The 48,229-nt window shown below is 31.7% G+C and carries 45 protein-coding genes and 1 riboswitch; of the genes, 38 read left to right on the plus strand and 7 right to left on the minus strand.

The window, feature by feature from the left end; all coding sequences use genetic code 11:
• Nucleotides 1-147: 147 nt before the first annotated feature.
• Both BUB36_RS11115 and BUB36_RS11120 read right to left on the minus strand, forming a co-directional pair.
• Nucleotides 148-324: a uracil-DNA glycosylase gene (locus tag BUB36_RS11115; RefSeq protein WP_073149983.1), complete on the minus strand. Its 177-nt coding sequence runs from the start codon at nucleotides 322-324 to the stop codon at nucleotides 148-150.
• Nucleotides 325-334: 10 nt separating this feature from the next.
• Nucleotides 335-1,153 carry a metallophosphoesterase gene (locus BUB36_RS11120; protein ID WP_073149986.1) on the minus strand — a complete coding sequence of 273 codons (819 nt, stop codon included), beginning with the start codon at nucleotides 1,151-1,153 and terminating at the stop codon, nucleotides 335-337.
• Between the two features lie 235 nt (nucleotides 1,154-1,388).
• On the opposite strand from BUB36_RS11120, the gene BUB36_RS11125 reads away from it, so the two are divergent.
• The 14 genes from BUB36_RS11125 (at nucleotide 1,389) to yihA (ending at nucleotide 18,859) form a co-directional block, all read left to right on the plus strand.
• Nucleotides 1,389-2,237, plus strand: coding sequence for a patatin-like phospholipase family protein (locus tag BUB36_RS11125; protein ID WP_073149989.1), 849 nt, complete (start codon nucleotides 1,389-1,391; stop codon nucleotides 2,235-2,237).
• Nucleotides 2,238-2,658: 421 nt separating this feature from the next.
• Nucleotides 2,659-5,289 carry a sigma 54-interacting transcriptional regulator gene (locus tag BUB36_RS11130; RefSeq protein WP_278247830.1) on the plus strand — a complete coding sequence of 877 codons (2,631 nt, stop codon included), beginning with the start codon at nucleotides 2,659-2,661 and terminating at the stop codon, nucleotides 5,287-5,289.
• A gap of 357 nt (nucleotides 5,290-5,646) precedes the next feature.
• Entirely contained in the window at nucleotides 5,647-6,003 is a 357-nt protein-coding gene (locus BUB36_RS11135) for a (2Fe-2S) ferredoxin domain-containing protein (RefSeq protein ID WP_073149994.1), read from the plus strand.
• Between the two features lie 17 nt (nucleotides 6,004-6,020).
• The gene (locus BUB36_RS11140; RefSeq protein ID WP_165613075.1) at nucleotides 6,021-6,494 is read left to right on the plus strand and encodes an NADH-quinone oxidoreductase subunit NuoE family protein; all 474 of its coding nucleotides are present in this window, start codon (nucleotides 6,021-6,023) and stop codon (nucleotides 6,492-6,494) included.
• Nucleotides 6,495-7,787 carry a complex I 51 kDa subunit family protein gene (locus tag BUB36_RS11145; protein WP_073149996.1) on the plus strand — a complete coding sequence of 431 codons (1,293 nt, stop codon included), beginning with the start codon at nucleotides 6,495-6,497 and terminating at the stop codon, nucleotides 7,785-7,787.
• On the plus strand, nucleotides 7,784-9,505 hold the full coding sequence (locus BUB36_RS11150; protein WP_073149999.1) for an NADH-dependent [FeFe] hydrogenase, group A6: 1,722 nt from the start codon (nucleotides 7,784-7,786) through the stop codon (nucleotides 9,503-9,505). The genes BUB36_RS11145 and BUB36_RS11150 overlap by 4 nt, the downstream gene beginning before the upstream one ends.
• A 275-nt stretch (nucleotides 9,506-9,780) precedes the next feature.
• The gene (locus tag BUB36_RS11155; protein ID WP_084111975.1) at nucleotides 9,781-10,338 is read left to right on the plus strand and encodes an HD domain-containing protein; all 558 of its coding nucleotides are present in this window, start codon (nucleotides 9,781-9,783) and stop codon (nucleotides 10,336-10,338) included.
• 178 nt (nucleotides 10,339-10,516) lie between these two features.
• Complete coding sequence (locus BUB36_RS11160) at nucleotides 10,517-11,386, plus strand: radical SAM protein (protein WP_073150002.1); 870 nt, start codon at nucleotides 10,517-10,519, stop codon at nucleotides 11,384-11,386.
• A 38-nt stretch (nucleotides 11,387-11,424) separates the two neighbouring features.
• Nucleotides 11,425-12,054 (plus strand): regulatory protein RecX, encoded by a 630-nt coding sequence (locus BUB36_RS11165; protein ID WP_165613076.1) that lies wholly within the window; start codon nucleotides 11,425-11,427, stop codon nucleotides 12,052-12,054.
• Between the two features lie 374 nt (nucleotides 12,055-12,428).
• Nucleotides 12,429-13,715 (plus strand): trigger factor, encoded by a 1,287-nt coding sequence (gene tig / locus BUB36_RS11170; protein WP_073150008.1) that lies wholly within the window; start codon nucleotides 12,429-12,431, stop codon nucleotides 13,713-13,715.
• A gap of 23 nt (nucleotides 13,716-13,738) precedes the next feature.
• Nucleotides 13,739-14,323, plus strand: a complete 585-nt coding sequence (gene clpP / locus BUB36_RS11175) for an ATP-dependent Clp endopeptidase proteolytic subunit ClpP (protein ID WP_073150011.1) — start codon at nucleotides 13,739-13,741, stop codon at nucleotides 14,321-14,323.
• 18 nt (nucleotides 14,324-14,341) lie between these two features.
• Entirely contained in the window at nucleotides 14,342-15,622 is a 1,281-nt protein-coding gene (clpX, locus tag BUB36_RS11180) for an ATP-dependent Clp protease ATP-binding subunit ClpX (RefSeq protein ID WP_073150014.1), read from the plus strand.
• Nucleotides 15,623-15,903: 281 nt separating this feature from the next.
• Nucleotides 15,904-18,243, plus strand: coding sequence for an endopeptidase La (gene lon / locus BUB36_RS11185; RefSeq protein WP_073150017.1), 2,340 nt, complete (start codon nucleotides 15,904-15,906; stop codon nucleotides 18,241-18,243).
• Complete coding sequence (gene yihA, locus BUB36_RS11190; RefSeq protein WP_073150020.1) at nucleotides 18,233-18,859, plus strand: ribosome biogenesis GTP-binding protein YihA/YsxC; 627 nt, start codon at nucleotides 18,233-18,235, stop codon at nucleotides 18,857-18,859. The genes lon and yihA overlap by 11 nt, the downstream gene beginning before the upstream one ends.
• On the opposite strand, the gene BUB36_RS11195 is transcribed toward yihA, so the two are convergent.
• Both BUB36_RS11195 and rd read right to left on the minus strand, forming a co-directional pair.
• On the minus strand, nucleotides 18,856-19,755 hold the full coding sequence (locus BUB36_RS11195) for a DMT family transporter (RefSeq protein ID WP_073150022.1): 900 nt from the start codon (nucleotides 19,753-19,755) through the stop codon (nucleotides 18,856-18,858). The genes yihA and BUB36_RS11195 overlap by 4 nt on opposite strands.
• A gap of 140 nt (nucleotides 19,756-19,895) precedes the next feature.
• Nucleotides 19,896-20,057 (minus strand): rubredoxin, encoded by a 162-nt coding sequence (rd, locus tag BUB36_RS11200; RefSeq protein WP_073150025.1) that lies wholly within the window; start codon nucleotides 20,055-20,057, stop codon nucleotides 19,896-19,898.
• Nucleotides 20,058-20,329: 272 nt separating this feature from the next.
• Between rd and BUB36_RS11205 the strand changes: the two genes are divergently transcribed.
• The 11 genes from BUB36_RS11205 (at nucleotide 20,330) to BUB36_RS11255 (ending at nucleotide 32,280) form a co-directional block, all read left to right on the plus strand.
• Complete coding sequence (locus BUB36_RS11205; RefSeq protein ID WP_242655784.1) at nucleotides 20,330-21,145, plus strand: M15 family metallopeptidase; 816 nt, start codon at nucleotides 20,330-20,332, stop codon at nucleotides 21,143-21,145.
• A 13-nt stretch (nucleotides 21,146-21,158) separates the two neighbouring features.
• Complete coding sequence (locus BUB36_RS11210; protein ID WP_073150028.1) at nucleotides 21,159-21,491, plus strand: DUF3870 domain-containing protein; 333 nt, start codon at nucleotides 21,159-21,161, stop codon at nucleotides 21,489-21,491.
• 427 nt (nucleotides 21,492-21,918) lie between these two features.
• Nucleotides 21,919-23,019, plus strand: coding sequence for a dipeptide epimerase (locus BUB36_RS11215; protein ID WP_073150031.1), 1,101 nt, complete (start codon nucleotides 21,919-21,921; stop codon nucleotides 23,017-23,019).
• A 252-nt stretch (nucleotides 23,020-23,271) separates the two neighbouring features.
• Nucleotides 23,272-24,951 carry an ABC transporter substrate-binding protein gene (locus BUB36_RS11220; RefSeq protein ID WP_073150034.1) on the plus strand — a complete coding sequence of 560 codons (1,680 nt, stop codon included), beginning with the start codon at nucleotides 23,272-23,274 and terminating at the stop codon, nucleotides 24,949-24,951.
• A 230-nt stretch (nucleotides 24,952-25,181) separates the two neighbouring features.
• On the plus strand, nucleotides 25,182-26,108 hold the full coding sequence (locus BUB36_RS11225) for an ABC transporter permease (RefSeq protein ID WP_073150037.1): 927 nt from the start codon (nucleotides 25,182-25,184) through the stop codon (nucleotides 26,106-26,108).
• 18 nt (nucleotides 26,109-26,126) lie between these two features.
• Entirely contained in the window at nucleotides 26,127-27,032 is a 906-nt protein-coding gene (locus BUB36_RS11230) for an ABC transporter permease (protein WP_106406503.1), read from the plus strand.
• A 21-nt stretch (nucleotides 27,033-27,053) separates the two neighbouring features.
• Nucleotides 27,054-28,058 carry an ABC transporter ATP-binding protein gene (locus tag BUB36_RS11235; RefSeq protein WP_073150039.1) on the plus strand — a complete coding sequence of 335 codons (1,005 nt, stop codon included), beginning with the start codon at nucleotides 27,054-27,056 and terminating at the stop codon, nucleotides 28,056-28,058.
• Nucleotides 28,055-29,029, plus strand: a complete 975-nt coding sequence (locus tag BUB36_RS11240; RefSeq protein WP_073150042.1) for an ABC transporter ATP-binding protein — start codon at nucleotides 28,055-28,057, stop codon at nucleotides 29,027-29,029. Before BUB36_RS11235 ends, BUB36_RS11240 begins: the two co-directional genes overlap by 4 nt.
• Nucleotides 29,030-29,080: 51 nt before the next feature.
• The gene (locus tag BUB36_RS11245; RefSeq protein WP_073150045.1) at nucleotides 29,081-30,139 is read left to right on the plus strand and encodes a C39 family peptidase; all 1,059 of its coding nucleotides are present in this window, start codon (nucleotides 29,081-29,083) and stop codon (nucleotides 30,137-30,139) included.
• 30 nt (nucleotides 30,140-30,169) lie between these two features.
• Nucleotides 30,170-31,102, plus strand: coding sequence for a S66 peptidase family protein (locus BUB36_RS11250; protein WP_073150048.1), 933 nt, complete (start codon nucleotides 30,170-30,172; stop codon nucleotides 31,100-31,102).
• The gene (locus BUB36_RS11255) at nucleotides 31,102-32,280 is read left to right on the plus strand and encodes a M20 metallopeptidase family protein (RefSeq protein WP_073150051.1); all 1,179 of its coding nucleotides are present in this window, start codon (nucleotides 31,102-31,104) and stop codon (nucleotides 32,278-32,280) included. Before BUB36_RS11250 ends, BUB36_RS11255 begins: the two co-directional genes overlap by 1 nt.
• Before the next feature lie 196 nt (nucleotides 32,281-32,476).
• Here the strand turns inward: BUB36_RS11255 and BUB36_RS11260 are convergent, their stop codons facing one another.
• Nucleotides 32,477-33,709, minus strand: a complete 1,233-nt coding sequence (locus tag BUB36_RS11260; RefSeq protein ID WP_084111977.1) for an LL-diaminopimelate aminotransferase — start codon at nucleotides 33,707-33,709, stop codon at nucleotides 32,477-32,479.
• 329 nt (nucleotides 33,710-34,038) lie between these two features.
• On the opposite strand from BUB36_RS11260, the gene BUB36_RS11265 reads away from it, so the two are divergent.
• From BUB36_RS11265 to BUB36_RS11320, 13 genes are all read left to right on the plus strand, one after another.
• Nucleotides 34,039-34,569: a chromate transporter gene (locus BUB36_RS11265; protein ID WP_073150057.1), complete on the plus strand. Its 531-nt coding sequence runs from the start codon at nucleotides 34,039-34,041 to the stop codon at nucleotides 34,567-34,569.
• A gap of 6 nt (nucleotides 34,570-34,575) precedes the next feature.
• Entirely contained in the window at nucleotides 34,576-35,097 is a 522-nt protein-coding gene (locus BUB36_RS11270) for a chromate transporter (RefSeq protein WP_073150059.1), read from the plus strand.
• Nucleotides 35,098-35,295: 198 nt separating this feature from the next.
• Nucleotides 35,296-36,015 (plus strand): class I SAM-dependent methyltransferase, encoded by a 720-nt coding sequence (locus BUB36_RS11275; RefSeq protein ID WP_073150062.1) that lies wholly within the window; start codon nucleotides 35,296-35,298, stop codon nucleotides 36,013-36,015.
• 143 nt (nucleotides 36,016-36,158) lie between these two features.
• The gene (locus BUB36_RS11280; RefSeq protein WP_073150065.1) at nucleotides 36,159-36,998 is read left to right on the plus strand and encodes a caspase family protein; all 840 of its coding nucleotides are present in this window, start codon (nucleotides 36,159-36,161) and stop codon (nucleotides 36,996-36,998) included.
• 301 nt (nucleotides 36,999-37,299) lie between these two features.
• Nucleotides 37,300-37,941: a hypothetical protein gene (locus BUB36_RS11285; protein ID WP_073150068.1), complete on the plus strand. Its 642-nt coding sequence runs from the start codon at nucleotides 37,300-37,302 to the stop codon at nucleotides 37,939-37,941.
• Nucleotides 37,942-37,985: 44 nt separating this feature from the next.
• Entirely contained in the window at nucleotides 37,986-38,150 is a 165-nt protein-coding gene (locus BUB36_RS19715; RefSeq protein ID WP_165613077.1) for a hypothetical protein, read from the plus strand.
• Between the two features lie 18 nt (nucleotides 38,151-38,168).
• Entirely contained in the window at nucleotides 38,169-39,053 is an 885-nt protein-coding gene (locus tag BUB36_RS11290; RefSeq protein WP_084111979.1) for an SPL family radical SAM protein, read from the plus strand.
• A 133-nt stretch (nucleotides 39,054-39,186) separates the two neighbouring features.
• Nucleotides 39,187-39,855 (plus strand): DUF421 domain-containing protein, encoded by a 669-nt coding sequence (locus BUB36_RS11295; protein WP_207550803.1) that lies wholly within the window; start codon nucleotides 39,187-39,189, stop codon nucleotides 39,853-39,855.
• 132 nt (nucleotides 39,856-39,987) lie between these two features.
• Nucleotides 39,988-40,107: riboswitch (molybdenum cofactor riboswitch) on the plus strand.
• A gap of 129 nt (nucleotides 40,108-40,236) precedes the next feature.
• Nucleotides 40,237-41,868, plus strand: coding sequence for an L-glutamate gamma-semialdehyde dehydrogenase (gene pruA / locus BUB36_RS11300; protein WP_073150074.1), 1,632 nt, complete (start codon nucleotides 40,237-40,239; stop codon nucleotides 41,866-41,868).
• Nucleotides 41,869-42,206: 338 nt separating this feature from the next.
• On the plus strand, nucleotides 42,207-42,839 hold the full coding sequence (locus BUB36_RS11305) for a TetR/AcrR family transcriptional regulator (protein ID WP_073150077.1): 633 nt from the start codon (nucleotides 42,207-42,209) through the stop codon (nucleotides 42,837-42,839).
• Nucleotide 42,840: 1 nt separating this feature from the next.
• Nucleotides 42,841-43,551, plus strand: a complete 711-nt coding sequence (locus BUB36_RS11310) for an ABC transporter ATP-binding protein (RefSeq protein ID WP_073150080.1) — start codon at nucleotides 42,841-42,843, stop codon at nucleotides 43,549-43,551.
• Nucleotides 43,551-45,902, plus strand: a complete 2,352-nt coding sequence (locus tag BUB36_RS11315) for an ABC transporter permease (RefSeq protein WP_073150083.1) — start codon at nucleotides 43,551-43,553, stop codon at nucleotides 45,900-45,902. Before BUB36_RS11310 ends, BUB36_RS11315 begins: the two co-directional genes overlap by 1 nt.
• 13 nt (nucleotides 45,903-45,915) lie before the next feature.
• Nucleotides 45,916-47,160, plus strand: a complete 1,245-nt coding sequence (locus BUB36_RS11320; RefSeq protein ID WP_073150085.1) for an efflux RND transporter periplasmic adaptor subunit — start codon at nucleotides 45,916-45,918, stop codon at nucleotides 47,158-47,160.
• Between the two features lie 315 nt (nucleotides 47,161-47,475).
• Here the strand turns inward: BUB36_RS11320 and BUB36_RS11325 are convergent, their stop codons facing one another.
• Together BUB36_RS11325 and BUB36_RS11330 are read right to left on the minus strand one after the other, a co-directional pair.
• Nucleotides 47,476-47,829, minus strand: a complete 354-nt coding sequence (locus BUB36_RS11325; RefSeq protein ID WP_073150088.1) for a hypothetical protein — start codon at nucleotides 47,827-47,829, stop codon at nucleotides 47,476-47,478.
• 36 nt (nucleotides 47,830-47,865) lie between these two features.
• A partial coding sequence (locus BUB36_RS11330) for a CAP domain-containing protein (RefSeq protein WP_073150093.1) occupies nucleotides 47,866-48,229 on the minus strand: 364 nt, incomplete at its 5' end.

Raw genomic sequence — 48,229 nt, forward strand, 5'->3', positions numbered from 1 at the left:
ATCTATTTCTTTGATAGAATATTTCTTATGAAGCTCCAGCATATGTTTTCCTCCTATCTTAATTTCTTAGTAGTTATTAATGATAGGTTAACATAATTTGCTGGGGTTTTTCTATTTGTAAATTTTAACTAGTACAACGAGTTAAAGTTATTTATTTTTTTCTGCAAAAGCTCTACATTTTCTACCAGAGCTTCTAAAGACAGCCATTGAAGGCATAAGTCTAGTTTTAAAGCCAAAATATTTACAACCTCTTGGATTATTTTTATCCCAAGTAATATAAAAATAATTACATTTAAAACAATCTATTCTTTTCTCTTTATACATATTACATCTCCTATTCTCCTGTTAGGGTAATAAAGCTGATTTGACTTTTATTTAGAAATCTTATGGGTAATCTACTGGTGCCTAATCCACTGTTAATATATAATAATATATCATTTTTAATTTTAAAAAGACCTTTATCATATCTTGGGAATAAGCCCTGACCAGGTGCAATAATACCCCCTATAAATGGAATTCGTATCTGGCCACCATGGGTATGACCGCATAATACTAGATCACATAGTAAATCCAATGATTTAAATATAATATTTGGAGCATGGGAAAGTAGCAAAGTAAAATTATTCTTATCAATGTTACTGAAGGCTTTTTCAATATCTTCATGGTTTGTATAAGGATCATCAATGCCACAGATATTTACAGAGAAATTATCATATTTATAAATCTCGTTAGAATTGTTTATAATTTTTATTTCTTTGCTTTTTAGTCCATATATAAATTCTTCGATTTTTTTATTTCTCCATTCATGATTACCAGAAACATAATAGATGTCTTTATTAATTTTCATCAAATCCTCTAATAAACTATAAACATTTCGAAAGTTAGTAGTCTTGGCATCAATAATGTCACCAGTAAGAGCAATAATATCAGGTCTTAGATTTTCAATCTTTTTTAATAGAGCAATATTATTATTTGAAAACTTTTTGTTGTGTAGGTCTGAAATATGAACTATTTTTATTTTTTTATTTTTAGGAATTTTTTTAGTATTTATAGTTATGCTTTCTACTTTTATTGTGTTTACCTCAAGGTGAATTCTGATAAACAATAAAATAAATAGAATTAAAAATATAATAAAAGTCTTTCTAAAATCCATTACTTTACCCCCATTAACATGTATAACTAATACTTAAATCTAATTTGTTAAACTAGTTAATTAAATTTTTTATCTTCCTAAATATTATCCTATTTTTCAATTAGTTACAACAAAATCGAGGTATATAAATATGAAAAAACTGCTATCCATTATTTAACATATGGTTGAGAGGAATATAACAATGAAATATGAGAAAAAATTTATAATGAATACATTAAAAACTTAGGGTGATATCATGAAGGATGTAGGACTGGTATTGCAAGGTGGAGGTATGAGAGGAGTTTATACTTCTGGCGTTTTAGATTTTTTTATGGATAAAGAATTATATTTTTCATATATTATTGCTGTATCTGCTGGAGCATGCAATGCTATAGCGTATATTTTAAAGCAAAGAGGATTTGGCAAGAGAATTTATATAGATTATATAAAAAAGAATAAGTATATAAGCTATAAAAATCTATTAACAAAGGGTAGCATTTTAGATATGGATTTTATATTCCACACTATACCAAATACTTTAGAACCCTTTGATTTTGAAAAAATTAAAAATTCCAATAAAAAATTTGTTATTACCGCTACCGATTGCAGCAATGGGCAACCTGTATATATAGATGTAGATAATTGTGATGATGTCATAACAGCTATTAAGGCTTCAAGCAGTATACCATTTTTAACAAAAACAGTAGAATTTGAGGAAAAAAATTTATTAGATGGTGCAATATCTGATCCAATACCTATAAAAAAGGCAATGGAAGATGGAAATCATAAGAGTATAATAGTTTTAACCAATGAGAATGGACATAAACAGAAACCATTTAAAATGAAAGGGTTGGCAAGAAAAATATATCCAGACTATAATGACTTAGTAAAGTCTATTTCTAATTGCCACAGAGTATACCATAAAACTATAGATTATATAAATGAACTGGAGGCTAAAAAAAAGGTTTTTATAATAAGACCAAGTAAGTATTTAAAGCTAAAAACCTTTGATAAAAATACTAAAAAAATTGAATCCCTCTATAAACTAGGCTATATGGATGCAGAAAATAAATATAATGAATTGATAGAATGGCTTAAGGTATAGGATAATAATATGTCATACTTGTAAAAGTATGGCATATTATTTTTATATATAGATTTCCCATAGTAAAACTTAATTTATACATATCAAAATATCCAGAGTTTTTAAGGATTTTTGATGTGTATAAATTAACTGTTTTACTGGAATATCTATAGATTTCCCATAGTAAAACTTAATTTATACATATCAAAATATCCAGAGTTTTTAAGGATTTTTGATGTGCATAAATTAACTGTTTTACTGGAATATCTATATGAATGGGTTGTAGATTTATTACTTAAGCCAAAAGGAAATATTAAAAACCCCTCAATACAAACAAGCATAAGGGGATAAGAGTTATAAAAATCTATAACTCAACCAACTCAAAATACCTCACCAGATGTATTTATTCTATGTAAAGGGGTGGTAGGTTATTCAAGACATTATTAGTGTAACAGAAAACAAATGTAAGCAATGTTATTCTTGTGTTAGGAATTGTCCTGTGAATGCTGTGCAGATTAAGAACGGACAAGCTAAAATACTTCATTCTAGATGCATAACCTGTGGTAAATGTGTAAAGAGCTGCCCACAAAATGCTAAGGTAGTGATAGACAATAAATCTAAAGCATTAAAAATTTTGGAGGAAAATGAAAAAATTATTGCTTGCTTAGCTCCTTCTTTTATAAGTAGTTTTTATCCTTATTCCTATAAAAAAGTTGTTGGGGCCCTTAAAAAATTAGGTTTTACTGAAGTTTGGGAGGTTGCAGTAGGAGCTGAGGTCTTATCAAAGCAATTAGATAATTTTCTTAATAAAAATCCAAATAAAACATATTTAAGCACAGCATGTCCATCCTTTGTAGCCATGATTGAAAAGCATTATCCAGAGCTTATAACACATTTACTACCCTTTGATTCCCCAATGATTGCTACAGGGAAAATTATACGAAAGAGTATTAAAGATAAGGGATTAAAGGTGATTTTTATTGGACCATGTATAGCTAAAAAAGCTGAAGCTATGGAAGCACAATTTAGCGGAATAATTGATTGTGTATTGACCTTTGATGAATTAAAGGACCTCTTTATAGATAATAACATACAAGTAAACAATTCGTTAGAAGAAGAATTTGATAATCCTAAATGTTCTAAAGGAAGATTATTTCCAATTGATGGAGGTATGATGTATAATTTAGAAATTGTAAAGAGGTTAAAGAGAAATGAATTTATATCTATATCAAGCCATAAGGATTGCATGGATTTAATAAATGTTATTTCTAAGAATAAAATATCAGCTAGACTCGTTGATGCTTTAATGTGTAAAGGGTGTATAGAAGGTCCTAAGATTAACAATAATTCAAATTATTATGAGAAAACCAAGGATGTATATGAATTTTATGAAAGTAGTTGTAATGATAAAGTAGAATTTAATATTGATGTAGATTTATTGAGGGAATTTAAGAATAAAAGGAATATACTTCCTTTTCCTTCAGAAGAAGAGATCAAAAGAATTCTAGAAAAGACTAATAAAGTATCTAAAGAGGATGAGCTGAATTGTGGTGCATGTGGATATAGTACATGTAGAGATAAGGCTATAGCTGTATGTCAAGGAATAGCAGAATTAGATATGTGTCTTCCATACTTATTATCAAAAAAGACAAAATTATTTGAAGAATTATCCGACAATTATAGAGAAATAAAAAGACTAAAGGATGAGCTTGAAACAATAATTGAATCCTCTTATGATGGTATTGTGGTGACAGATGGATTAGGAAAGGTATTAAAGGTTAATAAGGCATGGATTAGAATGGTCGGTTATGAAAAAATGGGAAATGATGAATTAGTACTTGGTATGGAAGAAAAAGGAGTTATCTTTCCTTCTGCCACTATGTTAGCCCTAAAGGAAAAAAGAAGGGTATCCTTCATTCAAAATTCAGCAAAGGGAAAAAAATTTTTAGCAACTGGTACTCCTATATTTGATGATAATGAAAATATAAGTAGAGTAGTTACAAATATAAGAGACATAGATGAACTCAATAAGCTACGAAAACAAATTGAAGAAACTATAAAACTAGAAAAATATTATTCAAAAGATAAAAGAATGGATAAATTGGATTTTAATAGTGAAAATATAGTTGCAAATAGTATAGAATTTGGCAAGATTCTTCAAATAGCAAGCAATGTTGCAGGTGTAGATTCAACAGTTCTTATTTTAGGGGAATCTGGTGTTGGAAAAGAGGTAGTAGCAAATTTTATTCATAAGCTAAGCAAAAGAAAAGATAAATCCTTTATAAAAATTAATTGTGGAGCTATACCTGAAAACCTTATAGAATCAGAGCTTTTTGGATATGAAACAGGAGCATTTACGGGTGCAAACAGAAAGGGGAAACATGGCTTAATTGAACTTGCACATGAAGGGACACTTTTTTTAGATGAAATAGGGGACCTTCCCCTTAATCTTCAAGTTAAGCTATTAAGAGTAATTCAAGAAAAGAAACTCATTAGACTAGGTGGAGTGATAGAGATAGATGTCAATGTTAGAATAATCGCTGCAACAAATAGAGATTTGAAGAAAATGGTTGATGAAAATAGGTTTAGAGCTGATTTATATTACAGGCTAAATGTAGTTCCTTTGGAAATACCACCTCTTAGGAAAAGAAAGTCAGATATTTTGCCTTTAAGCTATCACTTTATCAATATATTTAATAAGAAATATGGATGTAATAAGGATATTACATCTTCGGTAGAAAAAATATTATTAAATTATAGCTGGCCAGGAAATATAAGAGAATTAGAAAATATTATGGAGAGACTCATTGTAACTACTAAGGATGATTTAATAGATGAAAAAGATCTGCCAATTTTCCTGTTGGAGGAAGAGAATTCCTGTGAGAAGGTTAAACTTGAAGGCATATTGCCATTAAAGGAAGCCACTGAAATCTTAGAGAGAAAATTAATTAAAAGGGCATATAAGAAATATGGTACAACCTATGAAATGGCTGAGGCACTAGGAGTAAATCAATCAACAGTTGTAAGGAAAATACAAAAATATCTTAAAAGTAATGCGCTAAAGCATAATTAAATGCAGAGGCGCATTAAAAAAGCGTCCAAGGGCGCTTTTTTAGTTTGAAGTTATAAGTTGTACGTTCCAAGATTGGGGCCCAGCGTGTATAGCACACTTTTTTTATTGTATAGGATTCAAATTTTTTTTACAGAAAATTGCATGTCTGAATTCAAGTAAAATTAAGATACAGAGAGCAAATTCAAAATATTATTACTAAAATTTTAGAAGCATGAATTAAGATTTTTTAGACCTAAAAGAATGACTTTAAAACTTGCAACTTGGAACATGCAACTCAAAAAAGTACAAGCTGTTTGCAAAATTTGGCATAAAATATGCAACATATAAAAGTAACTAATAAAAAGGGGGGAAGGATATATGAGTTATAAGGAAATATATGATTCGCTGAGAAAAAAGGCAGAGGAAGCTATTGATAATAAAAGGAATGGAAAGATAAGGGTGGTACTAAATTATTCTATGTGTAGCGTCAGTGTAGGTGCAAATGAAGTACTAAAGGCACTACAAGAGGTTGTAGCAGAAGGACAATTTGATGATGTCATAATTGAGACTACTGGGTGTGCAGGACTTTGTTCAAAGGAACCAATCCTAGATGTATATATGCCCGATGGAGAAAGATACACCTATGAATTCGTTACACCTAAAAAAGCTAGAGCTATAGTTGTATCACATACCATGTATGATGAGCACATAGATAAATGGCTGCTAAAAATGTAAAGGAGGGGGAGGTGGCTATGAATATGGATAAAAGAATTATAAAAATAATAGAAAAAATAGGTAAAACCTCAGATAAACTCATAGAAATACTCCTTGAAGTACAAAAGCAATCAGATGAAAATTATATAACCGAAAAAGAACTAAAGATAATTTCAAAGGAGCTAAGAATACCATTAAGTAAGGTTTACGGAGTAGCTTCATTTTATTCAATGCTGTCCACCAAAAAAAGAGGAAAATATGTTGTTCAAATCTGTAACAGTGCACCTTGCTACGTAAAAAATTCAAAGGAGGTAGCCAAGTTCTTTGAAGCTGCCCTTGGAATAAAAATGGGTGAAATAACAGAGGATGGATTGTTTTCATTGGAGTTCACCAGCTGTATTGGAGCATGTGATTTAGCACCAGCAGTTAAAATAAATGAAGAAATTTATGGCAATCTTGACAGAGATAAGATTTATAAAATTATAGATTCCTTGAGAAAGGAGGAAAAATAGATGGTAAGCTTTGTATCAAGTTTATGTGGGAAGATTAGTCCTCTTTCCTTAAAGGAATATAAAGATAATGGTGGATTTGATGGGCTTCAAAAGGCTATTTTTCATATGAAGCCCCATGAGGTTGTAAAGGTTATAGAAGACTCAAATCTTAAGGGAAGAGGTGGAGCAGCCTTCCCAACAGGATTAAAATGGAAATTTATTTCAATGGAAAACAGTGATGAAAAATATATTATATGTAACGCCGATGAAGGAGAGCCTGGAACATTTAAAGATAAGATATTATTAGATGGCTGCCCCCTTCAAATTATAGAAGGAATGATTATTGCTGCTTATGCAACTAAGGCAAATAAGGGATATATATATATAAGAGGGGAATATCCTAAAACAAGAGAAATTCTTCTAAAGGCTGTTGAAATTTTAAGAGATGAAGGATATCTAGGAGATAATATATTGGGACAGGAATTCAGTTTTGATATTGATATAAGATCTGGAGCAGGCGCATATGTGTGTGGAGAGGAAACAGCATTGATTGAATCTATTGAAGGAAATCCAGGAAGATCAAGATTTAAGCCTCCTTATCCACCAAGTGAGGGATTATGGAGAAAACCTACCTTAGTCAATAATGTAGAAACCCTTGCAAATGTACCTCTTATATTGAGCTTTGGAGCCGATGAATTTAAAAAATATGGAACTGAAGGAAGCAGAGGTACAAAATTAATATCTGTATCGGGGAATGTTGTTAATAGGGGTGTATTTGAAATCGAGCTTGGTACCACTCTTAAGGAAATAATATATGATATTTGTGGGGGGACACTAAAGGATAAAAAATTAAAATTTATTCAGCTTGGAGGATCTTCAGGAGCTTGTATACCACAAAGTCTTTTAGATATTAGGCTTGATTTTGATGAGTTAAGGAAATATAGCATAGGCTTAGGTTCAGGAGCTATACTTGTGGTTGATGAGTCAACATGTATTATAGATTTTATAAAAAATACAATGGAATTTTTTAAGCATGAATCCTGCGGAAAATGTACTCCATGTAGAGAAGGGAATAGGCATATAATTAAAATATTAGATAGAATTCAAGGAGGAGAAGGAAGCGAAAGAGATATAGAGCTTTTAAAAAATATATCTCTATTAATGAAGGAAGCATCTCTTTGTGGTTTAGGTCAGGCTGCACCAACGGCTATCTTTACAACCCTTAAGTATTTTGGTGATGAATATAAGGAGCATTTAAAGGGGTATTGTAGATGTGGGATATGTGATATGAAGGGAAGGGAGGAATGTAAATGAAAAAAATAAATGTTAATATAAATGGAATTGATGTAGTTGTACCAGAGGGTACGACAATACTTAATGCTGCTAAGAAAGTTCACATAGATATTCCTACCCTATGCTATCATCCAGATCAAAAAATAAAGGGGAGCTGTAGAGTGTGTATAGTTGAAGTTGAGGGACAAAGCACTTTCTCAGCGGCCTGCTGTACACCAGTAAGGAATGGTATGAGAATAAAGACAAATACGAAAAAAGTTAGAGAGGCTAGAAAAACTATACTTGAGCTTATACTTGCTGACCATAATTGTGATTGTTTGACTTGTATAAGGAATGGAAATTGTGAGCTTCAGATTTTGTGTGAGGAACATAATATTGATACAATTTCCTTTGACAAGGTCGTAAAGTTGCTGCCAATAAATGATAAAAATCCAGCTATAGTAAGGGATGAAAGCAAATGTATTAAATGCGGTAGATGTGTAGAGGTATGTAATGAAGTTCAGGGAATAGGAGCTATATATAATATAAATAGAAGCTGTGAAATGAAGATTGGAACAGCATATGACAAAGAGCTTAAGAATGTAAAATGTACTTATTGCGGGCAATGTATAAATGTCTGTCCAGTAGGTGCAATATATGAAAAAAGTAATATTGATGAGGTGTGGCAAGCCCTTGAGGACGATAACAAGCATGTAGTAGTTCAAATGGCACCAGCCGTAAGGGTATCCTTGGGAGAAAAATTTGGGATGCAGCCAGGAAGTATAGTTACAGGAAAGATAGTTAGCTTTTTAAGAAAGATTGGTTTTGATAAAGTTTTTGATACTAATTTCACAGCAGATTTAACTATTATAGAAGAGGGTAATGAGCTATTACATAGGATAAATAATAATGGCAAGCTTCCTATGATTACATCCTGCAGTCCTGGCTGGATAAGATTTATAGAATATTTTTATCCAGAGCTTTTAGATCATCTTTCAACCTGTAAGTCACCTCAGCAGATGTTCGGGGCTTTAGCTAAAACCTATTATGCAGAAAAATTTAATATTAATCCAGAAAATATAGTAGTAGTATCAATCATGCCCTGCACAGCAAAGAAGGCAGAAGCCCTTAGAGAAGAGATGAGTGACAGTGGATATCAGGATATAGATGTAGTTTTGACAACTAGAGAATTAGCTAGACTTATTAAACAATCAAGGATTAGAATAGAAGAATTGAAAGAAGAAGATTTTGATTCTCCATTCGGCATAACTACAGGTGCTGCTGCTATATTTGGAGCTACAGGTGGAGTAATGGAGGCTGCCCTTAGAACGGTTTATGAGGAAGTTACTGGAGAAGAGCTTAAAAATATTGATTTTAAAAATCTAAGGGGGATTAATGGCTTTAAGGAAGGTACTGTAAAGGTTGGAGAAATAGATGTAAAGGTGGCAGTAGTTAATGGACTTAAGAATGCTCGAATGATTTTAGAAATGATAAAACAAGGTAAAGCAGACTATCACTTTATAGAAGTTATGTGCTGTCCAGGCGGTTGTATAGGAGGTGGTGGACAGCCAAGGGGAACTAATGATATTAAGAAAAAAAGGATTGAGGCTATATACAAGGTAGATATACAATCAGCTATCAGAAAATCCCATGACAATCCTGTAATTAAAACCCTGTATAAAGAATTCTTAACAAAGCCATTAGGATATAAATCCCACAAGCTGCTTCATACTCATTACAAGGATAGAAGTGATATATGATAAATATATTGAATAGATTCACTTGAGGTAAAGGTGGATTTATTCTAGGTCATTATTAAAAAAATATGACCGAAGCTAAGGAGGTGTTTTACCTTCTTAGTTTTATGTCTTTTTAAGACCCCAAAAAATATTCAGGAAAACGTTAATCATAGTCATATACCTTTGTTAATATACTTGTTTTTTTCTCAAAAATATAATATTGTATGATGAAAGAGAATATGATAAGTTTAAGCTAAAATAAAAGAGATATAGGCTGTTAGGAGGTGAAGTGTTTAATGAAGGAATTTAACTATCTAATAAACAAAGCTATAGAAGTGGCTGCAAAGGCCCATGAGAATCATTATAGAAAAGTAACGGATATTCCATATATAGTGCATCCTTTTGAAGTAGCCCTTGTGCTGCAGGAAAACGGAGCTAGCGAGGAAGTAATTGCAGCTGGAATACTGCACGATACCTTAGAAGATACTGAATTAACTAAAAAAGATATTAGAGAGATATTTGGAGATAAAATACTTCAACTGGTTTTAGGAGCTTCAGAGGAGCTTGAGGATAGAGAAAATACTCCTTGGAATGATAGAAAGCTCCACACAATAGAGTATTTAAAAAAGGCTTCAATAGATGTAAAGATGATTGCTTGTGCAGATAAACTGAGTAATATAAGGAGTATGATCAAAGGATATAGAGATATGGTAGATAAACTTTGGGATAGATTTAATGCCCCTTATGAAAAACAGAAATGGTACTATTATAGTTTAATAGATAGCTTAAAGGACTTGGAGGAATTTAAAATGTATAAACAGTTTAAAGAAGCGGTAGATTATTTATTCCAGTAATTTTGCAAAATATCTTTGTTTTTAGTATCTTTATATAGATATTCCAGTAAAACAATTAATTTATACACATCAAAAAATCCTTAAAAGCTCTGGATATTTTGATGTGTATAAATTAAGTTTTACTATTGGAAATTTATATAATAGACTAAAATTTTTACTAATGTTAGGAGAGATAATCGTGAGATATGAAGGTGCTGTATATAGACCACCAAGTGAAGCCTATAGTCTTATAGTACAGATAACCATAGGTTGTTCCCATAACAAATGTACTTTTTGTAGTATGTACAAGGATAAAGAGTTTAGAAAAAGAAAGACCCAGGAGATAATAGAAGATTTAAAAAATGCAAGAAAAGAGTATAGGAAAGTTAGAAGAATCTTTTTAGCTGATGGAAATGCTTTGGCTTTAAAAACAGAATATTTAAAGGAAATATTGCTATGTATAAAGGAATTGTTTCCAGAGTGTGAAAGAATAGGCATATATTCTGCACCAAAGGATATCCTGAGAAAGTCTTTAGAAGAGCTTAAAGAGTTACATAGTCTGGGTTTAGGCATTGCTTATCTTGGAGTTGAGTCAGGCAGCGATGAGATATTGAAGAAGATCAAAAAAGGAGTAACATCTCAAGAGATGATAGAAGCAGGGAAAAAAATATTAGCTTCTGGTATCAAATTATCTGTAACACTTATATCTGGATTAGGTGGGAAGGAGAAATGGGAAGAACATGCCATAGAATCCGCTAAAGTAATAAATAAAATAAAACCTCATTATCTAGGACTTCTTACGCTTTTACTTAGACTAGGAACAGAAATGTATGATGAAGTTAAGAAAGGTAAACTAGAGCTACTTAATCCAAAGGAAGTATTAAAAGAAACTAAGAAGTTAATAAGTAATTTAAATCTTACAAATTGTTTATTTAGAAGCAATCATGCGTCAAACTATGTATCATTATCAGGAACTTTATCTGTTGACAGGGATAAACTATTAAAGGAAATAGATGGTGGATTGAATGAGGAATATGATTTTAGGGATGAGCGTTTCAGGAGTTTATAAAGAATTAGGTACAGGTGTTAGAAAGAGAGGAAACTGTGTTGTTAAAAAAAGAGTTTGAAATTACTAAGTTAGAAACTCAAAAAAGAAATAATAACAGGATATCCGTATATATAAATAATAAATATGCCTTTGGTGTCCATAAAGATATAATATATAAATTAAATTTAGAAAAGGGAAAGCTTGTAGACCAAAATTTTATTGAAAAGATAATAAAGACAGAGGAACAGAAAAAAGCAAAGGATTATGCCATTAAAATATTATCCTATAGACCCAGAAGCCAAAAAGAAATAAAGGATAAGCTGGAACAAAAAGGATATGAAAATCAAGTGGTTAATAGAACTTTAGCATGGTTAAGAGAATATAAGCTTATAGATGATAAGGAGTTCGCAAAAGAATATATTAAATCTAAAGGGGAGAAGTATGGAGGAAGCAGAATAAAGATAGAGCTTATAAGAAAGGGAGTAGAAGAAGAAATAATAGATAGTGTTTTAAATGATAAATTAAATGATGAAAAGGAATATGAAATAGCCCTTGAACAAGCAAAGAAAAAAATGAAAGCCTATAAAGGAGATGAAAGAGAAGCTGTTTATAGAAAATTGGGATATTATCTTCAAAGAAGAGGATTTTCCTATGATATAATATCAAAAATACTAAGAGAGCTTCTTTAAGCAATTTATAAAAACGTGCTAAATTAAGACTTTTAAGAAATAAAGTAAAAAAAGTATTTACAATAAACTTTATAGTGATATAATATCTATGATGATGTTATAGGCACTTTAGACCAATGGAAAATCCATTGGTCTTTTAAGTAAATAAGTATGATATAATAAATTTTTGAAATTTTAGCAAATAGCCTAAAAACATTGATTGTTAAGATTTATATAAGGGTTATTTATTGAAAATTACAAAAGAAATATTATACTATTATAATATTATAAATAAAATGTTTTATGGTATAATGAAGTAGTTATGATAGTTTAAACTTAACGATTTTAGTTAATAATGGAAATATTAAAACACAATAGAGGAGGAAAAAATACTAATGGATTCAACAATAGTAAAAAAAGAAGGTAACAAGGTTACCTTACAAATTACTGTAAGGGCAGAAGATTTTAAAAAAGCTGTTCAGAAATCATATCTAAAAAACAGAAAGAAATTCAATATCCCTGGATTTAGAAAAGGCAAAGCACCAAGAAAAATAATTGAAATGCAATATGGAGAAGGAGTTTTCTATGAAGATGCTATAAATATAGTACTTCCAGAAAAATATGACAAAGCAGTAGAGAAGCATAATTTAGAGCCTGTTGATAGACCGGATATAGATATTGATAAAATTGAAAAAGATAAAGATTTAGTTTTTACAGCTACTGTAACTGTAAAGCCAGAGGTAAGCTTGGGTGATTATAAAGGTATAGAAGTAGAAAAAATTGAGTACAATGTAACTGATGAGGATGTAAATGAAGAAATAGAGAAAATGAGAGATATGAACTCAAGATTAATTAGTATTGAAGATAGACCTGTGCAGAAAGATGATACTGTTATAATCGATTACAAAGGGTTTGTTGGAGATCAACAATTTGAAGGTGGAACTGCTGAAAATCAAACATTAGTTATCGGGTCAAATACATTTATTCCTGGATTTGAAGACCAGTTAATTAATGCAAACGTTGGAGATGAAGTAGAAGTTAATGTTACTTTCCCAGAAGAATATCATGCAGAAAATTTAGCAGGTAAAGATGCAGTTTTTTATGTTAAGATAAAAGAAATTAAGTTTAAAGAATTACCTGAGTTAGATGATGAATTCGCTAAGGATGTAAGTGAATTTGATACATTAGAAGAATTAAAAAATGATAAAAGAAAGCAAATGGAAGAAATATCTAAAAACAGAGCAGAAAAAGAATTAAGGGAAAAGGTATTAGATAAAGTAGTTGAAAATGCTGAGGTCGATATTCCAGAAGCTATGGTTGATACAGAAATAGACAATATGCTTAGGGATTTTGATTTTCAATTAAGATACCAAGGGTTGGATTTACAAAAATATCTAGAATTTACTAAAGGTAATATAGAAGATTTAAGAAAACAAATGAAGGATGATGCATACAATAGAGTAAAAACTTCTTTAACTTTAGAAGCTATTGGAAAAGCAGAAGATATTGAGGTAACTGATGAAGATTTAGAAAAGGAGTTTGAAAAAATGGCAGAAAGCCATAAGACAACTGTAGAAAAGTTAAAAGAATCTTTTAAACAAGATAACTTTGGGTATATTAAGAATACAATTAAAGTTAGAAAAACTATTGACTTCTTAGTTAAAAATGCTAAAATTGCCTAATAAAGGATAAGGAGTGATTTTATATGGCTTTAGTACCTGTGGTTGTTGAGCAAACTAATCGTGGGGAAAGATCCTACGACATATATTCAAGGCTGCTTAAAGATAGGATAATATTTTTAGGGGAAGAAGTAAATGATCACACTGCGAGCTTGGTTATAGCTCAGTTAATGTTTTTAGAGGCTGAGGATCCAGACAAGGATATTCATCTTTACATAAATAGTCCAGGTGGTTCTATTACTGCTGGAATGGCTATTTATGATACTATGAATTTTATTAAGTGTGATGTGGCAACATATTGTATAGGAATGGCAGCAAGTATGGGAGCATTTCTTCTTGCGGCTGGTGAAAAGGGAAAAAGATTCGCTCTTCCAAACTCAGAAATAATGATACATCAGCCCCTTGGTGGTACAAGAGGTCAAGCAGAGGATATAAAAATACATGCTGAAAGAATTATAAAAATGAGAGACAAAATAAATAAGATATTGAGTGAAAGAACAGGGCAACCTTTAGATAGAATAGCTAAAGATACCGATAGAGATAACTTTATGGATCCTAAGGCAGCTTTAGAATATGGATTGATTGATAAAGTTATCACTTCTAGGAAATAACACAAGAGAGGTGTAGCGATGTCTAGATTTGATGACAGAAGTAAAAGCAAGCTAAAATGCTCTTTTTGTGGCAAATCACAGGATCAGGTTAAAAGGCTTATAGCAGGTCCTAATGTATATATATGTGATGAATGTATAGAGCTTTGCCAAGAAATTATTCATGAAGAATTTGAAGAAAATTTCGATATGGGAACATCTGATCTTCCAAAACCTAAGGAGATAAAGGATATCTTAGACGAATATGTAATAGGTCAAGATATGGCAAAAAAAGCTTTAGCTGTTGCTGTATATAATCATTATAAAAGAATTGACCAAGACATTAAGAGTGATGATGTAGAACTGCAAAAGAGTAATATATTATTACTTGGTCCTACTGGATCAGGTAAAACCCTTCTTGCTCAAACATTAGCTAAGATACTAAATGTTCCATTTGCTATTGCAGATGCAACATCACTTACTGAAGCTGGGTATGTAGGAGAAGATGTTGAGAACATTATTTTAAAGCTTATACAAGCAGCTGATTTTGACATAGAAAAGGCAGAACGTGGTATTATTTATATAGATGAGATTGACAAGATTGCTAAGAAATCTGATAATCCTTCTATTACTCGTGATGTAAGCGGCGAAGGTGTACAACAAGCACTACTTAAAATACTTGAAGGGACTGTAGCAAGTGTTCCACCTCAAGGAGGAAGAAAACATCCCCATCAGGAGTTTATACAAATTGATACAAGCAATATATTGTTTATTTGTGGTGGAGCCTTTGATGGGATAGAAAAAATAATCCAAAAACGTATTGGAAAGAAGGCTATGGGCTTTGGTGCTGATATTCAAAGTAAAGCCCAGATGAATATAGGTGACATTCTTAAAAAAATTGAGCCAGAAGACCTGTTAAAGTATGGTTTGATTCCTGAGTTTGTGGGAAGGGTACCTGTCGTTGTATCCTTGCATGAATTAGATGAAGAAGCACTTGTGAGAATATTAGTTGAACCAAAGAATGCTTTAATAAAGCAATACAAAAAATTATTTGAGTTAGATGAAGTTGATGTGGAATTTGAAGAAGAAGCTCTTAAGGCAATTGCTAAAATGGCAATGGACAGAAAAACTGGAGCAAGAGGCTTAAGAAGTATATTAGAGAATGCTATGTTAGAGGTTATGTATGATATACCATCTAGAGATGATATCAAAAAGTGTATTGTGACAAAAGAAACAATAGATCAAAAAATTCCACCTACATTAGTCCTTATAGATCAGAAAAAAAAGAAAAAGAGAAAGGAAAATGAAGAAACTGCTTCATAATCAAATAATTAATTATAGGGCGAGTCAAGAAGGCTCGCTTTCTTGATATCTATTCAAAGGTATAAGTATAAAAAAAATGCAAAACATATTACTAATGATTGCATATAGATATTCCAATGATGTAAAGGTTGAAAATTATAGAAAGTTCTTGTATAATTTCATTTGAGTAAATTACATATTTATAATAGAATTGTTAAAAACTTAAAGTATGGAACTAACAAATAAAAAGGAGCTAATCATTTTGTTTTTTAAAGAGTCCTCAAACATAGGGAGGGAATTTTATGGAAAATAATAAGAATATAGAATTACCACTGATACCACTGAGAGGTCTTTCGGTTTTTCCGTATATGGTTCTTCATTTTGACGTAGGAAGGGAAAAGTCTATAAAGGCATTAGAAGAAGCAATGGTTAATGAACAAACTATATTTCTAACTACACAAAAAGAGATAGATATAGACTTGCCAACTACTGAAGATTTTTATGAAATAGGAACCATTTCTAAAATTAAACAAATGCTTAAATTACCAGGTGATGCTATTAGAGTTTTAGTTGAAGGTATTAGCAGAGGAAAAATTGTAAATGTAATACAGGAAGATCCCTATTTTAAAGCAGAGATAGAAGAATATATGTTAGATGATCAAGAAGTCGATAAAGAACTTGAAGCTATGATGAGGGTGGTTCTTGATGCCTTTGAAAAATATGTAAGTATAAGTAACAAGATATCACCTGAAGTGATGATTAGTCTATCCTCTATTGAGGAAGCAGGAAGACTTGCAGATATAATAGCTTCTCACATGCTTTTAAAAACAGATCAAAAGCAAGAAATATTAGAAGCTATTGAGCCTAAGGAAAGACTAGAAGTACTTTATAGAATACTATTAAAGGAAATAGAGATATTAGAGGTTGAAAAGGAAATTAATACAAAGGTTAGAAGACGTATAAATAGATTACAAAAAGAGTATTATTTGAAGGAGCAGCTAAAGGCCATAAAGGAAGAGCTAGGAGAAGACGGTGAGTACGACGATGAGATTGAGGAAATGTATGACAAAATTGGGAAGGCTAAGCTTCCTAAAAAAGTACAAGAAAAGGTATATAAAGAAATAGATAGACTTGCTAAGCTATCACCAGGTTCTGCAGAAGGTGGAGTTATAAGAACCTATGTAAATTGGATATTGGATTTACCTTGGAACAAGAAAACAAAGGATTCTATTGATATTAAAAAAGCCAAGGATATCCTAGAAGAAGATCACTATGGTTTAGAAACGGTTAAAGAAAGAATACTCGAATATTTAGCAATAAGAAAACTTGCTAAAAAAATGAAGGGACCTATTATTTGTTTAGTAGGACCACCAGGTGTAGGAAAGACTTCGATTGCTAAATCAATTGCCAGAGCATTGAATAGAAAATTTGTTAGAATGTCCCTTGGAGGGGTAAGAGATGAAGCCGAAATAAGAGGTCATAGAAGAACGTATATAGGTGCTATACCAGGAAGAATTATTTCATCTATAAAGGATGCTGGTTCCCAAAATCCAGTTTTCTTATTTGATGAGATAGATAAGATTAGCAGTGATTTTAGAGGTGACCCTGCATCAGCATTATTGGAAGTTTTAGATCCTGAGCAAAATAAAGAATTTACGGATCATTATCTTGAAGTACCCTTTGATTTATCCAATGTTATGTTTATTACTACTGCCAATACTTTGGGTACAATACCAAGGCCCTTATTAGACAGGATGGAGGTTATTGATGTTTCAGGATATACTGAGGAAGAAAAGACAGTAATAGCTAAAAAATATCTTATTCCAAAGCAAATAAAGGAACATGGAATGGAGCCATCTAATCTACAAATATCAGAACAAACAGTAAGAGATATTATTAATTACTATACGAGAGAATCGGGAGTAAGAGGATTAGAAAGACAGATTGCTGCAATATGCAGAAAAGCAGCAAGACAGATAGTAGAAAATGAATCGGAGATAATTAGAGTAAATACCACTAGTTTAAAAAAATATCTTGGAATTCCTAAATATAGATATGAAAAGGTAAAGGAAAAAAATGAGATTGGTATTGCAACTGGTCTTGCATGGACAAGGGTTGGAGGAGATACTCTATCTATAGAGGTTACACCTATGAAGGGTACAGGAAAGCTGGTATTAACTGGTCAGCTTGGAGATGTTATGAAGGAATCTGCTAGAGCTGGATTAAGTTATATACGTTCCAGAGTAGATCAACTAAAAATTGATGAAGAGTTCTATAAGAACTTTGATATACATATTCACATACCAGAAGGTGCAATACCAAAGGATGGACCTTCAGCTGGTATAACTATGGCAACAGCAGTTATCTCAGCCCTTGAAAAGACACCTGTAAATAAAAATATTGCAATGACTGGAGAAATAACATTACGAGGCAGGGTTTTACCTGTTGGCGGCATAAAGGAGAAGGTTTTAGCAGCAAACAGGGCAGGTATAAAGAAAGTATTGTTGCCAATAGAGAACGAGAAGGATCTTACAGAGATACCTGAAACAGTAAAACGCAAATTAGAATTTGTATTAGTAGAGCATATGGATGAAGTATTAGAGCATGCCTTGGTAAAGGGAGAAAATAATAATGAAGATTAGAAGTTGTGAATTTATGATTAGTGCAGTAAGCAGGAATCAGTATCCCACCAATGAAATTCCAGAAATAGCTTTAGCTGGTAGATCAAATGTAGGAAAATCTTCACTAATAAATATGTTATTAAACAGAAAAAAATTGGCTAGAACAAGCTCTACTCCTGGTAAAACTCAAACAATAAATTTTTATATGATAAATAATGAGTTCCATTTTGTAGATTTACCTGGATATGGTTATGCTAAGGTTTCTAAGAAAAGCAAAGAAGAATGGGGAAAGATAATAGAAACTTATCTTACAACCCGTGAAAGACTAGTTGAAGTGATACAATTAATAGATATCAGACATAAACCAACTGTACAGGATGTCCAAATGTACAATTGGATAAGGCATTTTGGTTTTAAAGGAATAGTAGTTGCTACTAAGCTGGATAAAATAAAAAGAAGTCAAAGACAAAAACAAATAAGATTGATTAGAAAAACATTGGAAATGAATAAAGAAGACATATTGATCCCTGTATCTTCCATTAATAGAGAAGGAAAGGAAAGACTTTGGGAGGTAATAGGAAATACATTTATCCAAAAAGGATATAATATAACTATAGAAGAAGCGGCTAAGATTTAATTCTTAGCTGCTTCTTCTTTGTTATCTTTAAAACCAGTTATTAATTTTTTAAAGTCTATTTCAGCAACAAGCATGCCCATTAATATTAAAAAACCTCCAAAAATTCCCCTTAAACTTAAGACCTCACCAGATACAAAGTATGCAAAAATAGCTGCAAAAACAGGTTCACCAGTATATATTAATGCTGTATGGGTAGGAGATGTATACTTTTGAGCAGTATTTTGAACTATAAAAGCTCCTGAGGTGCAAACTAAACTAAGAATAAATATATTAAGCCATGCATCAGATTGTTTAGGAATAATTGGATTTTCAATTGCAAGGGACATAATAAGGCTTAGAAAACCAACAACACCTATTTGAATTACAGCAAGACAAATAGAGTCAACATCTACAGTGTATTTGCCAACGGTTATAATATGAAAAGCAAAGGCAAATGCAGAAATAAATGTATATAAATCACCAATATTAAGACCTAAATCCCCGTGTAAAGTTAAAAAGCCTAGACCGAACAATGCCATTACAGCTCCTATAATAGCAGGCTTTTCTGGAAATTTTTTTAAAAACAATGCTGATATAATGGGAACTAAAACCACTGAAAAGCCAGTAATAAAGGCTGACTTAGAAGCCGTTGTGTAATTTAGTCCAACGGTTTGTATTGCGAATCCAGAAAATAGAACAAAACCTATTAATATGCCATATTTCAAAGTATTTTTATCGAGCTTAAGCATATTTTTATAAAATACTAATGAAGATATGGCAAAGGCAATTATAAACCTTACAGCAAGAAAGTTATAGGTACCCAATGAGGCTAAACAATTTTTAGTTAATATGAAGGATGCTCCCCATCCTAATGTTACTCCTAGTAAAGCTAAATCTGCTTTCAACTGCCTTGACATTTGACATTCCTCCATAAAATATACTCTACATTATATTCTAACATTATTTTAAGATAAATTATATAGTGTATTTGTAATTCAAAAACTATAAAAACCCCATCATCAGATACAATTAAGTATCTTATGATGGGGTTTTAAGATTATTCTACTGGTTCAAACATATCTTTGCCAACACCGCAAACTGGACAAACCCAATCATCTGGAATATCTTCAAATGCTGTGCCTGGAGCAACTCCACTATCTGGATCACCCACCTGAGGATCATATTCATAACCACAAGGAATACATCTGTATTTTTTCATATTTTTTCTCCTTTCATATTCATCAAATTAATTATTATTGACACATCTGAATTATACCCTGCAATTATATTTTTAAAACATAAAAAATATCTTTTTAGAAAAAATTTAAAGCTAAGGCTTAAAAAATTATACATTTCGGCGATGTGGTATTCTTAAGGGTTAGTGGGTTGTCGTTATCTTGGCTTTTAATGAAGAATTTATTTTATCAGCTAAATTATGTTAAAATTATAAGTATAACATTTGATTTATATTTGCCAGAAAGTAGGGATAATATGAAGCATAAAAATAATACTTTTGTATTAATATTTTTTATAATAATAGCTTTTATTGTAGCTGGATTTAAATTGGATTTTATAGAAAAAGGTGGGGCTGAAAAAGATTCAGAGGCTGTCATCCAAAAAGATGAGATTAAAAAAAATTCCAATGAAGAAGAAAAGGTTGAAAAGAAAAAAACTGTGAAAGGAAAAAGCTTAGACGATAAAAATTTATCCAGAGATAATATGGTTAATTTTAACTTTGAACCGTTATCTGAGGAGGTTATCAATAAAATCAATGGTGTATCATGGAAGCAGGGAGCACCAGTGGAATTAAAGGATTTATCATATGTAAAGGTTTTACATTGGGGATTTGATGGTAAAGAGCATATAGGAGAATTAATCGTACATAAAAAGGTTGCTAAGGAAGTTGCGCAGATATTTAGAGAACTTTATGAAGCAAAATTTCCAATTGAAAAAATAAAACTTATTGATGAGTATAATGCTAATGATGATTTATCAATGGAGGATAACAATACATCAGCATTTTGTTATCGAGAGGTTGCTGGAAAGAAGGGAACATTATCGAAACACAGCTACGGCATAGCTATTGATATAAATCCTATACAAAATCCATACATTAAAGGAGAAAAGATATCACCAGCAGCAGGTAAAGAATACAAGAATAGAAAAAATGTAAAAAAAGGCATGATAGTAAAAGGTGATATATGTTATAAAGTATTCAAAGAAAGAGGATGGATTTGGGGTGGAGAATGGAAAACCCTTAAAGACTATCAGCATTTTCAAAAACAAATAGATTTAAAGAAGGAATAGAAGGAGATGAACTATGGATAAATATCATAAGAATACATTATACATTGTTGGAGATTCAAAGACAGCTATGAATAATCCCATAACTGCTCAGTTTAATGCTTATTTCATAGCAATTATAATTGATAAAGAAAAAGAGGTTATTATTGATGCAGGAGTATCAACACTTCTTGAAGAGACTAGGCAATTTGTTAAATCTATTTTTATTGGATATTCAATGAAAAATGGAGAAAATCCTTTGATTGAAGAAATTAAGAGTAGATATTACGGTTCATCCCAAAAAGCACTCATTGTAGCATGGAAGGATGCCTACAAAAAATATACTCAAATTATTAATAGCAAAAGGTAATAAAACATCAAAAAATTACAGAGATATTTTATACTTTTGAAAAATGTTAAATATTTTTAATATTTTAAGAAGGATTTTTTGTTTTTATATAGAATATATATTCATTATTAATATGTATGATGAATATTAATTTCATATTATACATATGGAGTACCGTTATATAGCATCTGCTGCTTTGTTTTTTCACTATAACTAATAATAGATAGTTATAGGTCAAAAGCAAAACACAGCATAGTTTGCCCAATGCCTTGGGTCTCTATGCTGTGTTTTATTTTCTAGAAACTCAAATAATTTTTAAGAAAATGGAAATTAAAACAATTAAATCTAAAGGGTGAGGTTTTGCTAAAAAATTTAAATAAAGAGCATTGGTTTTTAATTTATATTAGCAAAAACGAAGCCTTGACCTAACATATGGGGGAGTGAAAACATGAAGATTGAAGGTATTGAACTTAAAAAGCTCAGTATTAGACTTAAAAAACCTTTTAAGACAGCCTTAAGAACAGTTAATTCAGCAGAAGAAATTATTATTATAATTAAAGCTGATGATGGAAGTGTAGGATATGGTGAAGCGCCGCCAACTGCAGTGATTACTGGAGATACGTCGGGAGCTATTATTGGTGCTATCAAAGAAAATATTGAAAATGCTCTTATAGGTGAAGAAATTGGTAATTTGGAAAGAATTATGTATAAGCTTGATAAAGCAATTGTCAGAAATACCAGTGCAAGAGCTGCAGTTGATATGGCTATATATGACCTGTTTGGAAAGCTTTATAAAGCTCCTGTTTATAAGCTATTAGGTGGATATAGAGATCAAATAGAGACTGATATTACAATAAGCGTAAATGATCCGAATGAAATGATGGATGATGCCTTAGGCTTTATAAAACAAGGCTTTACTGCACTTAAAATGAAGGTTGGTATTGATTCCAAAAAAGATATCGAAAGGGTAAAGGCAGTGAGGCAAGCTGTTGGATATGATGTTAAGCTGCGATTAGATGCCAATCAAGGATGGCAGCCTAAGGAAGCAGTAAGAATTGTTAGAAAAATGGAAGATATGGGTTTGGATATTGAGCTAATAGAGCAGCCCGTAAAGGCTTGGAATATAGATGGACTTAAATTTGTTACTGACAATACCCAGACACCTATAATGGCCGATGAAAGCATGTTTAGTTCATATGATGCTTTTAAAATATTAGGAATGAGGGCAGCTGATTTAATCAATATTAAGCTGATGAAATGTGGGGGCATCTATAATGCTTTAAAAATTATTGCGATAGCTGAGACATGTGGGGTTGAATGTATGGTTGGAAGTATGATAGAAAGCAAATTAAGTGCTACGGCGGCAGCCCATTTGGCATGTGCTAAAAAGAATATAATTAGATTTGATTTAGATACAGCACTTTTATTAGCTGAGGATCCTATTGTCGGTGGCATTGTTAATGAAGCCCCAATCCTTAAAATTTCTAATAAGCCTGGTTTAGGTATTGAGAGAATAGATGGATTAAAGGATTTGAATATAAATTTTTAACCAAAAAGAATTTTTGCACTAGTTTGACAAGTTAATCTAATATAGAATTGAAAAATCATATATTTATAGTTTTTTACATAATCTTTAATAAATAAACAAGCTTAGTATAGGGAATTTTATATTTTCATACAAATAATACAATGAGCTATAAGTTATTTTAAATTCTAATATACAATAAACGATGGAGGTGAGGGAAAGAATTCTATTTTGCTCTTGTTAAATTTACAGAATATAAAAAGGGGGAGAAATTAAATGGTAAAAAGAAAGAATAAAATTTATACTGCTTTGATTCTATTGTTAGTATTGGCACTTGTATTTTCAGGATGTGGTAAATCTAATGAACCTTCTAAGGAAGCAGGAAAGACATCTACTGAAAGTGCTGAAAAAGCTACAACAAATGAAACTGAAAGTTCTAGTGGTGAACCAAAGTATGGAGGAATATTTAGGTCATATTTAGGCAATGATTTAAAAACACTGGACCCTGCATTTGCTACAGCTGAAAGAGAAGGAAAAATGGTTTCTTTGCTTTATGATTCGTTGGTAAAATTTGATGTAAATGGAAAGGTTATCCCATCTTTAGCAAAATCATGGGAAACTCCAGATGATTCAACTCTTATATTCCATCTAGTTGATAATGCAAAATTCCACAATGGCAATCCTTTTACAGCTCAGGACGTTAAATATTCCTTCGAGAGAATATTAGATCCAGAAGTGGGAAGTCCAAGAACTTGGGTATTTGAGAAGGTCAAGGGAGCTAAGGACTTTATGGAGGGAAAATCCGATAGTGTAGAAGGCATTGAAGTGTCCGATGACTATACCGTTAAAATAACTTTAGAACAACCCTTTGCTCCATTCCTATCTATGCTTGGTATGCCTGCTGCCCACATAGTAGATAAAAATGAAATAGAAAAATATCCAGATCAAAAGGATTATGCCTTCAATCCCGTTGGTACAGGACCTTTTAAGTTTGTTGAATATTCTAATGGTGATAAATTTGTTATTGAAGCAAATGAAGATTATTTTTCTGGTAGACCCTATATTGATGGTGTAAATTACAGAATTATTCAAGATGAGTCAACTGCTGTTGCAGAATTCGAAGCTGGAAATCTCGATGAGCTGGATATACCAACAGCTGATATTGACAGACTAAAGAATAATCCTGCCTATGCTCCGTATATATTGACAAGTAATACATTCTGGAACTTTTATATAGGATTAACCTTTAATAAAGAGCCATTTAATGATATAAGAGTAAGAAAGGCCTTTTGCTATGCAATCGATCGTGAGGCTATAATTAATACGGTAAAAAGAAATGCTGGAGTCGTAAGTAATGGACCAATTCCTCCAGGATTAGATGGATATAGGGAAGGATTAAATCCTTATCCATATAATATAGATAAGGCGAAGGAACTTTTAGCAGAGGCTGGATATTCTGAGGAAAATCCATGTTCCTTTGAGTTATGGCATTCTGATTCAAAAACAAATGTTGCATTATTGGAGCCAATTCAAGCAATGTTAAATCAAGCAGGTTTTAAGGCAAAACTTGTTGCTATGGAATGGAATTCTTATAAGGCTGCTGTTAGAGCAGGGGAGGCTCAAGCATTTTATTTAAGTTGGGGAGCAGATTATCCCGATGCAGAAAACTATTTATATCCTCTATTCCATTCATCAATGAGCGGTGGGGGAGGTAATGAAACAAGATACAATAATCCAGAATTCGATAAGATTATAGAACAAGCACAAAGAACATCTGATTATGATGAGAGAATTAAGCTTTATCAGAAGGCTGAAGATATTACTATTGAGGATGCGGCACGCCTTTGGTTATATCTAAGTAAGGAATGGTTGTTGTATAGACCGGAGGTTAAAGGAGCTAAAATATATAGGATATTTAATGCTGATAAGCTATTGGATATCTGGTTAGATAGATAATTTACAAATGACTGGGGCTAAAAGCCCCAGTTCAGGCTGTTGACAAAAGCCCAATTTCTGCGTTGCTGCCAAAATTTCCGTTGCTCACTTGCCATCTTAGCAAGCTCCGCTACTCAATTTTGGCGTGCCTTGAACTTGGACTTTTTTCAAAGCCTGTCATCTTGTAGACTTTGTCTACAATCTGGACTGGGGCTAAAAGCCCCAGTTATCATAAAAAAGGGGGCACAAAAGTGATTAAATATTTAATACGTAGAATTATCATGTTAATTCCTGTTATGATAGGTGTTTCCCTAGTAACCTTTTCTCTTATTTATATAGTTCCAGGAGATGCTGTGGAAGTTATAGTTGGAGAAAGAGCTAGTGAAGAGATAAGGGAAAAAGCTATAGAGGAATTGGGATTAAATAAGCCATTTCATCAACAGTACCTTTCTTATATGTCTAATGTGTTAAAAGGAAATCTTGGGAAGTCATATATTAATAATAAGAGTATTAAAGAATCAATTATGGAGAGATTTCCCATTACATTTAAACTTACTCTATATTCTTTTGCTATTTCAGTTATAGTGGGAATCTTTGTTGGGGTTGTATCCGCCGTCAAACAAAATACTGTTATTGACAGTATCGTAAGAGGAACTACACTTCTTGGAGTATCAACGCCAGTTATGTTTTCATCACTATTGATTATATATATCTTTGGAGTTTGGCTTAAGGTTATGCCAGTATCTGGTATTGGAGATGGAAGTATAAAATATTTTTTATTACCTTCATTGGTTTTAGGATTAAATTCAGCAGTGTTTACAGCAAGGCTTACGAGGTCTTGTATGCTGGAGGTAATAAGGCAGGATTATATTAGAACAGCAAGGTCTAAAGGGATTGCTGAAAAGATAGTTATATTTAAGCATGCTATGAGAAATGCAATGATTCCTATATCTACTAATTTGATAATGAGCTTTGGATATTTACTTACTGGTTCTGTTATAACAGAAACAATTTTTGGATTGCCTGGATTGGGGTCTGAAACGGTAAGAGCGGTTTTTCAAAGAGATATACCTGCTGTGATGGGTTATTTTTTATTTCAAGCAGTGATTTTTGTTACCTTTAATTTGCTTGTTGATATATCATATGCATTAATTAATCCAAGGATAAGATTTAACTAGGAAAGGAGGATTTTATAAATGGAAAAAACTCAATTAATGAATAAATCACAGAAGAAGGAACCAGAAAAAAAGAATAAATCAAATAATCCTTGGATAATTGCCTGGAGAAGATTACTTCGAGATAAAACTGCAGTTTTTGGTTTATATATTATTATATTCCTAATTTTTATTGCTGTTTTTGCTCCTATACTTTCTCCATATCATCCCATAGAAGATTTTAACCTTTCAGAAGCATTTCAAGGACCAAGCATGAAGCATTGGTTTGGAACAGACTGGATGGGCAGAGACATTTTAAGTAGGGTTTTATATGGTTCAAGGATATCTTTAACTGTAGGTTTAGCCTCTAGGGTAGTTACCCTGTCAATAGGAATAACCTTAGGAGCATTGGCAGGATATTTTAGGGGAAAAGTAGATATGGTAATTATGAGATTAGCAGAAATCATGGATGCCTTTCCCAATTTTTTGTTTGCAATAGCAATTTCTGTCGCCATAGGACCAGGACTATATACTGTATTTTTCGCATTGGGCTTTGTTGGATGGTCAGGAATGGCTAGATTGATAAGGGGACAAGTAATGCTATATAGAGAATCGGAATTTGTCGAAGCTGCACGTTCATTAGGAGCTTCAAATTCTAGAATTATATTTAAAGAAATACTTCCAAATTGTATGGCCCCAGTTATTATTTCAACTACCATGGGAATTTCCAGTGCCATAATGGCTGAAGCATCATTATCTTTTTTAGGGCTTGGAGCTCAACCTCCTACACCAACTTGGGGTTCAATGATGAATTTTGGACGGCAGTATATTTGGACGGCACCATATATGATTATTTTTCCAGGATTAGCAATAGTTCTTACCGTATATGGGTTTAATCTTTTTGGTGATGGATTAAGGGATGTACTAGACCCAAGAATGAAGGATTAATTATACAAGGGGGAAAAATCTATGGAAAAGAAAGAAGAAATGTTGAGTGTTAAAGATTTAAGAACATATTTTTATACCCATGATGGATTAGTTCCAGCAGTAGACGGTATATCCTTCAATATAAAAAAAGGAGAGACCTTATGTGTAGTGGGTGAATCGGGCTGCGGCAAAAGTGTAACTGCAATGTCGATTTTAAAGTTAGTTCCTACTCCACCTGGAAAATATGTTTCAGGGGAAATTTTATTTAAAGGAGAAGACCTACTTAAGAAAAGCCATGAGGAAATGAGGATGATTAGAGGGAATGATATAGCAATGATTTTTCAAGAGCCTATGACATCCCTTAATCCAGTTTTTACAGTAGGCAATCAAATATGTGAGACGGTTATGCTGCATCAGCAATTGAATAAAAAGGAGGCTATGGAGGTAGCCGTTGAGATGCTTAGAAAGGTAGGAATACCTTTACCAGAAAAAAGAGTACGTGAATATCCACATCAACTGAGCGGTGGTATGAGGCAAAGAGTAATGATAGCAATGGCTCTCAGCTGCAACCCTATATTACTTATAGCCGATGAACCTACCACGGCTTTAGATGTAACCATCCAAGCCCAGATATTAGATTTAATGAGAAAGATGAAGGAAGAAACAGGTTCATCCATAATGTTTATTACCCATGATTTAGGGGTTGTTGCTGAAATGGCAGACAGGGTAGTAGTTATGTATGCTGGAAAAATTGTTGAGCAGGGCAGTGCTGAAGAAATATTTAATGATCCTAGACATCCATATACCAATGGATTACTAAAATCTATACCAAGACTACAGGGAAAAAGAAAAGAAGATTTACATGTAATAGAGGGAATGGTTCCAAGTATGTATAATCTTCCAAAGGGATGTAAATTCAATCCAAGGTGTGAACATGCTACGGATATTTGCAAGAGTAAAGAACCTCCTTTAATAGCAATTGATAGCAATAATGAGGAAAGAAAATGTGCATGCTGGCTTTTAGAAAAAAGGAGGCTATATAAGTGAGTGAAAAATTATTAGAAGTAAAGGATTTAAAGACATATTTTCCTATACAAAATGGTTTGTTTGGAAGGTCGACTAAGTATGTCAAAGCAGTAGATGGTGTATCCTTTGATGTATACAAAGGAGAGACATTAGGTTTAGTTGGGGAAAGTGGATGCGGAAAATCAACAACTGGCAGGTCAATAATGAGATTGATTGAACCAACGGAGGGAAAAATAATATTTGATGGAAAGGATATTTCTAGTTTAAACAAAAAACAAATGTTAAAAATCCGAAGGGAAATGCAGATGATTTTTCAAGACCCCTTTTCATCATTGAATCCTAGAAAAATGGTTAAGGAAATTATTGGTGCAGCATTTGAAATACATATGTCTAGCATGAGGAAAAAGGAAAGGGAAGAAGAGGTAGCAAAACTTCTAGAGGTAGTAGGGTTGAATCCTGATTACATAACGAGATATCCCCATGAATTCAGTGGAGGGCAAAGACAGAGAATTGGTATAGCTAGGTCTTTAGCATTAAAGCCTAAATTGATAATTGCTGATGAACCAGTTTCAGCCTTGGATGTTTCCATTCAATCCCAGGTATTAAACCTACTAAACAAATTACAGAAGCAGTTTTCCTTGACATATATTTTTATAGCCCATGATTTAAGTGTTGTAAGACATTTGAGCGATAGAGTAGGTGTTATGTATCTTGGGAAGATAGTTGAGCTAACCGATGCAAATAGGTTATATACAAAGCCTGCTCATCCATATACCAAAGCATTACTTTCTGCAATACCAATTCCAGAAATAGGAGTTAAAAGAGAAAGGATAATCCTAGAGGGAGATGTACCAAGTCCTATTAATCCTCCTAATGGATGTAGATTTCATACAAGATGTCCCAAATGTATGGATATATGTAAGGAGAAGGAGCCAGATTTTAAGGATATTGGGGATAAGCATTACGTTGCATGTCACCTTGTAAATGGATAATGGATATATAGATTTTTTTGAGGAATAGCTATTATATTTTGGGGGGGTTTTATGTTTACAGGATGTATAAATGATAGTTCTGTTGAAGAGATAAAATTAGAAAAAGGTACATTGGTACATGTTGGAGAAGCTTTTAGAATAGGAATATTTGAAGGTGCAACACTGAACGATGAAAAACAAATCATTTTGCAAGAGGATATTATGAAGGGAAGTTATACATCTCCTGTAGTTAAGACTAAGCTTTTTAAAGAGCTAGTTGCTTCATGGAATTCAATTACAGCTAAAAATTCAGAAACTGAATTATTGATCAAAATAAAAAAAGATGAAAAATGGTCCCAATGGTTTTCCTATGGTAAATGGTCTTTAGAAGGTGAAAGAGCAAGTATTAAGAATCAACGTGACAAAATAGCTTATATGGATATTGACACTTTAGTTGTTTTAGATGGTGGATATGCCGATGCATTTCAATATAAAATAATGCTTTATAGGAATAAAGCTAATATAGATAGTCCAAGGGTAAAATTGATATCCACTGCATTAAATTTATCGGAGAAGGATGAAACTACTACAGCTTTTGTCTCTGATGATGAATGGATGAAGGAAATTAATGTACCCAAAAGAGCCCAGCTTAATATACCTGATATAGGGAGAATCATTTGTAGTCCTACATCGGTTTCAATGGTATTAGAATATCATGGTATAAATTATGATACTGAAAAAGCAGCTGATTTGGTTAAGGATTATGGTGCTGAAATATATGGAAACTGGTCCTTTAATACAGCCTTTGCAGGTTCAAGGGATTTATATTCTTATGTTGACAGGTTTGATACTATATATAAAATTAAGGATATGATATCAAAGGATATTCCAGTAGTAGCTTCTGTTAAGACAAAGATTAAAGAAGACTTAGAAGGAACAAGGATGCCATATCCAGATGGACATTTATTGGTTGTAAGGGGATTTACTATTAAAAATGGAGAGGAATATGTGATTGTAAATGATCCTGCTACAAATGATGAAAATGATATTAGGAGAGAGTATAAGCTAAGTCAGTTTATCAAGGCTTGGAGAAATATAGTGTATATTATAACTCCTAATTTATATAAATAAATTTTTCTAGTCATAGAAAGGAAGGATTTAATGATAAAGCCTAGACCATTAAAATATGGAGATACAATAGGAGTTATAGCGCCTTCAGGTCATTACTATAATGAAGAAAAGATAGACATGGGTAAAAAAACCTTAGAGGACATGGGATTTAAGGTGAAGATAGGAAGAAGCTGTTACGAGGCGTATGGCTATTTATCGGGCAAGGATGAAATAAGGGCCTATGACTTAAATTCAATGTTTGAGGATAAGGAAATAGATGGTATTATATGTTTAAGAGGAGGCTATGGAACATCGAGGATACTTGATAAGCTTGATTATGAAGTAATAAAGAAAAATCCTAAAGTATATGTCGGCTTTAGCGACATAACGGCTACTCATATAGCCTTAAATCAAATATGTGATTTAGTTACATTTCATGGACCAATGGTAACCTCCCATATGATAGATGATTTAGATAATTTCACAAAAAATTCTTTGTTAAATCTTGTTATGGGAAAAGAAGAAAGTAGATGCTTAAATAATCCAGAGAGTGAAGAAATAGGTTGTCTTTACGGTGGAAAAGCTGAAGGGAGGTTAACAGGAGGCAATTTAACTCTGATTTGTAATACATTGGGAACGCCATATGAGATAGATACAAAGGGTAAGATATTATTTATTGAAGAAATTAGAGAAGAACCATATAGAATAGATAGAATGTTGACTCAGCTATGTTTAGCGGGCAAGCTGCAGGATGCCAATGGAATAATCCTAGGAGATTGGAAGGAATGTATAGCTGAACGACCAGAGAGAAGCCTAACCCTTATGCAGGTTTTTGATGATATTATAAAACCACTAAAAAAGCCAACTATATATAATTTAAAATCAGGACATTGTAGTCCTATGATGACCCTTCCTATGGGGGTAATGGTAAGCATTGATACTTTTAAGGGAGAAATAATTTTAAAGGAGGGTGCTACAGAATAATGAGCAATGTATTATCTCTAGCTGAAGGAATTAAAGAGTGGCTAATAGAAGTTAGAAGAGATTTTCATATGTATCCTGAGTTTGGCATGGAGGAACATAGAACCAGTGAAATGATAGCAAAATATTTAGATGAAATGGAGATTGAATACAAAAAAGGTATAGCTAATACTGGAGTAGTAGGTATTATACGAGGAAAGGATAAAGGCAAAACTGTAGCACTTAGGGCTGATATGGATGCACTGCCAATAGAAGAAAAAAATCAGGTATCCTATAAATCAAAAATAGAAGGAAAAATGCATGCCTGCGGACATGATGCCCATATGGCTATAGTATTGGGAGCTGCAAAGCTTTTAAATAATATGAAGGATAATCTGAAGGGTAATATTAAACTGTTTTTCCAGCCTGCAGAAGAAACTGTGGGAGGAGCAAAACCAATGATTGAAGAAGGTGTAATGGACAATCCAAAGGTTGATGCAGTATTCGGACTTCATGTAGCTCCAGAAATACCAGCTGGTAAAATTGGTATAAAATATGGAAAAATGAATGCTTCCTCTGACTCCATAAAAATAATTATTAATGGTGAAAGTACCCATGGTGCATATCCACATTCGGGAGTAGATGCTATAGTGATAGCAGGCCATGTAATTACTGCACTTCAAACTATAGTAAGTAGAAACATAGATCCTAGAAATTCTGTAGTAGTGACATTAGGAGTTATCAATGGTGGAACAAGGGGAAATATTATTGCTGATAAAGTAGAAATGATAGGTACAGTAAGAACCTTGGATCCACAGACTAGAAAGAAAGTATTGAGCAGGATTAAAGAAACGGTTCAAAAAGTAAGTGAGTCCCTAGGGGGAAGTGGAGAAATTATTGTAGAAGAAGGCTATGTATCCCTTATAAACAACGATGATATGGTAGATATAGTTAGAACAAATGCACTTGAGCTTTTAGGAAGGGATAATATAAAGGTTTTACAAGAAGCAAGCCTAGGGGTAGAAGATTTTGCTTATTTCTTGCAAAAATCTCCAGGAGCCTTTTTTAGACTTGGATGCGGTAATGTGGAAAAAGGGATAGTACATGATGGACATCATTGTCTTTTTGATGTTGATGAGGATTGTTTAAGCATAGGTGTTGCTATTCAGGTTCAAAATGTACTCAGTATTTTAAATAAATAGACATAGAAAAATTAAAACTTATGATTGATGGGGTAAATTTAGCAATAAAGGTGACAAGCTATTGTCACCTTTGTAAACTTTTTGAAGTATCAATAGACCTAAAAGAATATCTAAAATTCTTAACCTTAACCTATACTTAAAAGACCTACCCTAAACAGAACCTTAATCTACAAATTTATTTTCACACGCCTTTGTCCTAAAACACCAATTCTAAGTCCATCAATCTCTTTTTCAACTCATCTATTATTATTTTTTCTTCGTTATAATCCTTGGCTTCAAATGTTACGGAAAGCCTTATATATGGCTCAGGGTCATTCCATGGTACAGTACATATAAAAGCATTTTTAAGCAAAAATAAAGAAAAATCTTCAGCATCTTTAAATACTATACCTGATCTAGTACCCCTTGGAATAGGAACATAACAATAGAATGTTGCTTTAGGCTTTTGAGCTTTAAATCCCACCTCCCTTAAAACATCTATCAAAAGGTCAAACCTTCTAGAATATTTGATACAATTTTTTTCTGTGATTTCTGGATGTTTTAGGGCATAGATTCCTGATTTTTGAATAGCTCTAAATTGACCAGAGTCAGAATTAGCCTTAACCTTACCATAAATATTTATTACATCTGAGTTTCCAGCAACAAAAGCTATACGCCATCCCGTCATGTTAAAGGCCTTTGACAATGAATGGATTTCAACACCTACTTCCTTTGCACCATCTATTGATAAAAAGCTTAAGGGTTTTATACCATCAAAGGTTAATGCAGCATAGGAAGAATCAGCTACTACAATAATATTATTTTTATATGCAAAATCAATAACCCTTTTATAAAAATCCTCCGTTGGAATTTGACCTGTAGGATTGTTGGGATAATTAATATATAAAATCTTTGATCTATATAAAATGATATTTGGTATATTAGAAAAATCAGGATAAAAATTATTAGCCCTAGTTAAGGGAAGTCCATAAACTACACCGCCTAGATATTTAGTATGGGTTGAGATTATTGGATAGCTGGGAAGCGTTGTTATAGTTATGTCACCTGGATTTATCAAGCACAGGGGAAGCATAGATAAAATTGATTTAGCACCTATTCCATGTAAAATTTCATTATGTGGATCAATGTCCTTGACCCCAAATACTTTATTTAGATACTCAGCTGCAGCCTGTTGAAACTCTGGAATACCATTATCGGCATACCATCTATTTTCTGATTTCCCAGCCTCTTGGCATAAAAGCTTTACAATGCGTGGATCAGCAGGCAGATCAGGCTCCCCTATACCTAAATCTATGAGCTTCACATTAGGATACCTTCTTTTAATGTCCTCCTTAGCTCTTTTTATCTTGATGAATTTATAATCTTCTTTAGCTATATCGAAGCTTTCATCTCTAAATCTATCAGCAATCATATCGTTAATATAACTCATTAAAACCATCCCCCTTCATAGTCCAACGATAAGAGAGCTTTTTTAAAGGATATACTCATAGAATATTTTATTCCAACTCTAAATAATGTGTTCACATATAGAGGTGTAATAAAACTACCTGAAAAAGTTAAATTAGTACTAATTTGACGAATCATATCAATTACATTACAATTAAGTAGAATATATATGAATCGCAAAAATGATTTTACATGAAACGAATTAAATTTTTGCGATAAACATTAAGGTAATAGAAGCGTACAAAATTTAAACTGAAAAATCTTTTGTATGTTCTATATAGATATAAAATATAAATTTTTGAGGTTATACAAATGAAAGAACTAATTAAACTTTTTTTAATTTTCTTTAGGATAGGAGCCTTTACCTTTGGGGGAGGCTATGCAATGATACCCCTTATTGAAGAAGAAATTGTAAATAAAAATCAATGGATTGAAGAAGAAGAATTTCTGGATATAATAGCCCTTGCTCAATCAATACCAGGAGCTTTAGCAGTTAATACCGCTGCATATATAGGCTATAGAAAATTTGGTTTTTTAGGAGCGGTTACCGCTTGTCTTGGTGCTGTTTTACCATCATTTTTTATTATCTTGATAATTGCCAAGTTCCTAATTGGGACAATGGATAAAAGATTGATAGAGAAAATATTTAAAGGTATACGCCCCGCAGTTGTTTCATTAATATTAGTAGCATTTTTCAAATTAAAAAAGGGGGTCAATAAAACAGCTTTTAGTTATGTAGTAGTGACAGCTACAATACTATTAGTCACTGTATTTAAGGTGCATCCTATATTTATTATAATCATGTCTGGTATATTTGGATATTTATGCTTTCAAAAGGAGTAGTGCTTAATGAAGTTAATTATAAATATATTTTTTGCTTTCCTTAAAATAGGGGGCTTTAGCTTTGGAGGAGGCTATGCAATGATCCCCTTTATTGAAAAGGAGATAGTAAATTCCCATGGATGGTTAAATGGTGCAGAATTTATTGATATAATCGCTATAGCTGAAATGACGCCAGGACCTATTGCAATTAATTCGGCAACCTTTGTTGGTTATAAAATTGCTAAGATACAAGGAGCTATAGCAGGGACCATTGGGGTAATACTTGTATCATTTATTCTGCTTATCTTAACAGGTAAATATTTAACTGATGCTAAGGATTCTAAAGTCATTAATAATATTTTTATTGGTATCAGACCAGCAGTATTGGGACTTATTGTTGCTGCAGCAATATCTGTAGGAAAAACTGCCTTAGTAGATTTCAGGAGCTGTATTATTGCTGTTATAATATTATTCTCTATATTAAAATTAAAGATTCATCCTATTATTTGTGTAATAATGGCGGGCGTTATGGGGTGTGTTATCTATTAAACCAAAATCCTTTCAATTAATTATTACTATATTTGGAGAGATATTATTTTCTTTGAGATTTATTTTAAGGTTTAGTACTGTTTATCTATAAAGTATTTACTTAAATTCCTATAATTTCAGAATTCATACTAAAGGTAAGATTGCTATAAAATATATTTGGGTATATTAAAAGTATTAAATAATATAAAGGGTGATTTTATGACATTTTATGAAGAATTAAGTAAATACTATGATATAGTTTTTCCCCTTGGAAAATTAAAGCTTGAATTTATGATTAAGAGTTTTAAGGATAAAAAAAAGATACTAGATTTAGCTGCTGGAACTGGTAATTATTCTATCTCACTATCAAAGCTAGGCTATAATGTAATTGCTGTAGATTTAGATGGGGAAATGATAAAGAAAATAGAAACTAAAAATAGAAAAGAAAAAACAAATGTTATAGCCTTTAAACTGGATATGAAGGATATAGATAGGCTAAAGGACTATAAGTTCGATGGAATAATATGTATAGGAAATTCATTGGTACATTTAGATAGTGCAAAGGAGATTAAAGATGTTCTTGGTAAAATGTACAGCTTACTTAATCAAAATGGAGTAGTAATTTTACAGATAGTAAATTACGATAGAATATTGAGATATGATATAAAAGAATTACCGCCGATTGATAGACTAGAATATGGGGTAAGATTTATTAGAAATTATAAACTTGAAGGCGATAAAATTTTGTTTAAAACTAAATTGATAATTAATAATAATAGAACATATGATAATTGTATAAAGCTTTATCCACTACAAAGTCAAGCTTTAGTAAACATGTTAAAGGAAGTAGGCTTTAAAGATATAAAGCTTTATGGTGGCTTTGATGAAAAGGAATATACCTTAGATTCATTTCCGCTGGTTGTAAAAGCTTTTAGATAATATAATGAAAAGGTTCAGCTGCAAAGGTCTATATCTAGTAAATAGGTTTCTGCAGCTGTTATAGAATTCATTGATGATATAAAGGAATATAAGCTTCTTATGAAAAATAAAGATTAATAAAAAATTTAGGGGGATAATTTTTTATGAAAAAAAGAATAATTTTAAAGCTTACTGTGATTATAACAATCCTTACAATGATACTAACTTCATGTACAACAGCTTCAAAAACACAAGAACATTATACTGATATCAAACCAGCTAAAACTTGGGTAGTTTTAATGGAAATGAATCAATTTCCTCAAGGGTTTACTGATATACCCGTTGACTATATTAATTCGGAGCGAATGAAGGATATGTTCGTAAAGCTTGGTGTAGAGGAAGATCATATCTTAGTAAAAAAGGATGATATGTCATTAGAAGCCGTTAAGGATTCCATAAGTTGGTTAGATGAAAACTCACAACAAGATGATTTAGTATTTTTTTATATAGCAACCCATGGTAGTTGGCTTCGGGAAAAGCTTAATTGGAATAAGCTTTTAGCACCAAAGTGGAAGGCTTTAGATAGAGATAATAAGATTTTAATAGTTGATTCCTGCAACGCAGCAGAGTTTATTGAGCCTTTCAAAAACGAAAAAGCATCGGGGATTTCAATAGCAGCTGCTGGAGCTGATGAATTAGGATGGTGGGGAGTAGAAGAGGAAGGACTTCCTATAATAGGGAGTATATGGCTGAATTACTTTACACAAGCAGTATTTAATAAAGAGGCTGACTCAAACGATGATAAATTGATTACCATTGATGAAGCCTTCGAATATACAACACCACAGGTTCAAAAATATATGAAGGAAGAGGTATTTACCGTTGCTGAGTTCGTAAAAGTATGGCATAGCATAGGTCAATATCCAGAGAAATCAGATGGATACCCAAATCCAGTATTATATAATAATTTACCAGAAAAACTAGTTTTAAATAAGTTGAAATAGGAAAATAGTTTATAAAATTAGAATTATGAATAGTAGTGAAGGAAATAGAATAAATTTGGAGAAATATTACATACATACAAAAATTAACTATATATAATGCATTAATAAACCTACATTTTGTTTTCTCAAATAGCCAATGTCTTTGGGGATATTTGAGAGAACGAAATGTAAATGGTTTATTGCAATTTATATAGCAATTGTTGTGTATGTAAACGAGAAAAAACTTTGAGAGGAAAAAAATGAAAGACATTTATAGTAAAATTTAAATAATTAAAACACCTAAAATAGAGGCGGTGGAAATATGAATGATGATAATCTAGTCGAAAGAATAGCTGATAAAAATTTTAATGTAAACGAATTTGTTAAAGCTGTACTTGATGACGAAAATATTAGAGGTGAAGTTATAAAACAACTACTTACTAACAATGACATAATGGTGTATTATCATTGTTATTACATAATTTCTAAGGCAAGTGAAAAAAAACCAGAGCTATTTTATAAGTATTGGAATAATTTTGTATCTCTTCTAGAACATAAGAATTCCTATCATAGAAATATAGGACTGACAATTATAGCTAATTTAACAAAAATAGATGAAGATAACTTATTTTCTAGTATATTTCAAAAATACATTGAACATTTTAATGACGATAAGTTCATGACAGCACAATGCTTTGTACAAAGCATGAAGAAGGTTATAAGGAATAAAAAGCAATATGAAAAGAAAATTATTGATTTATTGCTGGATATCGATAAAATCTGTACATATAGGGAAAAGCAGAAAGAGTTATTAAAGAGTGATATTATAGAAGTTTTAGATGAAGTATATAAAAGTACAAAATATAAGGATATCATTGTGGAATTTATTAGAAAACAATGTAATAGTTTAAGTCCTAAAACTAAGAAAAAAGCAAGATTTTTTCTTGCAAAGCATGATTTATAACACAGTGGCTGATTAGTTAAAATAATGTTAGGAGAGGGATATAGATGGTAGAAATATTTTTAATACTACTTGGATTTGGATGCATAATATATAAGGTCACAATTGATATTCCTAAAGATATAAAAAGCTGCAACGAAAAATTAGATACTGTAAAACTGCAACTAAAAGAAATAAGTATGAAGATAGATAAAATAAGTGAAAAATTGTAAATATGAGGATGATATGTGGTGAAATATATTAAAGCCAAAACAATAATTGCACATAATAAGTATTCCGATGCATGGTTTGGAACAAAGTACAATATGAATATTTATCGAGGGTGCAGTCATGGCTGTATTTATTGTGATTCACGAAGCGCTTGCTATCAAATTGAGGATTTTGATAGGATTGCAGCAAAAAAGGATGCTCTTTATATTATTGAAAAAGAACTAAAAAGCAAAAGAAAGAGGGGCATAGTTGGAACAGGCGCAATGAGCGATCCATATAATCCCTTTGAAAATAAGTATAGGCTTACCAGAGGAGCACTTGAGCTGATAAACAGATATCAATTTGGCATTAATATCACTACAAAAAGTGACCTCATAACTAGAGATATAGATATATTAAAGGAAATAAATATACATTCCCCCGTTTGTATTGGTATTACAATAACAGCTTCAGCAGATGCTTTATCTGCGAAAATTGAACCTCAAGCACCAGCTTCTTCAAAACGTTTTGCAGCTATAGACAAATTAGCCGATAATGGAATATATACTGGTATTCTAATGATGCCCATACTGCCATTTATATCAGATAATGAGGAAAATATTGTTTCTATTATAAAACTTGCAGCCGAAGCTGGTGCAAAATTTATTTATCCAAGCCTAGGAGTTACTTTGCGCTTAGGACAGAGGGAATACTTTTATAAAAATCTTGATAGACTTTATCCAGGTCTCAAAGAAAAATATGATAGAACATTTGGTGATACTTATCAATGTACAAGTTACAACCATAAGAAGTTATGGGAGAGTTTTAGTAAAGCATGTGAAGAATATAATATTGCCTATAGAATGAGAGATATTATAAAAGGTGCTGAAAATGATGTTCATATGAAGCAAATATCCTTGTTTTAAGTATATGTAGAGATATTGTTAGCAGCTCCCCCATCTTACACCTTATAAAAGTTTATTAAACTGCTAACAATAGAAACAGAGTAAGTCGATAATTTCGTAATTTGCGCTGAAAACAAGGATACGAGGTGATGAAGTGCTTAGTTTAGCATTAAAAACTACATTATTGTTTGTTATTGGCATTCTGATTATGAGGATAATGGGGAAGTCTGCAATTACCCAATTAACTCCCTATGATTTAATGGCAATAATAATTATTGGAACTGTTATTGCTGAGCCGCTGATTAGCACAAAACTGAAGCCAACATTATTTGTATTAGGTGTTTTAGTAGTTTTATATATAGTATTTTCTAAGCTATCATTAAATCAGTTTTTTAATAAGATATTATTGGGTAGGCCTACTATTTTAATAAAGCATGGAAAAATTATCGAAGAAAATATTGAACAAGAAAGGATCTCTTTGATCCAGCTGACAGCAATACTTAGAGTAAATGGATATCCAAAGCTTGAGGACATAGAATATGCCATACTAGAGCCTACAGGAGAAGTAAGCATTATTCCAAAGTCAGATGTAAGGGGAGTTACTCCTTCGGATTTAAATATTAAAACAAAATATGAAGGGCTTCCAATTGGAGTAATTATAGATGGAAAGGTACAAAAGAAGAATTTAAAGCTCATAAATAAAGATGAAAAATGGCTTCAAGATAAAATCAAGGAAGAAGGTATACAGGATATAAATGAGATAATATATGCATATGCTAGTGATGAAAGTGAAGAAGTTGTTTTTGATAAAAGAAAAAAATAACATTTTTTTGTAATTTTCATAAAAATCTGTTGAACTTATAGAAATGAAATTATATAATGTTTATATATTTAAAATATATAAAATTTTTAAATTTTATTTACTGCAGTAAATATTTAAAAACTTAATATTTCATATTATTTGTCTCTTCGAGTCTTTTGATCTAAGGGTTTTATCTATGATTTTAAGACCGATAGGGTACAATTGGAAACGGTTGTGCCTCCCAGTGTGGAAAGAAGAGATCGTGGTATAGTAAAGCTAAAATAATTTTTCATACATTATTTTAGTCTTATTTACTATGGTCAAATAATACCTTCTTTTTAATAAACTGCTGGGATATTATCATTACCATTACAAAGTTTATTATCAAAGGAGGATTTTTTTATGATTAATGCTAATTTTAGAATAAAAACACCACAAAATGAATCAGTACTGTCTTATGCTAAAGAAAGCGATGAAAGAATAAAGCTAAAGGCAAGACTTACAGAATTAAAAAAAGAACAAATTGAAATTCCTTTAATAATAGGTGGTAAAGAAATATATACAGGAAACACACAAAAATGTGTGATACCTCATGATAAAAATCATGTGCTTGCTATATATCATATGGCAGGAGAGAGGGAAGTAGAAGATGCAATTGAAGCTTCTTTAAAGGCAAAAAAAGAATGGGATAAAATGCCTTGGCAGCATAGGGCATCTATTTTTTTAAAAGCTGCGGAGCTATTATCGGGACCATGGAGGTTTACTCTTAATGCAGCAACAATGTTAGGACAAAGTAAAACTGCTTATCAAGCAGAAATTGATTCAGCATGCGAGTTAATAGATTTTCTTAGATTTAATACTTATTTTATGTCTGAGATTTATAATGAACAGCTTATATCTACAAATGAAAGTTGGAATAGAATAGAATATAGATCCCTTGAAGGATTTGTTTTTTCTGTTACACCATTTAACTTTACTGCTATAGGGGGAAATTTAGGAATAGCACCTGCCTTGATGGGGAATGTAGTGCTATGGAAGCCAGCAGGAACATCTGTATATTCTAACTATTTTGTTATGAAATTATTACAAGAGGCAGGATTACCAGATGGAGTAATAAATTTTGTACCTGGTTCAGGAAGCTTAATAGGAAATGTAGTATTCAATAATGAATGGCTTGCAGGCGTGCATTTTACAGGCTCTACTAAAGTATTTAATGGTATGTGGAAGACTATTGGTGAAAATATAGGCAAATACAGATCATATCCTAGGATTGTAGGAGAAACTGGAGGAAAGGATTTTATATTTGCCCATAAGCTTGCTAATATTAATAAACTTGTTACTGCTTTAATAAGAGGAGCCTTTGAATATCAAGGGCAAAAGTGTTCAGCCGTTTCACGGGCTTATATACCTAGAAGCATCTGGTCCGTTGTAAAATGTAAATTGATTAGTGAATGTGCCACTATTAAAATGGGAGATGTAGAGGATTTTACTAATTTCATGGGTGCAGTGATAGATAAAAATTCATTCGATAGAATTAAAGCTTATATTGAATTTGCTCATAATTCTGATGAAGCTGAAGTTATTTGGGGAGGAAATTGTGACGAAAGATTAGGCTATTTTATTGAACCAACAATAATAGTTACAAAGAATCCCTACTTTAAAACAATGACAGAAGAAATTTTCGGACCTGTGCTTACAATATATGTATATGAAGATGAAAAATTTCAAGAGACCCTTAAAATATGTAATGATTCTACTCCATATGCATTAACAGGTGGAATTTTCTCACAGGATAGAATGGCTTTAGTTGAAATGGAAAATATACTTACCTATGCAGCAGGAAACCTATATATCAATGATAAGCCTACAGGAGCAGTGGTGGGTCAACAACCATTTGGTGGAGGAAGAGCTTCAGGAACAAATGATAAGGCTGGAAGTAAATTAAATTTACTTAGATGGACAAATCCCAGAGTAATAAAAGAAAACTTTAATCCTCCCAGTAATTATAGATATCCATTTATGGAAGTAATGTAATTACTATAATTTAGTTCATTGTACTAGTTTTTATCGCAGGAGTTTTAATATTTCCTTTTCCTTTGAAATATTAAAACTTCCTAAGACATTTAAAAACTGTATTAGTCTGGTGGTTTGATTTAGAGAATAGCATGTAAAAATACTGTTATTCTCTTTTTTTTTTTATACCTAAAAGAATGACCCTAAAACTTGTAACATGCAACCTACAAACTATAACCTTCAATCTGTCACCATACGCCCTTGCCTTTCATTGACAAAAATTTACTGATAGTATATAATAGACCATATAGTCTAGACTACGTGGTCTAACATACTAATTATATTTGAGGTGTATAAATTTGGAAAAGATAAATTTGAAACGAAAGGATAAACTAATTGATGCTGCTATAGATGAATTTATTGAAAAAAGCTTTGATGATGCATCCCTTAATAATATCCTCAAAAGGGCAGGAATCAGTAAAGGTTCCTTTTACTATCATTTCAAAAATAAACAAGATCTTTATTTATATATATACGATCAAGTGGGAAAGGATAAAATAACCTATTTAAATAAAGCTCTGCAAGAAACGGTTGTTGATGTTTCAAAAGAAAACATTTTTACAATTTTTAGGTTTTTAGGGAAAACTTCATTAAAATTTGCAGCTGAATATCCTAAATATTTTAAATTAGGTAAGAGAATATTTTCAGATAAAAATGAAGAAATTAGGGCTTTAGTTATTGAACGAGGAAAAAGTAAAGATAACCTACAAATTATTGAGACATTAATAAAAAAAGCAATTGATAATAATGAATTAAGAGATGATTTCCCTGTAGATTTTACAACTAAATTATTGAAAAATTTATTAATAAGCTTTTCCACTATTTTCCTAGAGGACATTAAGGATTTTGAGTTAGATAGAGTTTTAGAAATATATAATAATTATATTGATTTTATAGAGAATGGATTAGGCAAGAAAAATAAGGGGTGTTAAAATGACTGCATCTGTTTTGATGAAGGTAGAAAATTTAAGCAAGCACTATAAAATGGGAGAGGTAACTGTAAAGGCTTTACAAAATGCTTCCTTTGAAATTTACAAAGGAGAATTTGTAGTAATCCTAGGACCAAGTGGTTCAGGGAAAAGTACCTTGCTTAATATTTTAGGTGGTATGGATAAACCTACTGAGGGTAAGGTTTTACTTAGAGAACAAGAGGTTACTAAATTTAGTGAAAAACAGCTAACCAAATATAGAAGAGATCAAATAGGATTTGTATTTCAATTCTATAATCTCATGGCAAATCTAACTGCCAAGGAAAATGTCGAATTAGCCACAGAAATATGTAAAGAACCACTAAATATTGATGATGTTCTAAGGGATGTAGGGTTAGATGAAAGAAAAAATCATTTTCCATCTCAGCTAAGTGGTGGGGAGCAGCAGAGAGTAGCCATAGCTAGAGCAGTTGCTAAAAACCCCCTTCTTTTATTATGTGACGAACCTACAGGAGCACTAGATTATAAAACAGGGATAGCTATATTATCTTTACTCAGTAAAATAAATAAGGAATATAAAAAAACAATCATGGTAATAACCCATAATGCTCCTATAGCTCAGATGGCAGATAGGGTTATAAAAATGAGAAGTGGTAAAGTAGTAGATAATCAAATAAATGAGAACCAAATTGATCCTGAAAGGATTGAATGGTGATGAAAAAATTAAATTTAAGACTGATTAGACTGATAAAAAAATCCTATGGTCAAGCTATTGCAGTTATTACAGTTATTGCAATAGGATTATTGGTATATACAGCCATGAAAATGGCTGCATTAAATCTAGAAAACACACTTAATGAATATTATGATTTAACAAATTTTGCAGACATATATGTTCAAGTGGTTAAAATTCCAGGTAATGAAGTTAAGGATTTGGAGAACAAATATGGAATCACAAATGCTCAGGGGCGAGTAGTATCAGATGTACCCCTTAAGGTAGAGGATGAAGAGGAAAAAGTAACTATTAGAATTATATCTATACCAAATAATGATGAAAGAATAAATAATATTTATCTGATTGAAGGAGATGGAATAAAAAATAAAAATAAGGATGTATTGGTGGTTGAGCAATTTGCTAAGGCACGGAATATAGCTATAGGAGATACCTTAAGTGTTCAAATGAATGGGAAGCTATACAATTTAAATGTTGCGGGCATAGTCTCAAGCCCAGAATATATATATCTCATGGAAAATGAGCAAACCCTTATACCTATGCCAGGTAAATTTGGAGTAGTTTTTGTAGCCGATGAATTGGCAAGACAAAGCTTTGGATTTGGAAGCAGCTATAATGAAATAGTGATTAAGGTAAAGGATGAAAATGAGATAGATAAAATAGAGGATAAGCTTGAAAAGGTATTAAAAAAATATGGGGTAAAAAGAATTATAGTCAGGGATAATCAGCTTAGTAATCGAATGATTTCCGAGGAAATAAATCAATTAAAAAATATGGCAAAGGTAGTGCCAGTAATTTTTTTAGGGGTTGCTGCTTTAATCATTGCTGTTATGATTTCGAGAATGGTTAAGAAGGATAGAGTTCCAATAGGTGTTATGAAGGCATTAGGATATAAGAATATAGATATTGTACTTCATTATATAAAATATTCATTAGTTATTGGAATCTTAGGTGCCATAATTGGAACAAACCTAGGGATGCTACTGGCAGGAGCAATGACAAAAATGTATCTTCAATATTTCAATATACCAATATTAAAGATTAATTATTATTATAGATATATAATGAGTGCAATATTACTGGCAAGTATATTTTGTATTACAGCAGGATTATGGGGAGGAAAAAGGGTTTTAAAAATACTTCCAGCAGAATCCATGCGACCAGAAGCACCAAGGTCTGGTAAAAGAATATTAATAGAAAGAATAAAAATAATATGGAGCAATTTATCATTTAGCTGGAAAATGGTTATGAGAAATATTTTTAGAAATAAGAAGAGGTTTATGTTTATTTTAGTGGGTATATCATTATCCTTTGCTATGTTGTTTTTAACCTTTTATCAATTCAATACAGCACTTTTTATGTTTGAAAATCATTATGGTGATTTTCAGAGAATGGACTATAATATTAATTTTTCAAAACCCATGAATCAAAGGGTTATTAAAGATTTAAAACATTTGGTAAATATTGACTCTATAGAGCCTAAGGTGGAATTTCCCTTTGAAATTAAAAATGGATGGAAAAGCAAGGTAGTAAATATTATAGGAATTAAAAGGGATACTATATTTTATAAATTTGAAAACCTTAATGATGAGATAATAAATTTACCCGATGAAGGAATAGTTCTATCGGAAAATTTAGCTAAATTTTTAGATGTGAGTAAGGGAGATACTATTACTATAAATAGCTTTATACCTCATAGAGATGATATTCATATAATTATTAAGGATGTTATTAAGCAGAGCTTGGGAATTAATGCATATATGGATATTGACCAAATGCAGTTTAAACTCTTGGATAAGGAACTTATAACTGGAGCGTATATTGATTCAAATGATGCTGTAAAAAAGAAACTTAGCAATCTAAAAAATTTAACTAGTATTCAGTCCTTGCAGGATTTACAGAATATATTTAAGCAGTTTCTAAGCTTGACCATTTCCTCCATAAGTATATTAGTTATATTCTCAGGTATTCTTGGTTTTGCTGTTGTATACAATTCAACAATAATGGGAATATCAGAGAGAAGATTGGAATTATCTTCTTTGAGGGTTATGGGCTTCTCAAGAAAAGAAATATTTTGGATGATTGTTAAAGAAAATTTAATTATGACAATTTTTGGTATTATAGTGGGAATACCCATTGGATTAAGCTTTGTCAAAGGAGTAGAGAAAGCCTTTAGCAATGAATTATATACGTTGCGAGGAGATATAAGCTTTAGCATATTTTTATTTTCAATATTGCTAACGGTATTTTTTGTAGTAGCAGCACAATTATTTACTCTGAAGAAAATATATAAGCTAGACTTTATGGAAGCTCTTAAGAGTAGAATTTCATAGTGGGGTGTAAAAAATGAAGAAAAAAATTATTAAGATTACCTCTGTAGTAATAATTGTTTTAGTTATAATCTTTGGACTATTTTTTAAAATCAATAAAGGTAATGTAATTATAGCAGAAATATATGAAGTTGGTCGTGGGGGAATATCTGAGTATGTAGAGGAAACTGGAAGGGTTAAATCAAGAGGACAAAGAATTATTTATTCAACTACCATGGGTCAAGTGAATAATATAAACGTGGATGAAGGTGACATTGTAAAAGAAGGAGATGTATTGGGACATATAGATTCTGAAGAAATAGAGTTAGAAATAAAGGCATTAGAAGCAGAGATTCAAGGATTACAAGCTACCTATAAAGAGGCAATAAAACCCGTTGATAAATCAAAAATTGATAAGGCAGAGGCAAATGTGGAGAGCATGAAGGCTAATGTAGAAGAAGCTAAGCGAAACCTTATAAATAGTAAAAAGCTTTATGAAGATGAAGCAGTAAGCTTAGATGCATATAAAGCAGCTCAAAATAATCTTGTTGTTAAGGAAAATTCATTGAAAATTGCAGAAAATGAATTAAAGCTTCTGAAAAAAGGTGCATCCAATAATATAAAAAATAAATACGAGGCACAAATTGCTGGGTTAATTTATAAAAAAGAAATTTTAGAAAAAAAGAAAGAAGATATGATAATTAAGGCTCCTACTGAAGGTAGTATTACTGAAATTTTTATAAAGGAAGGAAGCTATGTTCAACCTTCAATGGAAATGTTTGAAATAGGTAATATAAAAGAACTCTATGTAGAAGTAGATGTCTTAGCCAGTGAAGTGAAGGACATAAAAGAGGGTGGAGTAGTAATCATATACAGTGATGATCTTGGTATTAATAAATTAGAAGGACAGGTAGAAAAGGTATATCCTAAAGCATTTAGTAAAATATCTGATTTAGGAATAGAACAAAAACGTGTAAAAATAGATGTAAGTATTCCTAAGGTTTCAAACCTTAAAATCGGATATGATGTCGATACTAAATTCAAAATACGTTCTAAGACCGATGCTTTAATTGTACCTGATAATACTGTATTTGATATTGAAAATGAAAAATATGTATTTGTTTTAGAAGATAATAAAGCAGTATTAAAAAGGGTTGAAATAGGATTGGAAGGAGAAGATTTCATTGAGGTTAAGTCAGGGCTAAAGGAAGGTGATAGGGTTATAATTTCACCCGATGAAGATATAGAAGAGGGAGTCACTGTAAAGGACGGCAAAGAATAGTTGAATTTTAATTATTTATAACATTTTTCATCTTAAAAGAATGACACACAAACTCGCAACAGGGAGCTTGGAAGTTACAAATAACAAAAGCGACCTCGGTCGCTTTTGTTATTTGTATAGGAACTCAAACTTTTTTTTACAAGAAATTGCATGTTTGAATTCAAGTAAATTTAAGTGACAGAGAGGAAATTCAAACTATTACCAGTGAAATTTTAGAAGCAGAAATTAAGGTTTTTAGACCTAAAAGAATGACCTTAAAACTTGCAACTTGGAACATGGAACTTGCAACTAAAACGCATCGAAGACGCCTTTGTTCTAATGCATTTCCTTAGAATTTGAATTTTCAACAATTCTTTTATATAAAGGATTATCACCCATATATTTTTCAAGATAGGATAAAAGTTTTTGAGAATCATTTTTGGAGTATTCAAGCATTTTATCAGCAATATGGTCTATAACCTCTGGTTCTTCACATTCTGATACAACTTCAAAGATTTCTGAAATATTCTGGGCAAGCTGTGAAGCTCTATCATTGTTTGATTCAGCATATGGAGTTATGTTATTTTCTGCCATGTACTTTATTGCGTTACAAAGAATCCAACCTGTACCTTCTACTGTTTTCATAAGATTATGTAGATGCTTTTTATGCTCTGTTCTACCTACTGTCATGAAATATCTCCTTTCATAAAATAAATTTTATTGAAGTCATTTTCCTACAAACATCTGAGTAAAAATTTTTCCATATTTAGAACCTTCTTTAATGCCTATACCTATATGGGTAAAATTAGAATTAAGTATATTTTTTTTGTGACCTTCAGAATTCATTAAAGATGTATGGGCAGCCTTTACACTAGGATTTCCTGCAATATTTTCTCCAGCATAAATGTATTTTATTCCAAAATTTCTCATCATTTCAAAGGGACTACCATATGTAGGGGAGTAATGACTAAAATAATTATTGTCTATCATATCTTGAGACTTATTTCTAGCAACCTCACAAAGTTCTAAATCAACCTTTAAAGGCTCCAAACCTCGTTTGGATCTTTCAGCATTGACAAGTCTAAGCATT

The organism is Paramaledivibacter caminithermalis DSM 15212, assembly GCF_900142245.1.
Taxonomy (GTDB): Bacteria; Bacillota; Clostridia; order Peptostreptococcales; family Caminicellaceae; genus Paramaledivibacter; species Paramaledivibacter caminithermalis.

Excerpts from the sequence above, each read along its gene's own strand:
- BUB36_RS11115 (WP_073149983.1), bottom strand. The coding sequence starts at position 324 with ATGTATAAAGAGAAAAGAATAGATTGTTTTAAATGTAATTATTTTTAT.
- BUB36_RS11120 (WP_073149986.1), bottom strand. The coding sequence starts at position 1,153 with ATGGATTTTAGAAAGACTTTTATTATATTTTTAATTCTATTTATTTTA.
- BUB36_RS11125 (WP_073149989.1), top strand. The coding sequence starts at position 1,389 with ATGAAGGATGTAGGACTGGTATTGCAAGGTGGAGGTATGAGAGGAGTT.
- BUB36_RS11135 (WP_073149994.1), top strand. The coding sequence starts at position 5,647 with ATGAGTTATAAGGAAATATATGATTCGCTGAGAAAAAAGGCAGAGGAA.
- BUB36_RS11140 (WP_165613075.1), top strand. The coding sequence starts at position 6,021 with ATGAATATGGATAAAAGAATTATAAAAATAATAGAAAAAATAGGTAAA.
- BUB36_RS11145 (WP_073149996.1), top strand. The coding sequence starts at position 6,495 with ATGGTAAGCTTTGTATCAAGTTTATGTGGGAAGATTAGTCCTCTTTCC.
- BUB36_RS11150 (WP_073149999.1), top strand. The coding sequence starts at position 7,784 with ATGAAAAAAATAAATGTTAATATAAATGGAATTGATGTAGTTGTACCA.
- BUB36_RS11155 (WP_084111975.1), top strand. The coding sequence starts at position 9,781 with ATGAAGGAATTTAACTATCTAATAAACAAAGCTATAGAAGTGGCTGCA.
- tig (WP_073150008.1), top strand. The coding sequence starts at position 12,429 with ATGGATTCAACAATAGTAAAAAAAGAAGGTAACAAGGTTACCTTACAA.
- clpP (WP_073150011.1), top strand. The coding sequence starts at position 13,739 with ATGGCTTTAGTACCTGTGGTTGTTGAGCAAACTAATCGTGGGGAAAGA.
- clpX (WP_073150014.1), top strand. The coding sequence starts at position 14,342 with ATGTCTAGATTTGATGACAGAAGTAAAAGCAAGCTAAAATGCTCTTTT.
- lon (WP_073150017.1), top strand. The coding sequence starts at position 15,904 with ATGGAAAATAATAAGAATATAGAATTACCACTGATACCACTGAGAGGT.
- yihA (WP_073150020.1), top strand. The coding sequence starts at position 18,233 with ATGAAGATTAGAAGTTGTGAATTTATGATTAGTGCAGTAAGCAGGAAT.
- BUB36_RS11195 (WP_073150022.1), bottom strand. The coding sequence starts at position 19,755 with ATGTCAAGGCAGTTGAAAGCAGATTTAGCTTTACTAGGAGTAACATTA.
- rd (WP_073150025.1), bottom strand. The coding sequence starts at position 20,057 with ATGAAAAAATACAGATGTATTCCTTGTGGTTATGAATATGATCCTCAG.
- BUB36_RS11205 (WP_242655784.1), top strand. The coding sequence starts at position 20,330 with ATGAAGCATAAAAATAATACTTTTGTATTAATATTTTTTATAATAATA.
- BUB36_RS11210 (WP_073150028.1), top strand. The coding sequence starts at position 21,159 with ATGGATAAATATCATAAGAATACATTATACATTGTTGGAGATTCAAAG.
- BUB36_RS11215 (WP_073150031.1), top strand. The coding sequence starts at position 21,919 with ATGAAGATTGAAGGTATTGAACTTAAAAAGCTCAGTATTAGACTTAAA.
- BUB36_RS11220 (WP_073150034.1), top strand. The coding sequence starts at position 23,272 with ATGGTAAAAAGAAAGAATAAAATTTATACTGCTTTGATTCTATTGTTA.
- BUB36_RS11230 (WP_106406503.1), top strand. The coding sequence starts at position 26,127 with ATGGAAAAAACTCAATTAATGAATAAATCACAGAAGAAGGAACCAGAA.
- BUB36_RS11235 (WP_073150039.1), top strand. The coding sequence starts at position 27,054 with ATGGAAAAGAAAGAAGAAATGTTGAGTGTTAAAGATTTAAGAACATAT.
- BUB36_RS11245 (WP_073150045.1), top strand. The coding sequence starts at position 29,081 with ATGTTTACAGGATGTATAAATGATAGTTCTGTTGAAGAGATAAAATTA.
- BUB36_RS11250 (WP_073150048.1), top strand. The coding sequence starts at position 30,170 with ATGATAAAGCCTAGACCATTAAAATATGGAGATACAATAGGAGTTATA.
- BUB36_RS11255 (WP_073150051.1), top strand. The coding sequence starts at position 31,102 with ATGAGCAATGTATTATCTCTAGCTGAAGGAATTAAAGAGTGGCTAATA.
- BUB36_RS11260 (WP_084111977.1), bottom strand. The coding sequence starts at position 33,709 with ATGAGTTATATTAACGATATGATTGCTGATAGATTTAGAGATGAAAGC.
- BUB36_RS11265 (WP_073150057.1), top strand. The coding sequence starts at position 34,039 with ATGAAAGAACTAATTAAACTTTTTTTAATTTTCTTTAGGATAGGAGCC.
- BUB36_RS11270 (WP_073150059.1), top strand. The coding sequence starts at position 34,576 with ATGAAGTTAATTATAAATATATTTTTTGCTTTCCTTAAAATAGGGGGC.
- BUB36_RS11275 (WP_073150062.1), top strand. The coding sequence starts at position 35,296 with ATGACATTTTATGAAGAATTAAGTAAATACTATGATATAGTTTTTCCC.
- BUB36_RS11280 (WP_073150065.1), top strand. The coding sequence starts at position 36,159 with ATGAAAAAAAGAATAATTTTAAAGCTTACTGTGATTATAACAATCCTT.
- BUB36_RS11285 (WP_073150068.1), top strand. The coding sequence starts at position 37,300 with ATGAATGATGATAATCTAGTCGAAAGAATAGCTGATAAAAATTTTAAT.
- BUB36_RS19715 (WP_165613077.1), top strand. The coding sequence starts at position 37,986 with ATGGTAGAAATATTTTTAATACTACTTGGATTTGGATGCATAATATAT.
- pruA (WP_073150074.1), top strand. The coding sequence starts at position 40,237 with ATGATTAATGCTAATTTTAGAATAAAAACACCACAAAATGAATCAGTA.
- BUB36_RS11310 (WP_073150080.1), top strand. The coding sequence starts at position 42,841 with ATGACTGCATCTGTTTTGATGAAGGTAGAAAATTTAAGCAAGCACTAT.
- BUB36_RS11315 (WP_073150083.1), top strand. The coding sequence starts at position 43,551 with ATGAAAAAATTAAATTTAAGACTGATTAGACTGATAAAAAAATCCTAT.
- BUB36_RS11320 (WP_073150085.1), top strand. The coding sequence starts at position 45,916 with ATGAAGAAAAAAATTATTAAGATTACCTCTGTAGTAATAATTGTTTTA.
- BUB36_RS11325 (WP_073150088.1), bottom strand. The coding sequence starts at position 47,829 with ATGACAGTAGGTAGAACAGAGCATAAAAAGCATCTACATAATCTTATG.